This is a genomic window from Pseudomonas sp. GM_Psu_1 (genome assembly GCF_026544185.1).
Lineage (GTDB): Bacteria > Pseudomonadota > Gammaproteobacteria > Pseudomonadales > Pseudomonadaceae > Chryseomonas > Chryseomonas oryzihabitans.
Genome location: NZ_JALNUX010000018.1, coordinates 1 through 56997, shown reverse-complemented (window position 1 = coordinate 56997; position 56997 = coordinate 1). Strand labels below are relative to the sequence as shown.

The 56997-nt window shown below is 65.3% G+C and carries 55 protein-coding genes and 2 tRNA genes (1 of these 57 only partly in view); 40 read left to right on the top strand and 17 right to left on the bottom strand.

Features of this window, described 5'->3' with window-relative positions:
- Positions 1–865, bottom strand: partial view of a DNA repair protein RecN gene (gene recN / locus OXS31_RS21755; protein WP_007162666.1) — the 5' portion only. Its footprint begins 803 nt before the window's first position; only the first 865 of its 1668 coding nucleotides appear in the window; it begins with the start codon at positions 863–865; its stop codon lies beyond the left edge, outside the window.
- A gap of 166 nt (positions 866–1031) precedes the next feature.
- On the opposite strand from recN, the gene grpE reads away from it, so the two are divergent.
- The 9 genes from grpE to OXS31_RS21710 all read left to right on the top strand — a co-directional run bounded on the left by grpE (position 1032) and on the right by OXS31_RS21710 (position 11861).
- Positions 1032–1595 (top strand): nucleotide exchange factor GrpE, encoded by a 564-nt coding sequence (gene grpE / locus OXS31_RS21750; RefSeq protein ID WP_007162665.1) that lies wholly within the window; start codon positions 1032–1034, stop codon positions 1593–1595.
- 93 nt (positions 1596–1688) lie between these two features.
- A complete protein-coding gene (dnaK, locus tag OXS31_RS21745; protein WP_007162664.1) occupies positions 1689–3617 on the top strand; it encodes a molecular chaperone DnaK in 1929 nt (642 codons plus the stop codon).
- Between the two features lie 112 nt (positions 3618–3729).
- On the top strand, positions 3730–4863 hold the full coding sequence (dnaJ, locus tag OXS31_RS21740; protein ID WP_007162663.1) for a molecular chaperone DnaJ: 1134 nt from the start codon (positions 3730–3732) through the stop codon (positions 4861–4863).
- Positions 4864–4917: 54 nt separating this feature from the next.
- Entirely contained in the window at positions 4918–5724 is an 807-nt protein-coding gene (gene dapB / locus OXS31_RS21735) for a 4-hydroxy-tetrahydrodipicolinate reductase (protein ID WP_007162662.1), read from the top strand.
- A 176-nt stretch (positions 5725–5900) separates the two neighbouring features.
- Positions 5901–7037 carry a glutamine-hydrolyzing carbamoyl-phosphate synthase small subunit gene (gene carA, locus OXS31_RS21730; protein WP_144958219.1) on the top strand — a complete coding sequence of 379 codons (1137 nt, stop codon included), beginning with the start codon at positions 5901–5903 and terminating at the stop codon, positions 7035–7037.
- A 24-nt stretch (positions 7038–7061) separates the two neighbouring features.
- On the top strand, positions 7062–7715 hold the full coding sequence (leuE, locus tag OXS31_RS21725; protein ID WP_165904698.1) for a leucine efflux protein LeuE: 654 nt from the start codon (positions 7062–7064) through the stop codon (positions 7713–7715).
- A 21-nt stretch (positions 7716–7736) separates the two neighbouring features.
- The gene (carB, locus tag OXS31_RS21720) at positions 7737–10958 is read left to right on the top strand and encodes a carbamoyl-phosphate synthase large subunit (RefSeq protein ID WP_144958221.1); all 3222 of its coding nucleotides are present in this window, start codon (positions 7737–7739) and stop codon (positions 10956–10958) included.
- Complete coding sequence (greA, locus tag OXS31_RS21715) at positions 10955–11431, top strand: transcription elongation factor GreA (protein ID WP_007162658.1); 477 nt, start codon at positions 10955–10957, stop codon at positions 11429–11431. Before carB ends, greA begins: the two co-directional genes overlap by 4 nt.
- Positions 11409–11861 (top strand): hypothetical protein, encoded by a 453-nt coding sequence (locus tag OXS31_RS21710; protein ID WP_051399088.1) that lies wholly within the window; start codon positions 11409–11411, stop codon positions 11859–11861. The genes greA and OXS31_RS21710 overlap by 23 nt, the downstream gene beginning before the upstream one ends.
- Here OXS31_RS21710 and yhbY read toward each other — a convergent pair.
- Positions 11849–12160 carry a ribosome assembly RNA-binding protein YhbY gene (gene yhbY / locus OXS31_RS21705; RefSeq protein ID WP_017640628.1) on the bottom strand — a complete coding sequence of 104 codons (312 nt, stop codon included), beginning with the start codon at positions 12158–12160 and terminating at the stop codon, positions 11849–11851. The two genes, OXS31_RS21710 and yhbY, sit on opposite strands and share 13 nt — an antisense overlap.
- A gap of 531 nt (positions 12161–12691) precedes the next feature.
- Here yhbY and ftsH point away from each other — a divergent pair.
- The 14 genes from ftsH (at position 12692) to pnp (ending at position 27051) form a co-directional block, all read left to right on the top strand.
- Complete coding sequence (ftsH, locus tag OXS31_RS21700; RefSeq protein ID WP_027599119.1) at positions 12692–14608, top strand: ATP-dependent zinc metalloprotease FtsH; 1917 nt, start codon at positions 12692–12694, stop codon at positions 14606–14608.
- A 7-nt stretch (positions 14609–14615) separates the two neighbouring features.
- Positions 14616–15479 carry a dihydropteroate synthase gene (folP, locus tag OXS31_RS21695; protein WP_027601366.1) on the top strand — a complete coding sequence of 288 codons (864 nt, stop codon included), beginning with the start codon at positions 14616–14618 and terminating at the stop codon, positions 15477–15479.
- Positions 15479–16816, top strand: a complete 1338-nt coding sequence (gene glmM / locus OXS31_RS21690) for a phosphoglucosamine mutase (protein WP_007162653.1) — start codon at positions 15479–15481, stop codon at positions 16814–16816. Before folP ends, glmM begins: the two co-directional genes overlap by 1 nt.
- A 66-nt stretch (positions 16817–16882) precedes the next feature.
- The gene (gene tpiA, locus OXS31_RS21685; RefSeq protein WP_027599117.1) at positions 16883–17641 is read left to right on the top strand and encodes a triose-phosphate isomerase; all 759 of its coding nucleotides are present in this window, start codon (positions 16883–16885) and stop codon (positions 17639–17641) included.
- A complete protein-coding gene (gene secG / locus OXS31_RS21680; protein WP_027601368.1) occupies positions 17641–18021 on the top strand; it encodes a preprotein translocase subunit SecG in 381 nt (126 codons plus the stop codon). The genes tpiA and secG overlap by 1 nt, the downstream gene beginning before the upstream one ends.
- Positions 18022–18037: 16 nt before the next feature.
- Positions 18038–18123, top strand: a tRNA-Leu gene (locus tag OXS31_RS21675).
- Positions 18124–18208: 85 nt separating this feature from the next.
- Positions 18209–18285 (top strand) — tRNA-Met (locus OXS31_RS21670).
- A 127-nt stretch (positions 18286–18412) separates the two neighbouring features.
- Positions 18413–18871 carry a ribosome maturation factor RimP gene (gene rimP, locus OXS31_RS21665; RefSeq protein ID WP_007162650.1) on the top strand — a complete coding sequence of 153 codons (459 nt, stop codon included), beginning with the start codon at positions 18413–18415 and terminating at the stop codon, positions 18869–18871.
- A gap of 49 nt (positions 18872–18920) precedes the next feature.
- The gene (gene nusA, locus OXS31_RS21660; protein ID WP_007162649.1) at positions 18921–20393 is read left to right on the top strand and encodes a transcription termination factor NusA; all 1473 of its coding nucleotides are present in this window, start codon (positions 18921–18923) and stop codon (positions 20391–20393) included.
- 26 nt (positions 20394–20419) lie between these two features.
- On the top strand, positions 20420–22978 hold the full coding sequence (gene infB, locus OXS31_RS21655; protein ID WP_108582848.1) for a translation initiation factor IF-2: 2559 nt from the start codon (positions 20420–20422) through the stop codon (positions 22976–22978).
- Positions 22979–23110: 132 nt separating this feature from the next.
- Positions 23111–23494 carry a 30S ribosome-binding factor RbfA gene (gene rbfA, locus OXS31_RS21650; RefSeq protein WP_007162647.1) on the top strand — a complete coding sequence of 128 codons (384 nt, stop codon included), beginning with the start codon at positions 23111–23113 and terminating at the stop codon, positions 23492–23494.
- A gap of 2 nt (positions 23495–23496) precedes the next feature.
- Positions 23497–24411: a tRNA pseudouridine(55) synthase TruB gene (truB, locus tag OXS31_RS21645; RefSeq protein WP_044342779.1), complete on the top strand. Its 915-nt coding sequence runs from the start codon at positions 23497–23499 to the stop codon at positions 24409–24411.
- 93 nt (positions 24412–24504) lie between these two features.
- Positions 24505–24774 carry a 30S ribosomal protein S15 gene (gene rpsO, locus OXS31_RS21640; RefSeq protein ID WP_007162645.1) on the top strand — a complete coding sequence of 90 codons (270 nt, stop codon included), beginning with the start codon at positions 24505–24507 and terminating at the stop codon, positions 24772–24774.
- A gap of 174 nt (positions 24775–24948) precedes the next feature.
- Entirely contained in the window at positions 24949–27051 is a 2103-nt protein-coding gene (pnp, locus tag OXS31_RS21635) for a polyribonucleotide nucleotidyltransferase (protein ID WP_007162644.1), read from the top strand.
- A gap of 330 nt (positions 27052–27381) precedes the next feature.
- Here pnp and OXS31_RS21630 read toward each other — a convergent pair whose 3' ends face one another.
- A complete protein-coding gene (locus tag OXS31_RS21630; protein ID WP_027599113.1) occupies positions 27382–28266 on the bottom strand; it encodes a LysR substrate-binding domain-containing protein in 885 nt (294 codons plus the stop codon).
- Between the two features lie 113 nt (positions 28267–28379).
- Between OXS31_RS21630 and OXS31_RS21625 the strand changes: the two genes are divergently transcribed.
- From OXS31_RS21625 to OXS31_RS21585, 9 genes are all read left to right on the top strand, one after another.
- The gene (locus OXS31_RS21625) at positions 28380–29870 is read left to right on the top strand and encodes an aldehyde dehydrogenase family protein (protein WP_150340552.1); all 1491 of its coding nucleotides are present in this window, start codon (positions 28380–28382) and stop codon (positions 29868–29870) included.
- A gap of 24 nt (positions 29871–29894) precedes the next feature.
- Complete coding sequence (locus OXS31_RS21620; RefSeq protein ID WP_150340553.1) at positions 29895–31172, top strand: FAD-binding oxidoreductase; 1278 nt, start codon at positions 29895–29897, stop codon at positions 31170–31172.
- A 494-nt stretch (positions 31173–31666) separates the two neighbouring features.
- Positions 31667–32788, top strand: a complete 1122-nt coding sequence (locus OXS31_RS21615) for a branched-chain amino acid ABC transporter substrate-binding protein (protein ID WP_027599110.1) — start codon at positions 31667–31669, stop codon at positions 32786–32788.
- Positions 32789–32884: 96 nt separating this feature from the next.
- Complete coding sequence (locus OXS31_RS21610; protein ID WP_027599109.1) at positions 32885–33799, top strand: branched-chain amino acid ABC transporter permease; 915 nt, start codon at positions 32885–32887, stop codon at positions 33797–33799.
- A gap of 3 nt (positions 33800–33802) precedes the next feature.
- Positions 33803–35083: a high-affinity branched-chain amino acid ABC transporter permease LivM gene (gene livM / locus OXS31_RS21605; protein WP_042138387.1), complete on the top strand. Its 1281-nt coding sequence runs from the start codon at positions 33803–33805 to the stop codon at positions 35081–35083.
- The gene (locus tag OXS31_RS21600) at positions 35080–35955 is read left to right on the top strand and encodes an ATP-binding cassette domain-containing protein (protein ID WP_042138385.1); all 876 of its coding nucleotides are present in this window, start codon (positions 35080–35082) and stop codon (positions 35953–35955) included. The genes livM and OXS31_RS21600 overlap by 4 nt, the downstream gene beginning before the upstream one ends.
- The gene (locus OXS31_RS21595; RefSeq protein ID WP_267401932.1) at positions 35952–36668 is read left to right on the top strand and encodes an ABC transporter ATP-binding protein; all 717 of its coding nucleotides are present in this window, start codon (positions 35952–35954) and stop codon (positions 36666–36668) included. Before OXS31_RS21600 ends, OXS31_RS21595 begins: the two co-directional genes overlap by 4 nt.
- Before the next feature lie 2 nt (positions 36669–36670).
- Positions 36671–38392 (top strand): aconitase X, encoded by a 1722-nt coding sequence (locus tag OXS31_RS21590; RefSeq protein WP_042138383.1) that lies wholly within the window; start codon positions 36671–36673, stop codon positions 38390–38392.
- A gap of 250 nt (positions 38393–38642) precedes the next feature.
- Positions 38643–39401, top strand: a complete 759-nt coding sequence (locus OXS31_RS21585; protein ID WP_027599105.1) for an SDR family oxidoreductase — start codon at positions 38643–38645, stop codon at positions 39399–39401.
- Positions 39402–39410: 9 nt separating this feature from the next.
- On the opposite strand, the gene OXS31_RS21580 is transcribed toward OXS31_RS21585, so the two are convergent.
- The 3 genes from OXS31_RS21580 to OXS31_RS21570 form a co-directional block, all read right to left on the bottom strand.
- Entirely contained in the window at positions 39411–40121 is a 711-nt protein-coding gene (locus tag OXS31_RS21580) for an anti-sigma factor (protein WP_042138380.1), read from the bottom strand.
- Positions 40118–40645: a sigma-70 family RNA polymerase sigma factor gene (locus OXS31_RS21575; RefSeq protein WP_027601375.1), complete on the bottom strand. Its 528-nt coding sequence runs from the start codon at positions 40643–40645 to the stop codon at positions 40118–40120. Before OXS31_RS21575 ends, OXS31_RS21580 begins: the two co-directional genes overlap by 4 nt.
- Positions 40646–40728: 83 nt before the next feature.
- Entirely contained in the window at positions 40729–41256 is a 528-nt protein-coding gene (locus OXS31_RS21570) for a DUF3455 domain-containing protein (RefSeq protein ID WP_027601376.1), read from the bottom strand.
- Between the two features lie 258 nt (positions 41257–41514).
- Between OXS31_RS21570 and OXS31_RS21565 the strand changes: the two genes are divergently transcribed.
- Positions 41515–43143, top strand: a complete 1629-nt coding sequence (locus tag OXS31_RS21565; RefSeq protein ID WP_169742434.1) for a glycosyltransferase family 39 protein — start codon at positions 41515–41517, stop codon at positions 43141–43143.
- Between the two features lie 10 nt (positions 43144–43153).
- Complete coding sequence (locus OXS31_RS21560; protein ID WP_267401931.1) at positions 43154–44410, top strand: metallophosphoesterase; 1257 nt, start codon at positions 43154–43156, stop codon at positions 44408–44410.
- A 4-nt stretch (positions 44411–44414) separates the two neighbouring features.
- On the opposite strand, the gene OXS31_RS21555 is transcribed toward OXS31_RS21560, so the two are convergent.
- The 5 genes from OXS31_RS21555 to OXS31_RS21535 form a co-directional block, all read right to left on the bottom strand.
- Entirely contained in the window at positions 44415–44987 is a 573-nt protein-coding gene (locus tag OXS31_RS21555) for a HupE/UreJ family protein (RefSeq protein WP_267401930.1), read from the bottom strand.
- A gap of 28 nt (positions 44988–45015) precedes the next feature.
- Positions 45016–45630 carry an urease accessory protein UreG gene (ureG, locus tag OXS31_RS21550; protein WP_007162627.1) on the bottom strand — a complete coding sequence of 205 codons (615 nt, stop codon included), beginning with the start codon at positions 45628–45630 and terminating at the stop codon, positions 45016–45018.
- Positions 45631–45641: 11 nt separating this feature from the next.
- Positions 45642–46313 carry an urease accessory UreF family protein gene (locus OXS31_RS21545; protein WP_169855085.1) on the bottom strand — a complete coding sequence of 224 codons (672 nt, stop codon included), beginning with the start codon at positions 46311–46313 and terminating at the stop codon, positions 45642–45644.
- The gene (ureE, locus tag OXS31_RS21540) at positions 46310–46810 is read right to left on the bottom strand and encodes an urease accessory protein UreE (protein WP_267401929.1); all 501 of its coding nucleotides are present in this window, start codon (positions 46808–46810) and stop codon (positions 46310–46312) included. Before ureE ends, OXS31_RS21545 begins: the two co-directional genes overlap by 4 nt.
- 97 nt (positions 46811–46907) lie before the next feature.
- Positions 46908–47600 carry a TetR family transcriptional regulator gene (locus tag OXS31_RS21535; protein ID WP_042138367.1) on the bottom strand — a complete coding sequence of 231 codons (693 nt, stop codon included), beginning with the start codon at positions 47598–47600 and terminating at the stop codon, positions 46908–46910.
- A gap of 116 nt (positions 47601–47716) precedes the next feature.
- Between OXS31_RS21535 and pcaQ the strand changes: the two genes are divergently transcribed.
- The 3 genes from pcaQ to pcaG all read left to right on the top strand — a co-directional run bounded on the left by pcaQ (position 47717) and on the right by pcaG (position 50088).
- On the top strand, positions 47717–48640 hold the full coding sequence (pcaQ, locus tag OXS31_RS21530; RefSeq protein ID WP_169855084.1) for a pca operon transcription factor PcaQ: 924 nt from the start codon (positions 47717–47719) through the stop codon (positions 48638–48640).
- A gap of 100 nt (positions 48641–48740) precedes the next feature.
- Entirely contained in the window at positions 48741–49466 is a 726-nt protein-coding gene (gene pcaH / locus OXS31_RS21525; protein ID WP_007162622.1) for a protocatechuate 3,4-dioxygenase subunit beta, read from the top strand.
- 10 nt (positions 49467–49476) lie between these two features.
- Positions 49477–50088: a protocatechuate 3,4-dioxygenase subunit alpha gene (gene pcaG / locus OXS31_RS21520; RefSeq protein WP_027599093.1), complete on the top strand. Its 612-nt coding sequence runs from the start codon at positions 49477–49479 to the stop codon at positions 50086–50088.
- 60 nt (positions 50089–50148) lie between these two features.
- Here the strand turns inward: pcaG and coq7 are convergent, their stop codons facing one another.
- The 4 genes from coq7 to hemJ form a co-directional block, all read right to left on the bottom strand.
- Positions 50149–50796, bottom strand: coding sequence for a 2-polyprenyl-3-methyl-6-methoxy-1,4-benzoquinone monooxygenase (gene coq7, locus OXS31_RS21515; protein ID WP_007162620.1), 648 nt, complete (start codon positions 50794–50796; stop codon positions 50149–50151).
- Between the two features lie 40 nt (positions 50797–50836).
- Entirely contained in the window at positions 50837–51178 is a 342-nt protein-coding gene (locus OXS31_RS21510) for a histidine triad nucleotide-binding protein (RefSeq protein WP_017642985.1), read from the bottom strand.
- 81 nt (positions 51179–51259) lie between these two features.
- Positions 51260–52048 (bottom strand): SDR family oxidoreductase, encoded by a 789-nt coding sequence (locus tag OXS31_RS21505; protein WP_027601383.1) that lies wholly within the window; start codon positions 52046–52048, stop codon positions 51260–51262.
- Positions 52049–52096: 48 nt separating this feature from the next.
- A complete protein-coding gene (gene hemJ, locus OXS31_RS21500) occupies positions 52097–52522 on the bottom strand; it encodes a protoporphyrinogen oxidase HemJ (protein WP_267401928.1) in 426 nt (141 codons plus the stop codon).
- A gap of 187 nt (positions 52523–52709) precedes the next feature.
- On the opposite strand from hemJ, the gene erpA reads away from it, so the two are divergent.
- Entirely contained in the window at positions 52710–53060 is a 351-nt protein-coding gene (gene erpA, locus OXS31_RS21495) for an iron-sulfur cluster insertion protein ErpA (RefSeq protein ID WP_007162616.1), read from the top strand.
- Between the two features lie 18 nt (positions 53061–53078).
- Here erpA and OXS31_RS21490 read toward each other — a convergent pair whose 3' ends face one another.
- Together OXS31_RS21490 and OXS31_RS21485 are read right to left on the bottom strand one after the other, a co-directional pair.
- Positions 53079–54164, bottom strand: a complete 1086-nt coding sequence (locus tag OXS31_RS21490) for an anhydro-N-acetylmuramic acid kinase (RefSeq protein ID WP_267401927.1) — start codon at positions 54162–54164, stop codon at positions 53079–53081.
- A gap of 1 nt (position 54165) precedes the next feature.
- Entirely contained in the window at positions 54166–55509 is a 1344-nt protein-coding gene (locus OXS31_RS21485) for a peptidoglycan DD-metalloendopeptidase family protein (RefSeq protein ID WP_338125745.1), read from the bottom strand.
- Between OXS31_RS21485 and OXS31_RS21480 the strand changes: the two genes are divergently transcribed.
- Both OXS31_RS21480 and tyrS read left to right on the top strand, forming a co-directional pair.
- Positions 55405–55623, top strand: coding sequence for a hypothetical protein (locus OXS31_RS21480; protein ID WP_223855403.1), 219 nt, complete (start codon positions 55405–55407; stop codon positions 55621–55623). The two genes, OXS31_RS21485 and OXS31_RS21480, sit on opposite strands and share 105 nt — an antisense overlap.
- 146 nt (positions 55624–55769) lie before the next feature.
- A complete protein-coding gene (gene tyrS / locus OXS31_RS21475; protein ID WP_267401926.1) occupies positions 55770–56969 on the top strand; it encodes a tyrosine--tRNA ligase in 1200 nt (399 codons plus the stop codon).
- Positions 56970–56997: the final 28 nt, after the last annotated feature.

Genomic DNA, 56997 nt, shown 5'->3' with positions numbered 1-56997 from the left:
CGACGAAGCGATTGAGTTCGTTCATCGCCTCCTCGATCTGGATCTGGGCGGAGGCGAGCAGGTTGCTGGCCTCCTGGATCTGCGCCGGCGGGCGGTCGAAGGCGGTCAGGCGCGCCACGCTGGCATTGAGCGCCGACAGGGCATTGCCCTGCTCGTTTTCGGTACAGAGGTCCATGGCCTGGCGGCAGGCCAGCAGGATGTGCTCGGCACTCGCCAGATCGCTCTGCTCCTGTTCCAGGGCCTGCAACTCGCCCTCGGCCAGGGCGAGGTTGTCGAGTTCTTCGAGCTGGTAGCTGAGCAGCTGATGGCGGGCGCGTTGCTCGTCGCCGTTGCGGGTCAGGCGTTCTAGCGTCTGGCGCACCTGGCGCCAGCGCTGGGCCGCGAGCTGCACCTGGCGGACCAGCTCGCCCGCGCCGGCGTATTCGTCCAGCAGGCGGCGATGGGTGTCGAGGCCGAGCAATGACTGGTGCTCGTGCTGGCTGTGGATATCGATCAGCAGGCCGCCGAGGGTCTTGAGATCGGCCAGCGGGCAGGGCGAGCCATTGATATAGCCGCGCGAGCGCCCTTCGCGGGTGATGACGCGGCGCAGCAGGCAGGGGCCGTCCTGCTCCAGGTCGCGCTCGGCGAGCCACTGGCGCGCTTCGGGGATATCGGTGGTGTCGAAGCTGGCCAGGACATCGGCCTTGTCGGCGCCGGGTCTGACCGCATCGCTGTCGGCGCGATCGCCCAGGGTGAGGCCGAGGGCGTCCAGCATGATGGACTTGCCGGCGCCGGTTTCACCCGTGATCACGGTCATGCCGCGCTCGAGGTCGAGGTCGAGGTGTTCGACGATGGCGTAATTGCGGACGGACAGATGCACCAGCATGCGACGATCTCCGAAGGCGGTTTTCTGGTTGTTTATACAGTGCCTCTCGGGCACTGGCAATCCATACAGCTCTTGAAGCGCCGGCCGGCGGCCCCATATAGGCGCCATCGATCAAGGCGATGTCCATTAGAGGGCGCGCCCACCGGCAATATCACAGGAGGACTCCATGGCCGACGAACAGAACTCCCAGACCCCCGAGCACGAAGCCGCCCAGGGCGACGTCCAGCACGAGGATCTCGCCGCCCGCGTCGCCACGCTCGAAGAGCAGCTCGCCGCGGCCCAGGACCAGTCGCTGCGCAGCGTCGCCGAACTGCAGAACGTGCGTCGTCGCGCCGAGCAGGATGTGGAGAAGGCGCACAAGTTCGCCCTGGAAAAATTCGCTGGCGACCTGCTGCCGGTGCTCGACAGCCTGGAGCGTGGCCTGGAACTGTCCAACGCCACCGACGAGACCTTGAAGCCCATGCGCGAAGGCATGGAGCTGACCCTGAAGATGCTGCAGGACACCCTCAAGCGCTATCAGGTCGAGGCTGTCGATCCCCACGGCGCGCCCTTCAATCCGGAACACCACCAGGCCATGGCCATGGAGGAGAGCGCCACCGCCGAGCCGGGCAGCGTCCTCAAGGTGTTTCAAAAGGGCTATCTGCTCAATGGTCGCCTGCTGCGGCCGGCGATGGTGGTAGTCAGCAAGGCACCTGCAGCGCAGCAGCCGAGCATCGACGAAAAGGCTTGAAATTCTTTCGCTCGGCCCCATCTGGTAGGCAAGCGAACATCAAAGGCCCCCTGAGCGGGCCGCGCGGAATCTGAGATTTCTGGAGAAGACTACATGGGCAAGATCATCGGTATCGACCTGGGGACCACCAACTCCTGCGTCGCGATCCTCGAAAACGGCAACGTCAAAGTACTGGAAAACGCCGAAGGCACCCGTACCACGCCGTCCATCATCGCCTACACCAACGACGGCGAGACCCTGGTTGGCCAGCCGGCCAAGCGCCAGGCGGTGACCAATCCGCAGAACACCCTGTACGCGGTCAAGCGTCTGATCGGCCGGCGTTATGAAGAAAACGTCGTGCAGAAAGACATCCAGATGGTCCCCTACAAGATCGTCAAGGCGGACAACGGTGACGCCTGGGTCGAGGCCAAGGGCCAGAAGATGGCGCCGCCGCAGGTGTCTGCCGAAGTCCTGAAGAAGATGAAGAAGACCGCCGAGGACTACCTGGGCGAAGCCGTGACCGAAGCGGTCATCACCGTCCCGGCCTACTTCAACGACAGCCAGCGCCAGGCCACCAAGGATGCCGGTCGCATCGCGGGTCTGGACGTCAAGCGCATCATCAACGAGCCCACCGCGGCTGCCCTGGCCTATGGCCTGGACAAGGCCAAGGGCGACCACACCGTGATCGTCTATGACCTGGGCGGCGGTACCTTCGACGTCTCGGTCATCGAGATCGCCGAGGTCGACGGTGAGCATCAGTTCGAGGTGCTGGCCACCAATGGCGACACCTTCCTGGGCGGCGAAGACTTCGACATCCGCCTGATCGACTACCTCGTCGAGGAATTCAAGAAAGAAAGCGGCATGAACCTCAAGGGTGACCCGCTGGCCATGCAGCGCCTGAAGGAAGCTGCGGAAAAAGCCAAGATCGAGCTGTCCTCGGCTACCCAGACCGACGTCAACCTGCCCTATATCACCGCCGATGCCAGCGGTCCCAAGCACCTGAACGTCAAGGTCTCCCGCGCCAAGCTGGAGTCCCTGGTGGAAGAGCTGGTCGAGCGCACCATCGAGCCCTGCCGCACGGCGCTGAAGGACTCCGGTCTGGACGTTTCCGACATCCACGAGGTCATCCTGGTGGGCGGTCAGACCCGCATGCCGCTGGTGCAGAAGCGCGTGGCCGACTTCTTCGGCAAGGAAGCGCGCAAGGACGTCAACCCGGACGAAGCCGTCGCCATCGGCGCCGCCATCCAGGGCGCCGTGCTGGCCGGTGACGTCAAGGACGTGCTGCTGCTGGACGTCACCCCGCTGACCCTGGGCATCGAGACCATGGGTGGCGTGATGACCGCGCTGATCGAGAAGAACACCACCATCCCGACCAAGAAGTCGCAGGTATTCTCCACCGCCGACGACAACCAGGGCGCCGTGACCATCCACGTGCTGCAGGGCGAGCGCAAGCAGGCCGCGCAGAACAAGTCGCTGGGCAAGTTCGACCTGGCCGAGATCCCGCCGGCGCCGCGTGGCGTACCGCAGATCGAGGTGACCTTCGACATCGACGCCAACGGCATCCTCAACGTGTCCGCCAAGGACAAGGCCACCGGCAAGCAGCAGTCCATCGTCATCAAGGCGTCCTCCGGTCTGTCCGAGGAAGAGATTCAGCAGATGGTGCGTGACGCCGAGGCCAATGCCGACGAGGATCGCAAGTTCGAAGAGCTGGCCGCGGCCCGCAACCAGGGCGATGCCCTGGTGCACGGTACCCGCAAGATGCTGACCGAGGCGGGCGACAAGGCCACCGCGGAAGAGAAGAGCACCATCGAGAAGGCCATTGGCGAACTGGAAACCGCCGTACGCGGTGACGACAAGGACGCCATCGAAGCCAAGATGAATGCCCTGTCCCAGGCCTCCGCGCCGCTGGCCCAGAAGCTCTATTCCGAGCAGGGCGCTGGCGCCGGTGCCGAAGGCGCCTCGGCCAAGGCGGACGGTGATGCCAAGAAGCCCGGCGACGACGTGGTCGATGCCGAGTTCGAGGAAGTGAAGGACAACAAGTAAGCCCCGTGCTTACCGCACCTGGCGGGCTTCGGCCCGTCGGATCCGCCACGCGGGAGCCTGCTCCCGCGTTGGCGTGTCTGGAGGGTGAGAAAATTTAAGGTGCAGAAAGTCTATGGCCAAACGTGATTACTATGAGGTGCTCGGGGTCGAGCGCGGCGCCAGCGAAGCCGAGCTCAAGAAGGCCTACCGACGCCTGGCGATGAAATACCACCCGGATCGCAATCCGGGGGACGCGGCTGCCGAAGAGCAGTTCAAGGAGGCCGCCGAGGCCTATGAAGTGCTGTCCGATGCGGGCAAGCGCTCGGCCTACGACCAGTACGGCCATGCTGGCGTCGATCCGAGCATGGGCGGCGGCGGTTTCGGTGGCGCGGCGGGAGGCGCGAGCTTCTCCGACATCTTCGGCGATGTCTTCAGCGACTTCTTTGGCGGACGCGGTGGCGCCGGTGGACGCGGCGGCCCGCAGCGCGGTGCCGACCTGCGCTACACCCTGGACCTGGATCTGGAAGAGGCGGTGCGTGGGACCACGGTCACCATTCGCGTGCCCACCCTGGTCGAGTGCAAGGTCTGCGATGGCAATGGCGCCAAGCCGGGTACCTCGGCGTCCACCTGCCCCACCTGCGGTGGCATCGGCCAGGTGCGCATGCAGCAGGGCTTCTTCTCGGTCCAGCAGACCTGCCCGCGCTGCCACGGCAGCGGCAAGATCATTCCCGAGCCCTGCAACGCCTGTCATGGTCAGGGGCGCGTGGAAGAGCAGAAGACCCTGTCGGTCAAGGTGCCCGCAGGCGTCGACACCGGCGACCGCATCCGCCTGACCGGCGAAGGCGAGGCGGGGACCCTGGGTGGCCCCAGTGGCGACCTCTATGTCGTGGTCAATGTGCGCGAGCACTCGATCTTCCAGCGCGACGGCAAGCACCTCTATTGCGAGGTGCCGATCAACTTCACCGACGCCGCCCTGGGTGGCGAGCTGGAAGTGCCGACCCTGGATGGCCGCGTCAAGCTGAAGATTCCCGAGGGCACCCAGACCGGCAAGATGTTCCGCCTGCGCGGCAAGGGCGTGACGCCCGTGCGTGGCGGTGGCGCCGGCGATCTGATGTGCAAGGTGGTGGTGGAGACTCCGGTCAACCTGAGTCGGCGCCAGCGCGAGCTGCTCGAGGAATTCCGCAACACCCTGCAGAGCGACAGCTCCCATTCGCCCCGGGCCAGTGGCTGGTTCGACGGCATGAAGCGCTTCTTCGACGACCTCTAAACCGGCAGGGGCGCCGTCGCGAGGCGGCGCCCGGCCAGCAGCCTGGAGCTGATGATGCGACGTATAGCTGTAATGGGCGCCGCGGGGCGCATGGGCAAGACCCTGATCGAAGCGGTCCAGCAGACCCAGGGCGCTGCCGGTCTCACCGCCGCGGTGGATCGCCCGGAAAGCAGTCTGGTAGGTGCCGACGCCGGCGAACTCGCCGGTATCGGCCGCAACGGAGTGATGCTGTCGGGCGATCTGGCGCGGGTGCTGGATGATTTCGATGTGCTCATCGACTTCACCCATCCCAACGTGACCCTGCAGAATCTGGCGCTCTGCCGCAAGGCCAGGAAGGCCATGGTGATCGGCACCACCGGCTTCACCGCCGAGCAGAAGCTGACCCTGCTGGAAGCGAGCAAGGAAATTCCCATCGTCTTCGCCGCCAACTTCAGCGTCGGCGTCAATCTCTGCCTCAAGCTGCTCGACACCGCCGCCCGCGTGCTGGGTGACGAGGTCGACATCGAGATCATCGAGGCGCACCACAGGCACAAGGTCGATGCGCCTTCGGGGACCGCCTTGCGCATGGGCGAGGTCGTTGCCCAGGCGCTGGGTCGCGATCTGGAAGAGGTGGCCGTCTATGGCCGCGAGGGCCAGACCGGTGCCCGCGACCGCCAGACCATCGGCTTCGCCACCGTGCGCGCTGGCGACGTGGTGGGCGATCACACGGTGCTGTTCGCCAGCGAAGGCGAGCGGGTCGAGATCACCCACAAGGCCTCCAGCCGCATGACCTTCGCCAAGGGCGCGGTGCGCGCGGCCCTCTGGCTCAAGGACAAACAGCCGGCGCTATATGACATGCAGGACGTGCTGGAGTTGCGCTGATCCCCTTGCGGGGGTGCCAGCCGTGATCAATTCGTGTACAATGCAGCTTTAGTGTATCCACTAAAAGCTAGCGCAGAATGAAATCACAACATTAAAACGGGATGACTCTTCGAGATGTCATCCCGTTTTTTTGCACCCTGCGTTTGCCCGCCAAGGCTTGATTTTCGGAGGTCTTCTTGACTAAGCCAGCCATACTCGCACTTGCCGATGGCAGCATCTTTCGCGGTGAATCCATCGGTGCCGACGGCCACACGGTCGGCGAAGTGGTGTTCAACACCGCCATGACCGGCTACCAGGAAATCCTGACCGATCCTTCCTATGCGAAGCAGATCGTCACCCTGACCTATCCGCACATCGGCAACACCGGCACCACGCCGCAGGATGGCGAGGCCGCCCAGGTGTGGGCCGCCGGGCTGATCATCCGCGATCTGCCGCTGCTGGCCAGCAACTGGCGCAACAAGCAGTCGCTGCCGGACTATCTCAAGGAGAACGGCACCATCGCCATCGCCGGTATCGACACGCGTCGACTGACCCGCATCCTCCGTGAGAAGGGCGCTCAGGATGGCTGCATTCTTACCGGCGAAGACGCCACCGAGGAGCGCGCCCTGGAACTGGCCCGCGCCTTCCCCGGCCTCAAGGGCATGGACCTGGCCAAGGAAGTCAGCGTCAAGGAGCGCTACGAGTGGCGCTCCGGCGTCTGGTCGCTGGAAACCGACAGCCACGCCGAGATCCCGGCCGAGCAGCTGCCCTATCACGTGGTGGCCTTCGACTATGGCGTCAAGCTAAACATTCTGCGCATGCTGGTGGCCCGCGGCTGCCGCATTACCGTGCTGCCGGCCCAGACCCCGGCCAGCGAAGCCCTGGCGCTGCAACCCGATGGCATCTTCCTGGCCAATGGCCCGGGCGATCCCGAGCCGTGCGACTACGCCATCAAGGCGATCCAGGACGTCCTGGAAACCGAGATTCCGGTGTTCGGCATCTGCCTGGGCCACCAGTTGCTGGCCCTGGCTTCCGGCGCCAAGACGGTGAAGATGCCCAACGGTCACCACGGCGCCAACCATCCGGTGCAGGATCTCGACAGCGGCGTGGTGATGATCACCAGTCAGAACCACGGTTTCGCCGTGGACGAGGCCAGCCTGCCGGCCAATTTGCGGGCCACCCACAAGTCGCTGTTCGATGGCACCCTGCAGGGCATCGAGCGTACCGACAAGGTCGCCTTCAGCTTCCAGGGTCACCCCGAGGCGAGCCCTGGCCCGCACGACGTGGCGCCGCTGTTCGACAAGTTCATCCAGGCCATGGCGGCACGCCGCTAAGACGGGAGGAGGGTAGCGCTCATGCTGGCGAATCTGGGTGTCATCGACTTCTGGACCTATGTGGTCGGGACCCTGTTCGTCATCCTGTTGCCCGGCCCCAATTCCTTCTTCGTGCTGGCCACCAGTGCCCAGCGCGGCATTCGCAGCGGCTACCAGGCGGCCTCGGCCGTGTTCCTCGGTGACGCCGTGCTGATGCTGCTCTCGGCGCTGGGCGTCGCCTCGCTGCTCAAGGCCGAGCCGCTGTTCTTCCAGATCCTCAAGTATCTGGGCGCGGCGTACCTGTTCTACCTCGGCTGGGGCATGTTGCGCGGCGGACTCAAGTCCTGGCGCAGCCCGGCCCAGGGCCAGGCCGAGGCGACCCTGCGCGAAGACGTCCACCAGCCGTTCCGCAAGGCGCTGCTGCTGAGCCTGTCGAACCCGAAGGCGATCCTGTTCTTCGTTTCCTTCTTCATCCAGTTCGTGGACCCCGGTTACGCCCATCCGGCGCTGTCCTTCCTGGTGCTGGGCGCGGTACTGGAAGCGATCAGCTTCTGCTACCTGTCGTTCCTGATTTTCTGCGGCGTTCGCCTGGCGGCCTGGTTCCGTCAGCGGCGTCGCCTCAGCGCGGGCGCCACCGGTGGCGTCGGCGCCCTGTTCGTGGGGTTCGGTGTGAAGCTGGCCACCGCGACCCTGACCTGATTACCTGCATTCGAGAAGCCCATGCCTAAGCGTACAGACATCAAGAGCATCCTCATCCTCGGGGCCGGCCCCATCGTCATCGGCCAGGCCTGCGAGTTCGACTATTCCGGCGCCCAGGCCTGCAAGGCCCTGCGCGAGGAAGGCTTCCGCGTCATCCTGGTGAACTCCAACCCGGCCACCATCATGACCGACCCTGCCATGGCCGACGCCACCTACATCGAGCCGATCAAGTGGGCCACCGTGGCCAAGATCATCGAGAAGGAGCGCCCCGACGCCCTGCTGCCGACCATGGGTGGCCAGACCGCGCTGAACTGCGCCCTGGACCTGGAGCGGCATGGCGTGCTGGCGAAATTCGGCGTCGAGATGATCGGTGCCAACGCCGACACCATCGACAAGGCCGAGGATCGCTCGCGCTTCGACAAGGCCATGAAGGACATTGGCCTCGCCTGCCCGGTCTCGGGCATCGCCCACAGCATGGAAGAAGCCTACGGCGTGCTGGAGAAGGTCGGCTTCCCCTGCATCATCCGGCCGAGCTTCACCATGGGTGGCACCGGTGGCGGCATCGCCTACAACCGCGAGGAATTCGAAGAAATCTGCACTCGTGGTCTGGATCTGTCGCCGACCAACGAACTGCTGATCGACGAATCCCTGATCGGCTGGAAGGAATACGAGATGGAGGTGGTCCGCGACAAGAAGGACAACTGCATCATCGTCTGCTCCATCGAGAACTTCGATCCCATGGGCGTGCACACCGGTGACTCCATCACCGTGGCCCCGGCCCAGACGCTGACCGACAAGGAATACCAGATCATGCGCAACGCCTCCCTGGCGGTGCTGCGCGAGATCGGGGTCGAGACCGGCGGCTCCAACGTCCAGTTCGGCATCTGCCCCAACACCGGGCGCATGGTAGTGATCGAAATGAACCCGCGGGTGTCGCGTTCCTCGGCACTGGCCTCCAAGGCCACCGGCTTCCCCATCGCCAAGATCGCCGCCAAGCTGGCGGTCGGCTACACCCTGGACGAGCTGCAGAACGACATCACCGGCGGTCGTACCCCGGCGTCCTTCGAGCCGGCCATCGACTACGTGGTCACCAAGATCCCACGCTTCGCCTTCGAGAAATTCCCCAAGGCCGATGCCCGTCTGACCACCCAGATGAAATCCGTGGGCGAGGTCATGTCCATCGGCCGTACCTTCCAGGAATCCCTGCAGAAAGCCCTGCGTGGCCTGGAAGTCGGCGTGGTCGGCTTCGATCCCAAGCTGGATCCGGCCGATCCCGAAGCCGACGGCACCCTCAAGCGCGAGCTGACCGTGCCGGGCGCCGATCGCATCTGGTACATCGGCGACGCCTTCCGCCAGGGCTACAGCCTGGACAAGGTCTTCGAGCTGACCCGCATCGATCCCTGGTTCCTGGTACAGATCGAAGACCTGATCAAGGACGAAGAGCGCATCAAGACCCTGGGTCTGGCCGACCTCGACTACGAGCTGATGCGCAAGCTCAAGCGCAAGGGCTTCTCCGATGCGCGCCTGGCCAAGCTGCTCGGCGTCACCGAGAAGAACCTGCGCGCCCATCGCCACAAGCTCAAGGTGCTGCCGGTGTACAAGCGGGTGGACACCTGCGCCGCCGAATTCGCCACCGATACCGCCTACCTCTACTCCACCTACGAGGAAGAGTGCGAGGCCAAGCCCAGCGGTCGCGACAAGATCATGATCCTCGGCGGCGGTCCCAACCGCATCGGCCAGGGCATCGAGTTCGACTACTGCTGCGTGCACGCGGCCCTGGCCATGCGTGAAGACGGCTATGAGACCATCATGGTCAACTGCAACCCGGAAACCGTCTCCACCGACTACGACACCTCCGACCGCCTGTTCTTCGAGCCGGTGACCCTGGAAGACGTACTGGAGATCGTCCGCGTCGAGCAGCCCAAGGGCGTCATCGTCCAGTACGGCGGCCAGACCCCGCTCAAGCTCTGCCGTGCCCTGGAAGAGGCCGGTGTGCCCATCATCGGCACCAGCCCCGACGCCATCGACCGCGCCGAAGACCGCGAACGCTTCCAGCAGATGGTGCAGCGCCTGAACCTGCGTCAGCCGGCCAACGCCACCGCGCGCAGCGAAGACGAGGCCCTGGCCCTGTCCAAGAACATCGGCTATCCGATGGTGGTCCGTCCCTCCTACGTGCTGGGCGGCCGGGCGATGGAGATCGTCTACCAGGAAGAAGAACTCAAGCGCTACATGCGCGAAGCGGTGAAGGTGTCCAACGACAGCCCCGTGCTGCTCGACCACTTCCTCAACTGCGCCATCGAGGTGGACGTGGATGCGGTGTGCGACGGCCAGACCGTGGTGATCGGCGCCATCATGCAGCACATCGAACAGGCCGGCGTGCACTCCGGTGACTCCGCCTGCTCGCTGCCGCCCTATTCGCTGCCCAAGCACATCCAGGACGAGATCCGCGAGCAGGTCAAGAAGATGGCCCTGGAGCTCGGCGTGATCGGTCTGATGAACGTGCAGATGGCCGTGCAGGGCGAAGACATCTACGTCATCGAGGTCAACCCGCGCGCCTCCCGTACCGTGCCCTTCGTCTCCAAGTGTATCGGCGAGTCCCTGGCCAAGGTGGCCGCCCGGGTCATGGCCGGCAAGACCCTGGCCGAAGTCGGCTTCACCCAGGAGATCATTCCGCCGTTCTTCAGCGTCAAGGAAGCGGTCTTCCCCTTCAACAAGTTCCCCGGCGTCGACCCCATCCTCGGCCCGGAGATGAAGTCCACCGGTGAGGTGATGGGCGTTGGCGACAGCTTCGGCGAAGCCTTCGCCAAGGCCCAGCTGGGTGCCAACGAGATCCTGCCGAACTCCGGCTGCGCCTTCATCAGCGTGCGTGACGACGACAAGCCCGAAGCCGTGCAGGTCGCTCGCGATCTGGTCGGCCTCGGCTTCGAGGTCGTCGCCACCGCCGGTACCGCGCGGGTGATCGAGGCGGCCGGTCTGCCGGTGCGTCGCGTGAACAAGGTGACCGAAGGCCGTCCCCATGTGGTCGACATGATCAAGAACGACGAGGTCACCCTGATCATCAACACCACCGAAGGCCGGCAGTCCATCGCCGATTCCTACTCGATCCGCCGCAACGCGCTGCAGCACAAGCTGTGCTGCACCACCACCATTGCCGGCGGCCAGGCCATTTGCGAAGCTTTGAAATTCGGCGCCGAGAAGACCGTGCGCCGGCTGCAAGATCTGCATGCAGGAGTTAAGGCATGACCAAGTACCCCATGACCGTCCAGGGCGCCCGTGCCCTGGAGGACGAGCTCAAGCACCTCAAGACCGAGCTGCGTCCGCAGATCACCCAGGCCATCGCCGAAGCGCGTGAGCTGGGTGACCTCAAGGAGAACGCCGAGTACCACGCCGCCCGCGAACAGCAGGGCATGGTCGAGGCGCGGATCCGCGATATCGAAGGGCGCCTGCAGAATGCCCAGGTGATCGACGTGACCGCCCTGCCGCACACCGGCAAGGTGATCTTCGGTACCACCGTGGAGATCGCCAACACCGAGACCGACGAGACCGTGACCTACCAGATCGTCGGTGACGACGAAGCGGACATCAAGCAGGGCAAGCTGTCGGTGGGTTCGCCCATCGCCCGCGCCCTGATCGGCAAGGAAGAAGGGGACGTGGTGCTGGTGAAGACCCCGGGTGGCGATGTCGAATACGAAATTGTCGCCGTCCGTCACGTCTGATCGTCGCGCCGGAGGCTGGCTCGCCAGGCTGCTCGCTGCAGCCTGGCAGCTGGCCCAGGTGTTCTGGGTCGGCCCGCTGGTCGCCCTGCACCTGTGCATCCCCGTGGCGCTCGCCCAGGCGGGCTGGGCACCGCTGCTGATCCAGTCCGGGCGTGAAGAGTTGCTGCGCATGATGCTCAGCGCCGCAGGCGGTGGGGTCTTTACCCAGATCGTGGTGCTGGTGTGGTGGGCCGGCGTGGGCGCCCTGTGGCGCGATCTGCGCGGCCAGCTGCTGCTGGCCAGTGCGCTGGCCGTCGTGCTGCAGAACGAACTGGCGCGCTTCTGGACCGGGCCGACCGCCCTGGCCGGCTACCTGGTCCTGCTGCTCTGCGGTCTGATCCTGGTGCTGCAGCCCGTTCCCGGGCGTGCGCCGGGCAATCAGACGGTATAGCGCACCACGTTGGAGAGATTGCGATTCTGCTCGCGCGCCTTGCGGTAGATCAGCGCCATCTTGCCGATGACCTGCACCAGCTCCGCCTTGCTCGACGCGCACAGTTCGTCGATCAGGGCCCGGCGGTCTTCCCGCTCCGTGACGGCCAGCTTGATCTTGATCAGCTCGTGATCGTTGAGCGCACGGTCGAGCTCGCCCAGCACGCCTTCGCTCAGGCCGTTCTCGCTGATGGTGACCACCGGCTTGAGTTGATGACCGATCGCCTTGAACCGCTTTTTAAGCTCGTTGTTGAGCGCCATAATTCACCCCGGATAAAAGCCGGACAGTTTATCCCAGCTGCCACGTGCCGCCCAGCGATACGCGAAAACTTACCCGCGCGCCCTGCAACGCCTGCCTGGTCGGCTCAAGGAACACCGCGACGGGCCTCCGGTCAAGTCGGTGCGCCAGGAAGACCTCGTCTCGAGCATCGAAGGGCCTTGTTATTTTTCATGGGGCCCCCATATGAGCGAGCTGAGTGCGATGGATCGATCCAGGGGCCTGCGGGACGAAGATGGCGTGAGTCCTTCGAGCAGGGCTCTGGCGCCGCCGTCCGCGTCGCGGGACCAGATCGCGCCAGCAATATCTATTGGGTCGCGGTTTTAGGGGCAATTGAGAGAATTGATGGCCGCAACGTCTGCCTTGCCCTAGAGTCAAAGGCAGAAGACTCATATAGCGTTACAGACGATGTCTGCCGTGGGCCAGGCTTTGTGTAGTAACTTACCGGTCACTGCCGGTTTCGCTTCGAACGGTTTACCCACGAAACCGGCGCAGAGGGTAGTCAATTGAACGACATGGCAAAGAATCTGATCCTGTGGCTGATCATCGCCGCGGTGCTCGTCACCGTGATGAACAACTTCTCCAGCCCCAACGAACCCCAGACGCTCAACTACTCCGACTTCATCCAGCAGGTGAAGGACGGGCAGATCGAGAGCGTGACCGTGGATGGCTATGTCATCACCGGCAAGCATCGTGATGGCGATCCCTTCAAGACCATCCGTCCGGCGATCCAGGACAATGGCCTGATCGGCGACCTGGTCAACAATAGCGTCACCATCACCGGCAAGCAGCCCGAGCAGCAGAGCATCTGGACTCAGTTGCTGGTGGCCAGCTTCCCGATCCTGGTGATCATCGCCGTCTTCATGTTCTTCATGCGCCAGATGCAGGGAGGCGCCGGCGGTCGCGGCGGTCCCATGAGCTTTGGCAAGAGCAAGGCGCGACTGCTGTCGGAAGACCAGGTCAAGACCACCTTCGCCGATGTCGCCGGTTGCGACGAAGCCAAGGAAGAAGTCACCGAGCTGGTCGAATTCCTCCGTGATCCAGGCAAGTTCCAACGCCTGGGTGGTCGTATTCCCCGTGGCGTGCTGATGGTCGGCTCGCCGGGTACCGGCAAGACGCTGCTGGCCAAGGCCGTGGCCGGTGAGGCCAAGGTGCCGTTCTTCACCATTTCCGGTTCGGACTTCGTCGAGATGTTCGTCGGTGTTGGCGCCAGCCGTGTCCGTGACATGTTCGACCAGGCCAAGAAGCACGCGCCCTGCATCATCTTCATCGACGAGATCGATGCGGTCGGTCGCCATCGTGGCAACGGCATGGGCGGTGGTCACGACGAGCGCGAGCAGACCCTGAACCAGCTGCTGGTCGAGATGGATGGCTTCGAGATGAACGATGGCATCATCGTCATCGCTGCCACCAACCGTCCTGATGTGCTCGACCCGGCCCTGCTGCGTCCTGGTCGCTTCGATCGCCAGGTGGTGGTCGGTCTGCCGGACATCCGTGGTCGCGAACAGATCCTCAAGGTGCACATGCGCAAGGTGCCGGTCGGCGAGCGCGTCGACGCCGGCGTCATCGCCCGCGGTACCCCGGGTTTCTCCGGTGCCGATCTGGCCAACCTGGTCAACGAGGCTTCGCTGTTCGCCGCCCGCGCTAACAAGCGCATCGTCGATATGCGCGAGTTCGAGCTGGCCAAGGACAAGATCATGATGGGCGCCGAGCGCAAGACCATGGTCATGTCCGAGAAGGAAAAGCGCAACACCGCCTACCACGAAGCGGGTCACGCCATCGTCGGTCGCCTGGTGCCCGAACACGATCCGGTCTACAAGGTCTCCATCATTCCTCGTGGTCGCGCACTGGGCGTAACCATGTTCCTCCCCGAGGAGGACCGCTACAGCCTGTCCAAGCGTGCGCTGGAAAGTCAGATCTGCTCGCTGTTCGGCGGCCGTATCGCCGAGGAAATGACCCTGGGCTTCGAGGGGGTGACCACCGGTGCCTCCAACGACATCATGCGCGCGACCTCCCTGGCGCGGAACATGGTCACCAAGTGGGGCCTGTCCGAGAAACTCGGCCCGCTGCTGTATGGCGAGGAAGAGAACGAAGGCTATCTGGGTCGTTCGGGTGGTGGCGGCGCCGGCAACATGTCGGGCGAGACCGCCAAGCAGATCGACCTGGAAATTCGCCGGATCATCGACGACTGCTATGGCACGGCTAAGCGCCTGTTGGACGAGAACCGCGACAAGCTCGAACTCATGGCCGATGCCCTGATGAAGTACGAGACCATCGACTCCGATCAGATCGACGACATCATGGCCGGCAAGGTCCCGCGTGAGCCGCGTGACTGGCATGACCGTGGCGGTCCTACCGGTGACGCTCCGGCGCCGCAGAGTGGTAGCGATCGTCCGGAAACCCCCATCGGTGGTCCGGCCGGAGAACACTGAAACACCCATGTTCAATCCGCTTCCTTCGACCCGATTGCCTTGCGGCAATCGGGTTCTTGTTTTTGACGCGCCCAAAGTCATGGGCATCCTCAACGTCACTCCCGACTCCTTTTCCGATGGTGGTCGCTATACGGCGGTCGAGAGCGCCCTGCGCCATGCCGAGGGAATGGTGTCGGCGGGTGCGGCCATCATCGATGTCGGGGGCGAGTCCACGCGCCCGGGGGCGCCCGCGGTATCCGAAGCGGAAGAGCTCGATCGGGTCGTGCCGGTGATCGAGGCGATCGCCCGCGAGCTCGATGTCGTGATTTCCATGGATACCTCCACGCCCGCGGTCATGCGCGAAGGCGCCAGGGCGGGTGCCGGTCTGATCAATGACGTGCGCTCGCTGCGTCGGCCCGGTGCCCTCGAGACGGCGGCCGCGACCGACCTGGCGATCTGCCTGATGCACATGCGCGGCGAGCCCGGCACCATGCAGCAGGCGCCCGTCTATGCCGATGTCGCAGGCGAGGTAGGCGCCTTTCTCGCCGAGCAGGTGGCCCGCTGCGAAGCGGTCGGCATCTCCCGTCAGCGGCTGGTGCTGGATCCAGGCTATGGCTTCGCCAAGACCCTCGAGCACAACCTCGAACTGTTCAGGCGACAGGCCGAGTTGCTCGCCTTTGGGCTACCCTTGCTGGTGGGTGTCTCGCGCAAGAGCATGATCGGCGCGGTCACCGGGCGGCCTGTGGAAGGTCGTCTGGCGGGCGGTCTGGCCCTTGCGGCCCTGGCACTGGTCAAGGGCGCGCAGATCCTCAGGGTCCATGATGTGGCGGAAACGGTGGACGTGGTGAAGATGATCACCGCAGTCGAAGGCTTCAGGCAGGAACAGAACTGATGGCAAGAAAGTATTTTGGAACCGATGGCATTCGCGGCAAGGTCGGGACGTATCCCATCACCCCGGATTTCATGCTCAAGCTGGGCTGGGCGGCCGGTATCGCCTTTCGCAGCCGCGGTGGTTGCCGGGTGCTGGTCGGCAAGGACACCCGCAACTCGGGCTACATGTTCGAATCGGCACTGGAAGCCGGGCTGTCCGCCGCCGGCGCCGACGTCATGCTGCTCGGTCCCATGCCCACGCCAGGGATCGCCTACCTGACGCGGACCTTCCAGGCCAGCGCCGGCATCGTTATCAGTGCGTCGCACAATCCCTACTACGACAATGGCATCAAGTTCTTTTCCGGCGCCGGCACCAAGCTGCCCGATGAACTCGAGACCATGATCGAGGAACTGCTCGATACGCCCATGACCGTGGTCGACTCGGCGCGTATCGGCAAGGTCTCGCGCATTAATGATGCCGCCGGGCGCTACATCGAGTTCTGCAAGAGCAGTGTGCCTACCGGGACCAGCTTCGCCGGCATGAAGATCGTGCTGGATTGCGCCAATGGCGCTACCTACAAGATCGCGCCCAGCGTCTTCCGCGAACTGGGGGCGGACGTCAGCGTGCTGGGCGTGCAGCCGGACGGACTCAACATCAACAAGGATTGCGGCTCCACTCACCTGGAGGGGCTGCAGCAGGCAGTGCTCGACCAGCATGCCGACATTGGCATCGCCTTCGATGGCGACGGCGACCGGGTGCTGATGGTGGATCACACCGGGGCGGCGGTAGATGGCGACGAGCTCCTCTATCTGATCGCTCGCGACCTCAAGCGCCGCGGCCGCCTCGAGGGTGGGGTGGTAGGTACCCTGATGAGCAATCTCGGACTCGAGCTGGGCCTGGCCGAGCTGGATATTCCCTTCGTGCGCGCCAAGGTCGGGGATCGCTATGTGATGGCCGAACTGCTGGAGCGCAACTGGGTGCTGGGGGGCGAGAATTCCGGGCACGTGGTCTGCTGCCAGTACACCACCACCGGAGACGCCACCATCGCCGCGCTGCAGGTGCTGATCGCCCTGCGCAATGCCGGCCAGACCCTGGCCCAGGCGCGCATGGCGCTGCGCAAGTGCCCGCAGGTGCTGATCAACGTGAGATTCGGTGGCGGCCAGGATCCCCTGGAGCATCCACGGGTCAAGCAGGCCAGTGCCGAGGTGACCGAGAAGATGGCCGGCAAGGGACGGGTGCTGCTGCGCAAATCCGGGACCGAGCCGCTGTTGCGGGTCATGGTCGAGGGCGAGAACGAACGAGAGGTGCGGGCCCATGCGGAAGCCCTCGCTCAGTTGATAACCGAGGTATGTGCTTGATTTGCTTGCATGCCTGTTTTCGATTGAGTAACATCTGCGCCCACTTCGCTCCCTGAGGTAAAACGCATGCGTCGTTCCCTGGTTGCCGGTAACTGGAAAATGCATGGCTCGCTGCAAGGCGTGTCGGCGCTGGTCGCAGGCTTGAAAGGGTTGGATGGCGCAGCAGGTGTCGATGTCGTGGTGATTCCGACATTGGTGCATCTGCCGGGGGTGGCTGAGGCGTTGGCGGAAACGTCGCTGATGGTGGGGGCCCAGACCTGTGCTCCCGTCGCGGGCGAGAAGGCTCTGACTGGCGAGGTGTCCTCGACCCAGTTGGCAGAATTCGGTTGCCGCTACGTACTGGTGGGGCACTCCGAGCGACGTGCGCTGCTGGGCGAGGATGATGTGGTGGTGGCAAAGAAATTTGCGGCCATTCAGGAGGGCGGGATGATTCCCGTGCTCTGCGTCGGCGAAACCCGTGAAGAGCGGGAGGCCGAGCGCACTCTGGACGTGGTGGGTGGCCAGCTGAAGGCGGTCATCGATGCGGTTGGAGTGGCAGCGTTCGCCAATGCCGTCGTGGCCTACGAGCCGGTCTGGGCGATAGGTACGGGGCTCACGGCGACGCCGGAGCAGGCGCAAGAGGTTCATGCGGCGATTCGCGCCCTGGTGCGCGAGGCCGATGCTGGGGTCGCTGAAGGCCTTCAGTTGTTGTATGGCGGCAGTGTCAAGGCCGCCAACGCTGCCGAATTGTTCGGCATGCCGGATATCGATGGGGGGCTGGTAGGTGGAGCCTCCCTGAATGCTGAAGAGTTCAGTGCGATTTGCCGCGCTGCAGGACGTGGATAATGTTGGAAACTGCAGTTGTCGTGATCCACTTGCTGATGGCGCTTGGCCTGATCGTGCTGGTATTGATGCAGCAGGGCAAGGGTGCCGAAGCCGGTGCATCCTTTGGTGCGGGCGCCTCGGGTACCGTATTTGGTAGCCAAGGTTCTGCTACCTTTCTGAGTCGCTTTACTGCTATACTAGCCGCGGTTTTTTTCGCGACTAGCTTGGGTCTGGCGTACTTCGCCAAGAACCATGCGCTGAGTCTGCGCGAAGTGGGTCTGCCCACTCAGCCGGTCCAGCAGGCTCCTCAGCCGAAGCAGGATGGTAACGATGTTCCCCTGAGTCAGCCTAGCGCTGCCCAGGGTGGTACTTCCGGGGACGTGCCCCAGGAGTCCAAGTAGGTTTCAAAGGTTTCATGCCGAAGTGGTGGAATTGGTAGACACGCTATCTTGAGGGGGTAGTGGCCACAGGCTGTATGGGTTCGAGTCCCATCTTCGGCACCAAATAGCAAAGACGTCCTGCAGGACGCGGCGAGAGAGTAGGTTGACTCCTAGAGTTCAGTTGAATATAATCTCGCTCCAGCTTTGACGCGGGGTGGAGCAGTCTGGTAGCTCGTCGGGCTCATAACCCGAAGGTCGTTGGTTCAAATCCAGCCCCCGCAACCAGTTTTTTAAAGCCCCTTTATAGGGGCTTTTTGTTGGCTGGACAGTTCGGGTCGCGCTTTCTTGCGCAGACCTCTTAGGGATGGGCGTAATGCCCATTTTTTATTCTCAAAAAACGCGAGGCAACCAGGTGTCGAGCAAGCTAGAACAGTTGCAGGCCTTGCTGGCCCCCGTCGTCGAGGCGCTTGGCTATGTCTGCTGGGGTGTCGAGTACATCTCCCAAGGGCGGCATTCGCTACTGCGTGTCTATATCGATCATCCCAACGGCATTCTCGTCGAAGATTGCGAGGCCGTCAGTCGCCAGGTAAGTGGCGTACTCGATGTGGAAGATCCCATCACCAATGAATACACCCTCGAGGTGTCTTCCCCCGGTATGGATAGACCGCTGTTCACGCTGGAGCAATTCGCTGCCCACGCCGGTGAACAGGTCAAGGTCAAACTTCGGTCGCCCTTCGAAGGGCGACGTAATTTCCAGGGTTTGCTGCGCGGTGTGGAAGACCAGGACGTCGTGGTGCAGGTGGACGAGCATGAGTATCTGCTGCCCATCGAGATGATCGACAAGGCCAACGTCGTTCCCCGTTTCGAGTGATTTGAGCGCGAGACCGCGGATCCCAAGGATTGCGAATACGAGGCGTAAGATGAGCAAAGAAGTTCTGCTGGTAGTGGAATCTGTTTCGAACGAGAAGGGTGTTCCACCCGGCGTCATCTTCGAGGCACTGGAGTTGGCTCTCGCCACGGCTACCAAGAAGCGCTACGAAGAAGATGTGGATCTGCGGGTGTCGATCAACCGACACAACGGCAGCTACGAAACCTTCCGTCGCTGGACCGTGGTGGAAGACGAAGACTATCAGCTGCCCGATTCGCATCTGACGGTGGAAGACGCCCAGGAAGAGCATCCCGGCGTCAAGGCCGGTGAAGTGATCGAAGAAAAGATCGAGTCCATCGAATTCGGTCGGATCGCCGCCCAGACCGCCAAGCAGGTGATCGTGCAGAAGGTGCGCGAGGCCGAGCGGGCTCAGGTGGTGGACGCCTATCGCGAGAAGGTCGGCGAGATCATCTCCGGTACCGTCAAGAAGGTCACCCGTGACAGCGTGATCGTCGACCTGGGCAACAATGCCGAGGCGCTGCTGCCGCGCGAGCACATCATTCCCCGCGAGACCTTCCGCATGGGCGTGCGTCTGCGTGCCCTGCTCAAAGAAATCCGCACGGAGAACCGCGGTCCGCAGCTGATGCTGTCGCGTACCGATCCGCAGATGCTGATCGAGCTGTTCCGCATCGAGGTGCCGGAAATTTCCGAGCAGCTGATCGATGTCATGGCCGCCGCCCGGGATCCGGGTTCGCGGGCCAAGATCGCCGTCCGTTCCAAGGACAAGCGCATCGATCCCCAGGGTGCCTGCATCGGCATGCGCGGTTCGCGCGTCCAGGCGGTATCCGGTGAACTGGGTGGCGAGCGGGTCGACATCGTCCTCTGGGACGACAACCCGGCGCAGTTCGTCATCAACGCCATGGCCCCGGCCGAAGTCGCCTCGATCATCGTCGACGAAGACAGCCGTACCATGGACATCGCCGTCGCCGAGGATAACCTGGCCCAGGCCATTGGCCGTGGCGGTCAGAACGTGCGCCTGGCCAGTCAGCTGACCGGCTGGACGCTCAACGTGATGACCGAGGCGGACATCAACGCCAAGCAGCAGGCCGAGACCGGCGACATCATCCAGCGCTTCATCGACGAGCTGGATGTCGACGAGGAGCTGGCGCAGGTGCTGGTGGAAGAAGGCTTCACCTCCCTCGAGGAAGTGGCCTACGTGCCCATGGAAGAGATGCTCAACATCGATGGCTTCGACGAAGACATCGTCAACGAGCTGCGTACCCGGGCCAAGGATCGCCTGCTGACCCGGGCCATCGCGACCGAAGAACAGAAGAGCCCCAGCGAAGATCTGCTGACCCTCGACGGCATGGACCCCCAGCTCGCCAGCGCGCTGGCCCAGCGTGGCGTGGTGAATCGCGAAGAGCTCGCCGAGCAGTCGATCGACGACCTGCTCGACATCAACGGCATGACCGAAGAGCGTGCCGGCAAGCTGATCATGGCTGCCCGTGCCCATTGGTTCGAGTAAGCGGCGCAGTCTGAGGAGAGAAGTGCATGACGCAAGTCACGGTGAAAGAACTGGCCCAAACGGTCAATACGCCGGTGGAACGTCTGCTACAGCAGATGCGCGAGGCAGGTCTGACGCACAGCAGTGCTGAGCAGCTGGTGAGCGATGCGGAGAAGCAGGCCCTGCTGACGCATCTCAAGGGGACGGCGCAGCTCGACGAGCCGAGCAAGATCACCCTGCAGCGCAAGACCCAGACCACGCTGAAAGTGGCCGGCAGCAAGACAGTCAGCGTCGAAGTGCGCAAGAAGAAGACCTTCGTCAAGCGCAGTACCGCTGAACTCGAGGCCGAACAGCGCCGCGAGCAGGAAGCCCAGCGCGCGGCCGACGAGGCTGCGGCCCAGGCACGTGCCGAGGAAGAAGCTCAGCGCGCCGCCGAGGCGGCTGCCCAGCAGCAGGCCGAAGCCGCTGCCCAGGCCGCGCAGCAGCAAGCGGTCGCCGCCGAGGCTGCAACACCGGCCGCGCCGGAAGCCCCGGCCGTGGTGGCCGAGCAGCAGCCCGCTGCCGAACCTGCCGCCGAGGCCAAGAAGGCGGATCCGGCCGGCGAGCGCAAGCGCGAAGAGCCGCGTCGTCCCGTGCATCCTGCGCCGAGCAGCAAGCGCGACGAAGACGAGCGTCGCGAGCGCAAGAACGCCCAACATCGCCCGTCGATCAAGGACAAGGTCGCAGCTCCCCGTACCGTGCGCAGTGGCGACGACGAGGAAGAAGGCTTTGGCCGGCGCGGTGGTCGCGGTGGCAAGTCGCGACTCAAGAAGCGAAACCAACACGGGTTCCAGAGCCCGACAGGACCTGTAGTGCGCGAAGTCAATCTAGGCGAGACCATCACCGTCTCTGAGCTTGCTCAGCAGATGTCGGTGAAGGCCGCCGAAGTCATCAAGTTCATGTTCAAGATGGGGTCTCCCGCCACCATCAACCAGGTGCTCGACCGCGAGACGGCGCAGCTGGTGGCCGAAGAGCTGGGTCACAAGGTCAAGCTGGTCAACGAGAACGCGCTGGAAGATCAGCTGGCCGAGTCCCTCAAGTTCGAGGGCGGCAAGGCCCTGCACCGCGCGCCGGTGGTGACCGTCATGGGTCACGTCGACCACGGCAAGACCTCGCTGCTGGACTACATCCGTCGCGCCAAGGTCGCGTCGGGCGAGGCCGGCGGCATCACCCAGCACATCGGTGCCTACCACGTGGAAACCGAGCGTGGCATGGTGACCTTCCTGGATACCCCTGGCCACGCCGCGTTCACCGCGATGCGTGCCCGCGGTGCCAAGGCCACCGACATCGTCATCCTGGTCGTCGCGGCCGATGACGGCGTCATGCCGCAGACCGAGGAAGCCATCCAGCACGCCAAGGCGGCGGGTGTACCCATCGTCGTGGCGGTCAACAAGATCGACAAGCCCGATGCCGACCCGGATCGCGTCAAGCACGATCTGGCCGGTCGTCAGGTGATCCCGGAAGAGTGGGGCGGCGACACCCAGTTCGTACACGTCTCGGCCAAGGCCGGTACCGGCGTCGACGAACTGCTCGAAGCCATCCTGCTGCAGGCCGAGGTCCTGGAACTGACCGCCACGCCGGAAGCACCCGGTCGCGGCGTGGTCATCGAATCGCGCCTGGACAAGGGTCGTGGTCCGGTGGCTACCGTGCTGGTGCAGAACGGTACCCTGCGTCAGGGCGACATGGCACTGGTCGGCGTCAACTTCGGCCGCATCCGCGCCATGCTCGACGAGAACGGCAAGCCGATCAAGGAAGCCGGTCCGTCCATCCCGGTCGAGATCCTTGGCCTGGACGGCACCCCGGATGCCGGTGACGAGCTCACCGTGCTGACCGACGAGAAGAAGGCCCGCGAAGTGGCGCTGTTCCGTCAGGGCAAGTTCCGCGAGATCAAGCTGGCCCGCGCTCACGCCGGCAAGCTCGAGAACATCTTCGAGAACATGGGCCAGGACGAGAAGAAGACCCTCAACATCGTGCTCAAGTCCGATGTGCGGGGCTCCCTCGAGGCGCTGCAGGGCTCGCTGTCCGGTCTGGGCAACGACGAAGTCCAGGTGCGGGTGGTCGGCGGTGGCGTCGGTGGCATCACCGAGAGCGATGCCAACCTGGCGCTGGCTTCCAATGCCGTGCTGTTCGGCTTCAACGTCCGGGCCGATGCCGGGGCGCGGAAGATCGTCGAGCAGGAAGGCCTCGACATGCGCTACTACAACGTCATCTACGACATCATCGAAGACGTGAAGAAGGCGCTGACCGGCATGCTGGGCAGTGACGTCCGGGAGAACATCCTGGGTATCGCCGAGGTGCGTGACGTCTTCCGTTCGCCCAAGTTCGGCGCCGTCGCCGGCTGCATGGTCACCGAGGGCATGGTGCACCGCAACCGTCCGATCCGCGTCCTGCGCGAAGACGTGGTCATCTTCGAAGGCGAGCTGGAATCCCTGCGTCGCTTCAAGGATGACGTGGCCGAAGTCCGTGCCGGCATGGAATGCGGTATCGGCGTGAAGAGCTACAACGACGTGCGCGTCGGCGACAAGATCGAGGTGTTCGAGAAGGTTCAGGTCGCCCGTTCGCTGTAACGACGACCCTGCACCAGGACGGCAGGTCGCGGACCTGGCAGAACCCTGCCAGGTCCGGACTTGCCGTTCGCGTTTCCAAGGTTCATGGCTGGCAGGCCTGGTGTCTGCGGCCTTTCGTACGAGAGTTTCGACATGGCCAAAGAATTCAGCCGTACCCAGCGCATCGGTGATCAGATGCAGCGTGAACTGGCACTGCTGATCCAGCGCGAGATCAAGGATCCGCGACTGGGCATGGTGACCATCACCGGTGTGGACGTCGCGCGCGACCTGTCCCATGCCAAGGTGCACATCACCGTCCTGGGCAAGGACGACGATGCCGACGCCATCAAGCAGAACATCGGCATCCTCAAGGACGCCGCCGGCTTTCTGCGCCAGCAGCTGGGCCGGGCGATGAAGCTGCGCACCGTTCCGCAACTGAGCTTCCAGTACGACGAGAGCATCCGTCGCGGTGCCCAGCTGTCGGCCCTGATCGAGCGAGCGGTCGCCGAAGACCGTCGCCACGAAGGGGAGGAATAGGGGTGGCCCAGGTCAAGCGTATTCGCCGCCAGGTGCACGGCGTGCTGGTGCTGGACAAGCCGCGCGGCTTCTCCTCCAACGCCGCCCTGCAAAAGGTCCGCTGGCTGCTCAATGCCGAGAAGGCCGGACACACCGGTAGCCTGGATCCCCTGGCCACCGGCGTGCTGCCACTGTGCTTCGGCGAGGCCACCAAGTTTTCCCAGTACCTGCTGGATGCCGACAAGGGCTACAGCACCGTGGCGCAACTGGGCGTCACCACCACCACCGGCGATGCCGAGGGTGAGGTGCTGGAGCGACGGGCGGTCACGGTCGATGAAGCGGCCATCCAGGCGGCACTGCCGGCCTTCCGCGGCCAGATAGAGCAGATCCCGCCCATGTATTCGGCGCTCAAGCGCGACGGTCAGCCGCTGTACAAGCTGGCGCGTGCCGGGGAAGTAGTGGAGCGCGAGGCGCGTTCTGTTACTATTGCCCGTCTGGAACTGCTGGCGTTGCAGGAAGATCGCGCGACGCTGGAAGTGGCCTGCAGCAAGGGCACCTATGTGCGTACCCTGGTCGAAGACCTCGGCGCCCGTCTTGGCTGTGGTGCCCATGTGGCCGAGTTGCGCCGCACCCAGGCCGGCCCCTTTGGCCTGGCGCAGGCCATCAGCCTGGAAGAGCTGGAGGCGGCGCACGCCGAAGGAGGTTCCGAAGCGCTGGATCGCTTCCTGCTGCCGGTCGACAGTGGCCTGGAGCACTGGCCGCTGGTGCAGTTGACGCAGCACAGCGCCTACTACTGGTTGCACGGTCAGCCCGTTCGGGCGGCCAATGCACCGAAATTCGGCTTGATGCGGGTGCAGGACGACCAGGGTCGTTTCATCGGCATCGGCGAGATTGACGACGAGGGGCAGGTTGCTCCCCGTAGACTGATTCGGTCCTAGACCGATACCGAGGGTGGCTGTCAGCAGGCACGGTCACACCTCTTTCCTTAAGCACGGGATCCATCCCGGCCTGTTCCTCAGAGGAGCCCTATCATGGCACTGAGCGTTGAAGACAAAGCCCAGATCGTAAACGAGTTCAAGCAGAGCGAAGGCGACACCGGTTCCCCGGAAGTGCAGGTTGCCCTGCTGTCCGCCAACATCGACAAGCTGCAAGGTCACTTCAAGGCCAACGGCAAAGATCACCACAGCCGTCGTGGTCTGATCCGCATGGTCAACCAGCGTCGTAAGCTGCTGGACTACCTGAAGTCCAAGGACACCTCTCGTTACAGCGCACTGATCGCTCGCCTGGGCCTGCGTCGTTAATACGATGCAGACCTGCTGCAAGCAGTCTGAAGCTGGAGGTCGGCTCGCGCCGGCCTCCGGCTTTTTTGCTTGAGAGGCCGACAGAATCGGCCTGCGTCACCCGGAGATCAGCGAGGGTCCGAATCCCTCTGGTCGCCCCCGTTTCCCCCAAGGCAATAAAGAGAAGGAAAGACTGTGAATCCAGTAATCAAGCAATTCAAGTTCGGTGAGCAGACCTTCACCCTGGAAACCGGCCGCATCGCGCGCCAGGCGACCGGTGCCGTGCTGGTCTCCACCGAAGACGTCAGCGTGCTGGTCACCGTGGTCGGTGCCAAGCAGCCCGCCGTCGGCAAGGACTTCTTCCCGCTGTCCGTGCACTACCAGGAGAAGACCTACGCCGCTGGCCGCATCCCCGGTGGCTACTTCAAGCGTGAAGGCCGTCCTTCCGAGAAGGAAACCCTGACCTCGCGCCTGATCGATCGCCCGATCCGCCCGCTGTTCCCCGAAGGCTTCCTCAACGAAGTCCAGGTGGTCTGCACCGTGGTCAGCACCAACAAGAAGTCCGATCCGGACATCGCCGCCATGATCGGCACCTCCGCCGCCCTGGCCATCTCCGGCATTCCCTTCGCCGGTCCCATCGCCGCTGCGCGCGTGGGCTACCACAGTGAACTGGGCTACCTGCTGAACCCCAGCTACGAGCAGCTGCAGAGCTCCAGCCTGGACATGGTCGTGGCCGGTACCCGTGACGCCGTGCTGATGGTGGAATCCGAAGCCGACGAGCTGACCGAAGACCAGATGCTGGGTGGCGTGCTGTTCGCCCACGAAGAATTCCAGGTGGCCATCGAGGCCATCAGCCAGTTCGCCGCCGAAGCCGGCAAGCCGACCTGGAACTGGCAGGCACCCGCCGAGAACACCGCTCTGGTCGAGGCCGTCAAGGCCGAGGTCGGCGAGGCCGTGTCCCGTGCCTACACCATCACCATCAAGCAGGACCGCTATGCGGCCCTGGGCGCCCTGCGTGACCAGGCCATCGCCAAGCTGGCCGGCGAGAACGGCCAGTACAGCGAAGCCGAGGTCAAGGAGACCTTCGGTCTGCTGGAATACCGCACCGTGCGCCAGAACATCGTCGACGGCAAGCCGCGTATCGACGGCCGCGACACCCGCACCGTTCGCCCGCTGCAGATCGAAGTCGGCACCCTGAAGAAGACCCACGGTTCGGCGCTGTTCACCCGTGGCGAAACCCAGGCCCTGGTCACCGCGACCCTGGGTACCGCCCGCGATGCCCAACTGCTGGACACCCTGGAAGGCGAGCGTCGTGACAGCTTCATGCTGCACTACAACTTCCCGCCCTTCTCGGTCGGCGAGTGCGGCCGCATGGGCAGCCCGGGCCGTCGCGAGATCGGTCACGGCCGCCTGGCCCGTCGTGGCATCCAGGCCATGCTGCCGACCCAGGAAGCCTTCCCCTACAGCATCCGCGTGGTCTCCGAGATCACCGAGTCCAACGGCTCCAGCTCCATGGCCTCGGTCTGCGGTGCCTCTCTGGCGCTGATGGACGCCGGTGTGCCGGTCAAGGCCCCGGTTGCCGGTATCGCCATGGGTCTGGTCAAGGAAGGCGAGAAGTTCGCCGTCCTGACCGACATCCTGGGTGACGAAGATCACCTGGGCGACATGGACTTCAAGGTGGCCGGTACCGCCAAGGGCGTTACCGCCCTGCAGATGGACATCAAGATCAACGGCATCACCGAAGAGATCATGGAGATCGCCCTGGAGCAGGCGCTGGAAGCGCGTCTGAACATCCTGGGTCAGATGAACCAGGTGATCTCCGAGTCCCGCGCCGAGCTGTCGGAAAACGCCCCGACCATGCTGGCGATGAAGATCGACCAGGACAAGATCCGCGACGTGATCGGCAAGGGTGGCGCCACCATCCGTGGTATCTGCGAAGAGACCAAGGCTTCGATCGACATCGAAGACGACGGCACCATCAAGATCTACGGCGAGACCCGCGAAGCGGCTGAAGCGGCCAAGCAGCGCGTTCTGGGCATCACTGCCGAGGCCGAGATCGGCAAGATCTACGTCGGCAAGGTCGAGCGGATCGTCGACTTCGGTGCCTTCGTCAACATCCTGCCAGGCAAGGACGGTCTGGTGCACATCTCGCAGATCAGCGATCAGCGCATCGAGAAGGTCACCGACGTCCTCAAGGAGGGTCAGGAAGTGAAGGTGCTGGTGCTGGACGTGGACAACCGCGGTCGCATCAAGCTGTCGATCAAGGACGTGGCGGCGGCGGAAGCCTCCGGCGTCTGAGACGACCCTGCATGAGAAAAACCCGGCTTCGGCCGGGTTTTTTCGTTTCGGGTACGGGTGCCGGGGACCTTTGTATCGCGGCCATGCCGGTGCGCCGTAGCGACCGCTTCTCCAGGGGAGCAACTGTCTTATCGCTATAGGAATACACCCGCAGCGTGAAAACGGCGCAGCCTTTTCCACTGAAGAGTTCATCGCGGGTCCTACCCTCACCCCGGCCCTCTCCCAGAGGGAGAGGGGGTTATCCGAGCCGGCATTAGCCCCGGCAAGATCGCGACAAACCGGCGTGCCTCCCGCTGTAGGAGCGACCCATGGCCGCGATTGGCCCAGGCATTACGCCTTCTCGCGAATCCATTCGATGAAGCTGCGCACCTTGGGCACCTCGGCCATCTGTTCCGGATAGGCCAGCCAGTAGGCGTGGGGGCTGGCCAGGCGGTGGGGCCAGGCGAGCACCAGGCGGCCGGAGGCCAGTTCTTCGGCCACCAGGAATTCCGGCAGCAGCGCCACACCGCAGCCTTCCTGGGCGGCGCGGGCACAGAGGGTAAAGGTGTCGAAGCGCGGCCCGTGATGGCTGTGCACCTCCTCGCGCCCGAGGCTGGCGTACCAGTCGTGCCAGGACTCCGGGCGGGTGGTGTTCTGCAGCAGCACGAAGTCCACCAGTTGCTCCGGTCCGGCGATGCCCTCGGTGGGCAGCAGATCCGGCGCGCAGACCGCGACCATGTGCTCGTGCAGCAGCAGTTCGCACTCGGCCCCCGGCCAGCTGCCATGACCATAGAACAGTGCCACGTCATGGCGGGGATCGCGGAAGTCCACCGGCTCCAGGGCGCTGGAGACGTCCAGGTGGATGTTGGGAAAGCGCAGGCGCCAGCCCTTCAGCCGTGGCACCAGCCAGCGTTCGCCGAAGGTCGGCGGGGTGGCCACGCGCAGCACCTCGGTCTCGCCACCATAGGATCTCAGGTAGCGCGCCGACATCTCCAGCTGGTTGAGGATCTTGTCCACCTCGGCCAGGTAGAGCGCGCCCGCCGGCGTGAGTTGCAGGCGACGGCGGACCCGGCGAAACAGGCTGTGCTGCAGCAGGTCCTCGAGCTGGGCGACCTGCTTGCTGACGGCGCTCTGGGTCAGGGCCAGTTCGTCGGCCGCGCGGGTAAAGCTCAGGTGACGCGCGACCGCCTCGAAGCACTGCATGGCGGTGATGGACGGCAGGTGGCGACGTTGCATGAGCGGACTCGCGGCATGAAAAAAGGGAATGATATGCCGAGCAAAGGTCGGTTGTCCGGCGCCGCTGGGCTGACCATACTCAGGGACGATTCCCACTCTGCGGAGACCTCAGCATGAGCAAGGCCCTGTTGGAACGCCTCGGCGTTCCTGCCCAGCACTACACCCAAGGCGAGCACCGGGTGCATTCCCCCATCGATGGCAGCCAACTGGGCAGCGTCGCCCTGGAAAGCGCCGCCGAGGTGGAGCAGAAGATCTCCCGTGCCGAGCGCGCCTTCCAGGCCTGGCGTGCGGTGCCGGCGCCGCGCCGTGGCGAGCTGGTGCGCCTGCTCGGTGAAGAGCTGCGCGCGCACAAGGCCGATCTGGGCGAGCTGGTGTCCTGGGAAGCCGGCAAGATCACCCAGGAAGGCCTGGGCGAAGTCCAGGAGATGATCGACATCTGCGACTTCGCCGTTGGCCTGTCGCGTCAGCTCTATGGTCTGACCATTGCCTCCGAGCGCCCTGGTCATCACATGCGTGAATCCTGGCAGCCGCTGGGGGTGGTGGGCATCATCAGTGCCTTCAACTTCCCGGTGGCGGTCTGGTCGTGGAATGCCGCCCTGGCCCTGGTCTGTGGCAATCCGGTGATCTGGAAGCCCTCGGAAAAGACCCCGCTGACCGCCCTGGCCTGCCAGGCGCTGTTCGAGAAGGCCCTGGCGCGCTTTGGCGATGCTCCGGCCGATCTGAGTCAGGTCATCGTTGGCGATCGCGCCGCCGGTGAAGCCCTGGTGGACGATCCGCGGGTGGCACTGGTGAGCGCCACGGGTAGCACCCGCATGGGTCGCGAGGTAGGACCCCGGGTTGCGGCGCGCTTCGGCCGCAGCATCCTCGAGCTGGGCGGCAACAATGCCATGATCCTCGCACCGAGCGCCGATCTGGACATGGCGGTGCGTGCCATCCTGTTCAGCGCCGTCGGCACCGCCGGCCAGCGCTGCACTACCCTGCGCCGGCTGATCGCCCATCGTTCGGTCAAGGACGAGATCGTCGCCCGACTCAAGACCGCCTATGCCAAAGTCCGCATCGGTCATCCGCTGGAGGGCAACCTGATCGGTCCGCTGATCGACGCGGCCAGTTTCCAGGCCATGCAGGGCGCGCTGGAGCAGGCGCGTGGCGAGGGTGGGGTGGTCTATGGCGGCGAGCGCCAGCTGGCCGACCAGTATCCCGGGGCCTACTACGTGGCGCCGGCCATCGTCGAGATGCCCGAGCAGAGCGAGGCGGTGCGCCACGAGACCTTCGCGCCCATCCTCTATGTGCTGACCTATGACGATTTCGACGAGGCGGTGGCGCTGAACAACGCCGTGCCCCAGGGCCTGTCGTCCTGCATCTTCACCACCGACGTGCGCGAGGCCGAGGCTTTCATGTCGGCGACCGGTAGCGACTGCGGCATCGCCAACGTCAACATCGGGCCGAGCGGTGCCGAGATCGGTGGCGCCTTCGGTGGCGAGAAGGAAACCGGCGGTGGTCGCGAATCCGGCTCCGATGCCTGGAAGGCCTACATGCGCCGCCAGACCAACACCGTCAACTATTCCCGCCAGTTGCCGCTGGCCCAGGGCATCGTCTTCGACTGAGTGGATCCGCCAGGAGCGCAGAGAATGCAGTTGCGTGAAGAGTGCCTGTGGGAGCGGCTGTATCCGGCGGTGCCGGACGCACCGCTGCAGGGCGAGCGTGACACCGAGGTCTGCGTCATCGGCGGTGGTTACACCGGCCTGTCCACCGGCCTGCACCTGGCGCAGGCCGGGCGGCGGGTGGTGGTGCTGGAGGCCCATGGCGTCGGCCATGGCGGCTCCGGGCGCAATGTCGGGCTGGTCAATGCCGGCATGTGGATCCCGCCGGACGAGGCGGTGGCCACCCTGGGACCGGAGGTCGGCGAGCGTCTGCTGGGGGTGATGGGCGATGCGCCGGGTCAGGTGTTCGCCCTCATCGAGCGCTATGGTATCGACTGCCAGCCGCGCCGCGCCGGCACCCTGCACATGGCGCACAGCGCCAAGGGCCTGGCCGATCTCGGTCAGCGTGCCGAGCAATGGCAGCGCCGCGGCGCCCGGGTCGAGCTGCTGGAAGGCGAAGCCTGCTACAGCGCCTGCGGGACGCGCGACATCAGTGGTGCGCTGCTCGATCATCGCGCCGGTACCCTGGTGCCCATGGGGTATGCCCTGGGCCTGGCCAGGGCGCTGCGCCAGGAAGGCGGCGAGTTGTTCGAGCAGAGTTCGGTGCAGCGCCTGCAGCGGATCGGCGAACGCTGGCAGGTGGAAACCCCCCAGGGGCGGGTCACCGCCGACCAGGTGGTGATCGCCTCCAACGCCTACACCGAAGGCGAATGGACCACCCTGCGCAAGCAATTCTTCCCGGGCTACTACTACCAGGTGGCCTCGCGGCCCCTCGGCCCGGAGGCGGATTTCATCCTGCCCCAGGGCCGTGGCTCCTGGGACACCCGGACGGTGCTCAGCAGCATCCGCCGCGATGCCGATGGCCGTCTGCTGCTGGGCAGTCTCGGCAACATGGCGGGGCGGCCGGCCGGCTTCATCCGCGCCTGGGCCGATCGCATCCAGCGGCACTATTTCCCCGCGCTCGGACGGGTCGAGTGGGAATGCAGCTGGACGGGCCGCATCGGCTTCACGCCCGATCATCTGATGCGACTGTTCGAACCGGCGCCGGGCCTGCTGGCGGTGACCGGCTACAACGGACGCGGGGTTACCACGGGCACGGTGGTGGGGCAGGCCTTTGCCCGCTATCTGTGCAGTGGCGATCGCCACGACCTGCCGCTGCCCCTGGCGTCGCTGGATGCCAATCCGGTCGGCCAGTGGCGCAGCCTGATGTACGAAGCCGGCTTCACCCTCTATCACGCCGGGCAATGCCTGCGCGTGGTGCTCTAGCGACCCCGCCATACCCGCTGTCACCGGCCCTCGGGCCGGGCGATAACGCGCCGAAGCGGCCGATTTGCGCATCCCGACCCGTGCAAGTCGGCCGCTTTTTTCTGGCTGTCCACCACTGCAAGCAGGTCGAGAGAACGGCCGATCCGCCTGGGGCCTGCGACCGCAGGATCATGGTTACTTTAGTGGCACAGTGTGGGGCCGGTGTTACGTTTTGGTGCGAAACAGGTGCAACCGGGTTGCTATCTGGTAACAAACCGCTGGGTTTCAACCCTCCCGCTGCTACCGCTTCGCCGAATTATCCAGACTAATGAGCCGCTTACGACAAAAGTCTAAAGGGCGGTCCGCTCCACTGGCTGCGGCCCTCGCCGCAGGCTGTCGGCGGTTTTGGCTCATCGCAGTAGCGGCAAATGGCCTTTGCGCCCGGTACACAACTGGCTGATGGCACAGGCTTTGCTCCGGCGAAAAGGCCAACCACCCTCTGGAGCAAACCTCCCATGTCGAAGATTTACAGAAAAGGCATTCTGGCTCTCGCTATCGGTTCTGCGTTCACTCTCTCCTCCCTGGCGCATGCCGACGTCGTGATCGGTGTCGCCGGTCCCTTCACCGGGGCCAGCGCCGCCTATGGCGAGCAGTTCTGGAAGGGGGCTACCCAGGCCGCGGCGGACATCAACGCCGCCGGTGGCATCAATGGCGAGAAGATCAAGCTGGTGCAGGGCGACGACGCCTGCGAGCCCAAGCAGGCCGTGGCCGTGGCCAACCGCCTGGTGGACTCCGAGAAGGTCAAGGCCGTGATCGGCCACTTCTGCTCCTCCAACACCATGCCCGCCTCGGAGATCTACGACGAAGCCGGCATCATCTCCATCACCCCGGCGTCCACCAATCCCAAGATCACCGAGCGTGGCCTGACCGGCGTGTTCCGCATGTGCGGACGTGACGACCAGCAGGGCATCGTGGCCGGCGACTACATCGTCGATACCCTCAAGGCCAAGAAGGTCGCCATCATCCACGACAAGGACACCTACGGTCAGGGCCTGGCCGACGCCACCAAGGCGCAGCTCAACAAGCGCGGCGTGAAAGAGGTGCTCTACGAGGGCCTGACCCGCGGCGAGAAGGACTTCAACTCCCTGGTCACCAAGATCCGCGCCTCCGGCGCCGACGTGGTCTACTTCGGTGGCCTGCACCCCGAGGCCGGTCCGCTGGTGCGGCAGATGCGCGAGCAGGGCGTGACCGCCAAGTTCGTCTCCGGCGACGGCATCGTCTCCGCCGACCTGGTCACCACCGCCGGTGGCGCCCAGTACACCAAGGGCGTGCTGATGACCTTCGGCGCCGATCCGCTGCAGAACCCCGCCGGCAAGACCGTGGTGGAAACCCTGCGCAAGTCCGGCTACGAGCCCGAGGGCTACACCCTCTACTCCTACGCCTCGCTGCAGGCCGTGGCCGCCGCCTTCAACGGCATCAAGGGCACCGACGGCGCCAAGGCCGCCGAGTGGCTGAAGTCCCACAGCGTCAACACCGTCCTGGGCGAGAAGAGCTGGGACAGCAAGGGCGACCTCAAGGTCTCCGACTACGTGATGTACGAATGGGACGACAAGGGCAAGTACCACCAGCTGCCCTGATCCTCGCGTGAATCCGCCCGCCGCCGCCTCGTCTCCGCCCCAGGACGAGGTGGCGGCCGGCGGCCCTCGTCATCCATCCAGCGCGAGACTGCAAACGTGGACGGTATCTTCCTGCAACAACTGGTCAACGGCCTGACCCTGGGCTCGGTCTACGGACTCATCGCCATCGGCTACACCATGGTCTATGGCATCATCGGCATGATCAACTTCGCCCACGGCGACGTGTACATGGTGTCGGCCTATCTCGCCGCCATCGGCATCGCCCTGCTGAGCGTGTTCGGCCTGCATTCCTTCCCGGTGCTGATCCTCGGCACCCTGATCTTCACCGTGGTGGTCACCTCCGTGTACGGCTGGGCCATCGAGCGGATCGCCTACAAGCCGCTGCGCAACTCCACGCGCCTGGCGCCGCTGATCTCGGCCATCGGCATGTCGCTGATCCTGCAGAACTACGTGCAGCTCGCCCAGGGCGCGCGCCAGCAGGGGGTACCGACGCTGCTCGACGGAGCCCTGCGCCTGCACATCGGCGACGGCTTCGTGATCATCACCTACACCAAGATCTTCATTATCCTGGCCTCCATCATCGGCATGGGCCTGCTCACCTACGTGATCCAGAAGACCACCCTCGGCCGCATGTGCCGGGCCACCCAGCAGGATCGCAAGATGGCGCAGATCCTCGGCATCAACACCGACCGGGTGATCTCCTACGTCTTCATCATCGGTGCGGCCATGGCAGCGCTGGCCGGGGTGCTGATCACCCTCAACTACGGCACCTTCGACTTCTATGCCGGCTTCATCATCGGCATCAAGGCCTTTACCGCGGCGGTGCTCGGCGGCATCGGCTCGCTGCCCGGCGCCATGCTCGGCGGCATCATCCTCGGCATCTCCGAAGCCCAGTTCGCCAGCCTGGTGAACTCGGACTACAAGGACGTCTTCAGCTTCTCGCTGCTGGTGGCGATCCTGATCTTTAGGCCCCAGGGGCTGCTCGGCAAACCCCAGGTCACGAAGGTGTAATCCATGAGTCAGACGTCTTCCTCCTTCGACCTCAAGGTCGTGCTGCGCGACACCCTCATGGTGGGTCTGGTCTCGCTGATCCTGTTCGGCCCCATCGTCGGCATCGTGCTCGACGGCTACGGCTACAACCTCGAGCCCGGTCGCGTCGGCATCATGGTCGCGGTGGTCATGGCCGGCCGCTTCCTGCTCAGCCTGTTCGGCCAGACCGACAAGGGCCGTGACTGGATCGAGTCCTTCAAGCGCAACGACGGCGGTGTCCATGTGCTGCCGCCGGGGCACAAGTCCAACCTGAGATTCATCCTGCCCATCGTCATTCTGGTGGCCATCGCCTTTCCCTTCCTGGCCACCAAGTACTGGCTGACGGTCATCATCCTCTGCCTGATCTACGTGCTGCTGGGCCTGGGCCTGAACATCGTGGTGGGCCTAGCCGGTCTGCTCGACCTTGGCTACGTCGGCTTCTATGCCATCGGTGCCTACGGTCTGGCGCTGGGTTACCAGTACCTCGGGCTGGGCTTCTGGACCATGCTGCCGCTCGCGGCGGTCATGGCGGCGGTGGCGGGAGCGATCCTCGGCTTCCCGGTGCTACGCATGCACGGGGACTACCTGGCCATCGTCACCCTCGGCTTCGGCGAGATCATCCGCCTGGTGCTCAACAACTGGCTGGAAGTAACCAAGGGCCCCAACGGCATCGCCGCACCTTCGCCGACCTTCTTCGGCATCGAATTCGGCCGCCGGGCGAAGGAGGGCGGGGTGCCCATCCACGAACTGCTGGGCATCAGCTACAACCCCAACGCGACGATGATCTTCATCTATACCGTGCTGTTCCTGGTGGTGCTGCTGGTGCTCTACATCAAGCACCGCCTGACCCGCATGCCGGTCGGCCGCGCCTGGGAAGCCCTGCGCGAAGACGAGATCGCCTGCCGCGCCATGGGTCTGAACCATGTGCTGGTCAAGCTTTCCGCCTTCATGATCGGTGCCTCCACCGCAGGCCTGGCCGGGGTGTTCTTCGCCACCTACCAGGGCTTCATCAACCCGGCCTCGTTCAACTTCTTCGAGTCGGTGCTGGTGCTGGCCATCGTGGTACTGGGCGGCCTGGGCTCCACCGTCGGGGTGGTGGTCTCGGCCTTCGTCATGACCCTGCTGTTCGAGCTGCTGCGCGAATTCGGCGACATCCGCATGCTGGTGTTCGGCGTGCTGATGGTGGTGATGATGATGTGGCGGCCGCGTGGCCTGATCCGTATCGCCCGCAGTGGCTTCGCGATTCGCAAGGGAGTGGCGCCGTGAGCGACAACATTCTGACCGTCAGCGGTCTGGGCATGAGATTCGGGGGTATCAAGGCCCTCTCGGACGTGTCCTTCGATATCAAGCGGCACTCCATCACCGCGCTGATCGGCCCCAACGGCGCCGGCAAGACCACGGTGTTCAACTGCCTGACCGGCTTCTACAAGGCCACCGATGGCGAAATCCGCCTGGATACCGCCGATGGCCGTTCGACCCGCGTCGGCAAGATCATGGGCGAGCGCTTCCGGGCCACCGACTTCGTCAATCCGGTGCAGTTCGGCAGCCGGCTCTGGTACAAGATGTTCGGCGGTACTCACCTGGTGAACCGCGCAGGGCTCGCCCGCACCTTCCAGAACATCCGCCTGTTCAAGGAGATGTCGGTAGTGGAGAACCTGCTGGTGGCGCAGCACATGCAGTGCAACCGCAACCTGATCACCGGCATCCTCAATACCCCCGGCTATCGCCGTGCCGAGGAAAAGGCGCTGGATACGGCCTTCTACTGGCTGGAAGTGGTGGACCTGGTGGACCACGCCAATCGTCTGGCCGGCGAACTCTCCTACGGCCAGCAGCGCCGCCTGGAAATCGCCCGCGCCATGTGCACCCGTCCGGAGATCGTCTGCCTGGACGAACCCGCCGCCGGTCTCAACCCGGCCGAGACCGAGGCGCTGGCCGGGATGATCCGCCTGCTGCGCGACCAGCACCGCATCACCGTGGTGCTGATCGAGCACGACATGGGCATGGTGATGAACATCTCCGACCACATCGTGGTGCTGGACCATGGCCAGGTCATCGCCCGCGGCCTGCCGGCCGATATCCGCAACGATCCCAAGGTCATCGCCGCCTACCTCGGCGCCGAAGAAGAGGAGGTGGCATGACCACGCCGATCCTGGAATTCCGTAACGTCGACGTCTTCTACGGGCCGATCCAGGCGCTGAAGAGCGTCTCCCTGTCCATCAACGAGGGCGAGACGGTGAGCCTGATCGGCTCCAACGGCGCCGGCAAGTCCACCCTGCTGATGTCCATCTTCAGCCAGCCCCAGGCGCGCAACGGGCAGATCCTCTACCGGGGCGAGGACATCACCCGCAAGAACGCCCACTACGTGGCCTCCAACGGCATCGCCCAGTCACCGGAGGGGCGCCATGTGTTCCCCGACATGACGGTCGAGGAGAATCTGCTGATGGGTACCATTCCCATCGGCACCCGCTGGGTGGACGAGGACATGCGGCGCATGTTCGAGCTCTTCCCGCGGCTCAAGGAGCGTCGCAACCAGCGCGCCATGACCATGTCCGGCGGCGAACAGCAGATGCTGGCCATCGCCCGGGCGCTGATGGCGCGACCCAAGCTGCTGCTGCTCGACGAACCCAGCCTGGGCCTGGCGCCCATTGTGGTGAAGCAGATCTTCCAGATCCTGCGCGAGCTGGCCCAGAGCGGCATGACCATCTTCCTGGTGGAGCAGAACGCCAACCATGCCCTGCGCCTGTCCGACCGCGCCTATGTGATGGTCACCGGCGAGATCCGCATGAGCGGCAGTGGCCAGGAATTGCTGGCCAATCCCCAGGTGCGCGAAGCCTACCTGGGCGGCCACTAGCGGTGGCAGCGGTCCGCGGTCGCTGTCTGGTCGCGGGCCATGCCCGGGGACGCCTGGCCTGGGCGCCCCTGGGCCTGAGTTTCTGGGGTGGCGTCGATCCGGCCAGCGGTCGGGTGATTGATCGCCACCATCCCCTGCACGGCCTGGAACTGGCCGGGCGCATCCTGGCCATTCCCAGTGGACGCGGTTCCTGCACCGGCAGCGCCGTGCTCTTGGAGCTGTTGCTGGCGGGACGCGGACCGGCAGCGCTGGTACTGGCCGAGCCGGACGAGATCCTCAGCCTGGGTGCCATCGTCGCGGAAGAACTCTTCGGTCGCTCCCTGCCGGTGGTCAGCCTGGGTGCCGAGGCCTTCGCCGCGCTCGCCGCGCAGGATGAGATCGCGGTGAACGATGGCTGGGTCGGCGCGCCGGGAGAGTTCTTTCCCGACCCCACTAGCGAGGCCCCTGCCGACCTGCAGCTGAGCGCGACCGACCAGGCCAAGCTGGCGGGCGCCGAGGGCCAGGCCGTCCAGGCGGCGATGAAGATCCTGGTGCGCATGGCGCACCTGCAGGGTGCCCGCGAACTGCTCGACATCACCCAGGCCCATATCGACGGCTGCATCTACACCGGTCCGGCCAGCCTGGCCTTCGCCCAGCGCCTGGTGGAGTGGGGCGGTCGGGTACAGGTACCTACGACTCTCAATGCGGTATCGGTGGATCAACGCCGCTGGCGCGCGCAGGGCGTGGCGCCGGCGTTGGGTGAGCCGGCCTCCGCCCTGGCCGAGGCCTATGTGGCCCTAGGCTGCCGTCCCACCTTTACCTGTGCCCCCTATCTGCTGGACAGCGCCCCGAGCCTGGGCGAGCAGGTGGTCTGGGCCGAATCCAATGCCGTGGTCTTCGCCAACAGCGTACTGGGCGCGCGCACCCAGAAGTACGCCGACTTCCTCGATATCTGCACCGCCCTGACCGGTCGGGCCCCTCTGGCCGGCTGCCACCTGGACAGCGGTCGCCGCGCGGCCAAGGTCTTCCGGGTCACCGTACCCGAGGGCCATGACGACGCCTTCTATCCACTGCTCGGCTACTGGATCGGCCTGCGTTCACCCACGCGGATTCCGGCGGTGCTGGGGCTGGAAAACAGCCAGCCCAGTCGCGACGATCTCAAGGCCTTTGGCGCCGCCTTCGCCACCACCTCGGCGGCGCCGCTGTTCCATCTGGTCGGGGTGACGCCCGAGGCGCCGACCCTGGCCGCGGTGGCCGCACCTGAGCTGGAGATCGAAGACATCAGCCTGGCCGATCTGCGCCAGGCCTGGGCCGAACTGGACAGCGCCGTCGCGCGCGAGGTGCAGCTGGTGGCCCTGGGCAATCCGCATTTCTCCGCCGAGGAGTGCCAGCGCCTGGCCGAACTCTGTCGCGGGCGGCAGCGGCATCCCGAGGTGGCGCTGGTGATCACCCTGGGCCGCGAGGTGCGCGCGGCGGCCGAACGCTCTGGCAGTCTGGCCGAGTTGGAAGCCTTCGGTGCCCAGCTGGTCGGGGACACCTGCTGGTGCATGCTCGGCGAACCCCTGGTACCGCCCCAGGCACGCACCCTGTTGACCAATTCCGGCAAGTTCGCCCACTACGGCCCGGGCCTCACCGGGCGCGAGCTGCGCTTCGCCGGCCTCACCGCCTGTGTCGAGGCAGCCTGCACCGGACTGGCGCCGGCCGAACCGCCTGCCTGGCTCGTGGCAGCGGACTTATCCACCTGAAGCCCGGTCCGAGTTCTGTACAGGAATTCCGTGGATCGTCCTGTGGATAAGCTTGGCATAGCCGGGCGTGAGGCCCGGGGCGCCTGGCCTGGCGAGAACTGTTCAAAAATTCGCCAGTGCGCGGAAAACCCTGCAATACCAAGGCGTTATAACTGATCCGCTGGATTTGTGGCGATCTGGGTATTCGCCTGACCAATGCCCCTGAGCTATCGTGGGCCTCGGCCAACCTCCCTCGCAGAAGGAATCTTTCATGTCTTCGATCTTCATCACCGGCGCCACCTCCGGCTTCGGCGCCGCCACCGCTCGCCGCTTCGCCAAGGACGGCTGGTCGATCGTCATCACCGGTCGCCGCGAGGATCGCCTGCACGCCCTGGCCGAGGAGTTGTCCGGTCAGGCCAAGGTGCTGCCGCTGGTGCTGGACGTCCAGGATCGCGCCGCCGTGGAAGCCGCGGTCGCCGGCCTGCCGGAAGAATTCAACCAGTTACGCGCCCTGGTCAATAACGCCGGTCTGGCGCTGGGCAACACGCCCGCCCAGAGCTGCGACCTGGACGACTGGGACACCATGGTCGATACCAACATCAAGGGCATGCTCTATTGCACCCGCCTGCTGTTGCCGCGGCTGATCGCCCATGGCGCCGGGGCCGGTATCGTCAACCTGGGCTCGGTGGCGGGCGACTATCCCTATCCGGGCAGCCATGTCTATGGCGCCACCAAGGCCTTCCTCAAGCAATTCAGCCTGAGCCTGAGATCCGACCTGCTGGGCACCGGGGTACGGGTGACCAACATCGAGCCGGGGCTGTCCGAAAGCGAATTCTCGGTGGTGCGCTTTGGGGGCGACAAGGCCAAGGCCGATGCCGTCTATGCCGGCACCGAACCCCTGACCCCGGACGACATCGCCGAATCCATCCATTGGACGCTGAATCAGCCCAAGCACGTCAACATCAACCGCATCCAGCTGATGGCGACCTGTCAGGCGTTCAGCAATTTCAACATCCACCGCAAGAGCTGAGACGTCGGCCTAGAGCACCTTGACCGCCCGGCCGATGAACTGGATCGGCCCGGTGGGTCGGCCGGTAGGCGAGCCGCCCTGGTCTTCCAGGGTGAGCTCGAACAGCTGATTGGCTTCCAGCGGCGGCAGCTGGTCCAGAGGCACCTGCAGGGTGCGCCCGGGCTGGACCAGACCCAGGGATACCGGACCCTGCCAGGCGTCGGCCTTGGTCCAGAATTGCAGCGTCTTGCCGCTCGGCACGGCGTCGCGCCCCAGGGGAATCAGCTGCAGGTCGTGGGCGCTGGCGGTCTGGATCACCCAGCCGGGCGTCCGATCGCTGGGCGCGGCCAGCACCACCAGGTAGCTTGGCGTGGGGACCGGACGCATCAGCAACAGCACGCCAAGCACCAGGCTGGCAGCCAGCCCTGCCGCACTTAGGCCCTGCCAGAGTGCCAGGCGGTGCCACAGCGACTCACGCCGGGTGGTGGCCTTGGCGTCGGCCTCACCCAGACTGCGCTCGATGCGCGGCCAGAGATTCGTGCCGGGTTCGACGGGCTGCACCCGCTCGGCCAGCGGCTGCAGCCGCGCCTCCCAGCGCGCCACCGCGGCGGCCAGCCGGGCATCCGTCGCCAGCGCACCTTGCACGCGACGGCGCTCCCTGGCATCCAGGGTACCGAGCACGTATTCGCCGGCCAGGCGTTCGCGCTCTTCGTCCGGGGGCAGGGGGGTATCGCCGTTCATGTCATGCACTCCCTGAGCGCCTTGAGGCCGCGCGTGATCCAGCTCTTCACCGTGCCCAGCGGTGCCTGCAGGCGCTGGGCGATCTCGCCATGGGAGCAGCCGTCCAGGTAGGCGGCCAGGATGGCCTCCCGCCGCGGCGCTTCCAGGTTCTGCAGGCAGCCCTCCAGCCGACGGCCGTCGGCCTCTCGCGCCGGATCGGCCGACTCGGCCAGGGGTTCCCACCCGTCCGCCAGGGGCACCAGGCGCTGGCGATCGCGCAGGGCGTTGAGCGCCAGGTTGCGCGCGATGCTGCACATCCAGCCGCGGGCCGTACCGCGCTCCGGGGCGAATCCGGCGGCGCCGCGCCAGATGCGCAGAAAGGCGTCGTGGAGGATGTCCTCGGCCAGTCCACGATCGCGCACCAGGCGCAGGACGATGCCCAGCAAGAGCGGCGCCTCGTTCTGGTAGAGCCGCTGCAGGGCGGCGCGCTCGCCCCGGGCACAGGCGGCGAGCAGTGCAGCGGGATCGTAAAGGGGATCGGTCACGAAATCGCGCCAGGCTGGGGACGCCAGGGTGGCGACCGGATCAGCCGAGCCTAGCCGATCCGCGCCTAGCTGTCCCCTGGACCTCAGCCCTTCTTCCAGAACAGATAATCGGCCTGGTAATTCACGGTCTGCCGTTCGCCCTTGTTGGCCGAGGTGCAGGCCTTGGCCGGCGCCACGCCACCCTTGAGCGCGGTGCGCTGGATGTAGGTGGTGCCCTGGAAGGCGCCCTTGCCCTCGGCGGGCGCGGCCTCCACCAGCTGATAGGGCAGGTTGCCGCTGCCGGCGGGAGCGATCGCCAGTTGCTTGCCGACCACCTTGGAGCCGTCGCTGGCTTCCCAGGTAGCGGGCGGACCGTAGTAGCGACCCACCTGCTTGCCCTGGCGGTCATGCAGGTCGGCCTTGGGACCGACAAAGAACCACTCGGTCTGGCCGGGCATGTCCTTCTTGTCGCGGCACTCGTAGACGATGGTGCCCTTGCCCACGGTTTCCAGCATCAGGCTGTTGCCGGCGGGGACGCGAACGGCTTCGGGCAACTCGCCTTGCGCCAGCAGCGGGGTACTCAGCAGGGCGGTCAGGGCCAGGATGCTGCAACGGCTATAGGTGTTGTTCATGCGCTTGCTCCGGATTGAGAAGGGGCACAGTCGACTGGACTGTAGGGGCTATACCCGGCAGCCAGCGCCCTGGATGCAGCTGTCATGAAAAATTTTCAATGCAGCGGCATAGTCGCCACGGCCTCGCGGCCGAACCGCTCTGTCCTGCGGCTTCTGTCAGCCTGCCGTCAGCCTGGTTTCAGCGATCCCTAAGGTTGTTCGGCGATAGTGGCGCCGGGTCGCGAGCCCGTCCTTCCCAGCCTGCCGGAGTCCTGCCGCGTGTCGTCCATCCCGAGTCCGGCGCGCCTGCGCCTCGAAAGCCTGGCGCTGTGTCTGCTGGCGGTGCCGCTGTTCACCCTGGGTCTGTGGGAGCAGCCCTTCATCGGCTTCGACGGCCGCTTCGCACTCTTCGCCCAGGAGATGTTTCGCCATGGGGCCAGTGCCTTCCCGACCAGCTACGGACAGCCTTACCCCGACTATCCCGCCACCTCCACCCTGCTGATCGACGTCTTCGCCCAGCTGTTCGGCGAGGTCAATCGCCTGGCCACGGTGATTCCCACCGCCCTGGCCTCGGCGGCCATCGTCGGGCTGCTCTATCGCCTGCTGGCCGAGCGGTCCCGCGCCTGGGGCCTGCTGGCGGTGCTGGTGCTGCTGCTCACCAATGGCTTCCTGGCCAAGGCGCGCTCCATCTGCCTCGATCAATTCGTCACCCTGGCGGCACTGGGCTGCTTCTATCTGCTGTGGAGCGCCGACCAGCGCGGCCTGTCCCGGCGGCGCAGCCTGGTGTTCCTGTGCATGGCCGCCGGCTTCGCCGTGCGCGGGCCGCTGGGCCTGATCGAGCCCTGTGGCGTGGTCTGCGTCTACTGGCTGGTGCAGGGCGACTGGCGGCGCAGCTTCGGCTACGGCCTGGTCGGCGCCCTGGTGCTGATGCTGTGCTGCGCCCTGCTGTTCGGCCTGGCCTGGCGTACCGGTGGTATGCCCTTCGTCGAGGACGTGATCCGCATGCAGGTCTCCGGGCGGCTGGACGACACCGACGGTGCCGGCTATCCCTGGTGGTACTTCCTGCAGCTGGGCCTCTACCGCTACGCCCCGGCCTTTCCCCTGGCGCTGCTGGCCCTGCCGACGCTGAGACACCACTGGCGGCAGCGCCAGGCGCAGGCGGACAGTCGCCTGCTGCTCCAGCTGGCCGGCTTCGCCGCGCTGATCGTGGTGGCCCTGTCGATTCCCACCTTCAAGAAACCCTATTACATCCTGCCGGCCATTCCGGCCTGCGCGGCTCTCGGCGCCTGGGTGCTGCTGCAGGGGCAGGGCGCCCTGGCCTGGGTACGGCGGCTGTTCCTGCCGTTGCTGGTGATCTTTCCGCTGGTGCTCGGGGTGCTGGTCAAGCTGCAGCAACCCCGGCTGCAGGCCGCCGGCTGGTGGCCCGAGCTGGACCTGCGCTTCCTGCTGGGTGCCTTCGCCATCCTGGCGCTGTTCGCCCTGGTGGCCGCCTGGCGCGAGCGCGGGGCCTTCCGCCTGGGCATGCCCCTGGCCGCGGCGGCCCTGGCGCAATGGCTGCTGGTGGTGCTGGCGCTGGATCCGATGCAGGCGCTGCGCTACGACACCCGCGCCTTCGTCACCCGCCTGGAAAGCCTGCGCCAGGGTGAACCGGGGCAACTGGTGTTCTTTGGCCTGGGCCAGGACACCAAGGCCTTCCGCTACCTGATGAATCTCGACTACGACGTGCCCCTGCCGACCTTTATCGATATCGGCCAGGCAGGGCAGCTCGCCCAGGTCACCCGACCCGCCTATGTGCTGCTCGATGCCGACAGCCAGGCGGCCCTGGCCGGCACGCCGCTGGCCAGCCGCCAGCCGGTGCTGGAAGGGCGCTTCAACGACAATCGCTGGCAGGCCTACTACCTGCCCTGAGGCCGCTGTGATGACCGATTCGCCCGATTTCAAACGTCGCCGGCTGTGCCTGGCGCTGGCCGGTCTGCCGCTGCTGGCCGCCTGCAAGCCGACCCAGCGCTACGGCCTGCCGGAACACCGCGCCCACTGGTTCGAGCGGCATGCCTTCGCTCCTCTGGCGCCGCTGCCGTCGCGCAGCAGCTTCGTGCTCGGCGTCCTCCCCGATACCCAGTACTACAGTGAGAACAACCACGAGATGCAACCCAACGGCCGGCGGGTGGAGCGCTATGGCCACCTGGGCTATCCGCCAGCGCTGGCCTTTCATGCCCAGACCCATTGGCTGGCGCACAACGCCGCGGCGCTGAACCTGCCCTTCGTGGTGCACCTGGGCGATCTGGTGGAAAACGCCGAGCAGCGCGGCGAGTGGGCCCTGGCCAGTCACGCCATGGCACGCCTTGAACAGGCCGGGGTGCCCTACAGCGTCATGACCGGCGACCATGATGTCGTCGAGCTCTACACCGAGGACCGCCTGCGTGACGGTCGCGAACTCTTCACCCAGTATTTCGGCCGTGAGCGGGCGGCGCGCCAGGCCACCTTCATCGAACGCGACGTCACCGGTCTCAACGAGGCCCATCGTTTCTCGGCGCTGGGGCAGGGCTTTCTGCTGCTGACCCTGGACTGGTGCCCCTCGGACCAGAGTCTGGACTGGGCCCAGGGCATGCTGGATCGCTATCCGCACCTGCCGACCATCCTGGCCTCGCACAACATCGTCGACCTGGTGAACGGCCAGCCGGTGCTTTCCACCCGGCGCAACGACACCGGGGTACGGTTGTGGAATCGGCTGATCCGCCGCAACGACCAGATCTTCCTCACCCTCAACGGCCACAACCACGGCAGCGGTCACCTGCGGATGACCAATGACCTGGGCCATCCGGTGGATCTCCTGCTGATCAACTACCAGACCGAATACGCCGGCGGCAACGGCCTGCTGCGCCTATTGGAACTGGACCTGGCGCGGGGCCGACTGGAGGCCTTCACCTATTCGCCCTGGGTCGCCTATCGCCGGCAGAGTGGCGACCTGCCGGTGCGGCTGGGCAGCGATCCGCGCGACACCTATACGGCCGAGGTGCTGGCACCCCTGGCGTCACAGCAGTTCGACAACAGATTCGTGCTCGAGGTGGATTTCGCCACACGCTTCGCCGGCTTTGGCGGCTATACCGCGCAACTGCCGGCGGTGGCGGAAGAGGGTGTGCTGGCGCGACTGCGCCAGCAGCTGGGGATCGCCTGACGGATCAGGCGGCGAGCAGCCAGCCCCCGGCCACGGCCGTGGCGACGCCGGCGACTCGCACCAGCGGCGTGGCCGCCTGGGGCAGGTAGCGCACCACGGCATAGCCCAGAGCATGCAGGGTGGCGGTGGCGGCGACGAAACCGGCGGCATAGGCCCAGGGATTGCCCATTTCCGGCAATTCCAGACCATGGGCCACGCCGTGGAACAGGGCGAAGGCGGCGGTCAGGCCGACGGCGGCGGCCACCGGCGGACGAGCGGCCAGGGCCACCAGCAGACCCAAGGCCAGCACCGAGGCAGCGATGCCGGTCTCCAGCAAGGGCAGCTCCAGCCCGGCGAAGCCCAGCAGGCCGCCGATCAGCATGGTGCCGACAAAGGTGCAGGGCAGCGCCAGGCGCGCCTTGCCCTGCTGCTGCGCGGCCCAGAGCCCCACGGCAAGCATGGCCAGCAGGTGGTCGAGACCGGTCAGGGGGTGCAGCACCCCGGCGGCCAGGCCGTTCTCGGCATGACCCGGATGGGCGAAGGCCAGGGCCGGGGCGAGCAGCAGGGCGGCGGTGGCGAGGATCTTGGCGTGTTTCATGGAGGCTCCTTGGGATGGTTTCCTGGACTCAGGCGGCGGTCAGCAGACCCTGCTTCTCGATGAAGGCGATGATCTCTTCCAACCCCAGACCGGTCTTCTGGTTGCTGAAGACGAAAGGCTTGTCGCCACGCATCTTGCGAGTGTCGCGATCCATCACCTCCAGGGAGGCACCGACCTGCTCGGCCAGGTCGATCTTGTTGATCACCAGCAGATCCGACTTGCAGATACCGGGGCCACCCTTGCGCGGCAGCTTGTCACCGGCCGAGACGTCGATGACATAGAGGGTCAGATCGGACAGCTCCGGGCTGAAGGTGGCGGACAGGTTGTCGCCACCGGATTCCACCAGGATCAGGTCCAGGCCGGGAAAGCGGCGGTTGAGCTGGTCCACCGCTTCCAGGTTGATGGAGGCGTCTTCGCGGATGGCGGTGTGCGGACAGCCCCCGGTCTCCACACCAAGGATACGCTCGGGCGCCAGGGCCTCGTTGCGCACCAGGAAATCGGCGTCTTCGCGGGTGTAGATGTCGTTGGTCACCACCGCCAGGTTGTAGCGCTCGCGCAGGGCGCGGCAGAGGGCCAGGGTGAGGGCGGTCTTGCCGGAACCGACCGGTCCGCCGATACCGACGCGCAGAGGTTGAGTTGTCATCAGGGGATCTCCTAGGAACGGAACAGGCGGCTGTACTGCCGCTCGTGGGCCATGCTGCTGAGGGCCAGGCCGAAGGGGGCGCCGCCCCAGTGCGCTTCGGGCAGGGCAGCGGCCTGCTCGGCCACGGCGGTCAGGGTCGGCAGCAGAAGGGAGGTGAGGCGCTGTGCCGCTTGCTGGCCCAGCGGCAGGGTTTTCATCAGCACCGCCAGCTGATTTTCCAGCCAGGTCCACAGCCAGGCGTCCAGCGCCGCTCGCGGTGCGATCGCCCAGGCGCGGGCGGCCAGCGCCCAGCCGAGGGCAAAGGTCGGGGCCAGTTCGCCGAGCAGGCGGCGGCTACTGTCATCCAGCTCCGGCAGACCGAGCAGCAGTTGCGCCAGGGAATAGCCGGTCTGGCGACTTTCCAGCTGGAATTCCGCGGTTTCGCGACTGGCACGATGGTGCTCGGCCAGTTCGCTCAGGTGCGTCCAGTCGCCCGCCGCGGCGGCTTCGCAATGGGCCAGCAGCAGCGGCGCTTCGAAGCGCGCCAGATTGAGTTCGAGATTGTCGCGCAGCCAGACCTCGGCCTCCGCCGCGCTGCGGATCAGGCCGCTGTCGATGGCCAGTTCCAGTCCCTGGGAATAGCTGTAGCCGCCAATCGGCAACTGGGGACTGGCCAGGCGCAGCAGCGCGAAGGGCGAATTCACGTGCGCACGCCGAAGTGGTGCAGTTTGGGGGCGTAGTTGAAGCCTTCCTCGGCATGGTGCGAGTGATGGTGACCGCCGCCGTAGGCGCCGTGCTCGGGCTGGAAGCCGGCCTCGATCTCGCTGACCCGGGCGCCGAGCTGCTCCAGCATGGCCTTGAGCACATAGTCGTCCAGCAGCCGTAGCCAACCGTCGCCGATCTGCAGGGCGACGTGGCGATTGCCCAGGTGATAGGCGGCGCGGGTCAGTTCGAAGGCGCTGGCGCAGGTCACGTGCAGCAGCTTTTCCGGGCGGGCGACGACCCGCACGATGCGGCCATCGCGGGCTTCGAGGCAGTCGCCATCGGCCAGCGGCGGTTGGCCGCGTTCGAGAAACAGGCCGACGTCTTCGCCAGCGCTGGTGGTGGCTCTCAGGCGACTCTTGCTGCGGGCGTCGTAGGTGAGGTGGAGTTCGGCGTCCCAGGTATCCCGGGGCGCGCAGCGGCTTTGGACGACCAGCATGGCAGGACTCTTGGCAGTTTTGCCCAGCTCTACAGCAAGGTGCCTGCCAAGGCGCGCAAGTCGCCTGGTTCTGGGGCGCCATGAGTTGACCTGGCGTTCAGTTTGCTCTTATTTGGTGCGCCATTGCATCGGCTAGCAGAGCAACGCCCTCTTTTGGTGCGTTTGCGCGCTCGCCGCGCCGCCAATGCTTGCTGCCGATCAGAATCAGCTTGAGTTGCTGCACCATCTTCGCCGCCGGCCACAGCGGCGGCGGTGTGGTCAGGGGGGGCGGATCGATCAGCTCCGGCAGGGTGGCGAACACCGTCTTCACCACCAGGTCGGCCAGCACATCGATCTGCGACGGATTCAGGTGCGGCAGCCGACCCAGGGCGAGCAGGTCACGGGCCAGGTCCTGGGTGATGCGCTGGCGCAACTCGGCGATGGCCTGGCGCACGGCCAGGGAGCCGCCGTATTGCTCGCGGGCGAGAAAGAGGAATTGATCGCGGTTGTCGCTCACGGCGCCGAGAAAGATCTCCACCGAGGCCTCGATCATGCCGCGCTGCTGCAATTCGTGATGACGCACCTGGCGCAGGGCGTCGCGAAAGGTGTCGCCCACCTCGGCCACCAGCGCCAGGCCAAAGCTCTCCATGTCGGCGAAGTGGCGATAGAAACCCGCCGGCACGATCCCGGCCTGGCGACTCACCTCGCGCAGGCTCAGGCTGCCGAAGCCGCGGCCGCTGTTCATCAGCAGGCGTGCCGATTCCAGCAGCGCCTGGCGCGTTTGCAGCTTCTGCTGGGCACGGATCGACATGGAGAGATCTCGGAAGACAAGGCGGCACTGTAGCAAAGTATGCCCCTGCTGACTCCAAGGGTTTTCCATGACCGCCGGGTGGTAGTCTCTGGCCCGTGCCTTGCCTTGAGAGCGTCATGAATCTCGACAACCGTATCAAGTTTCGCCACCTGCTGTGCTTTCTGGAGATCGCCCAGCAGCGCAGCTTTGCCAAGGCCGCCGATGCCATCGCCGTGTCCCAGCCGGCCATCTCCAAGACCGTCCGCGAACTCGAGGAGATCCTCGAGGTGCGTCTGTTCGAGCGCGGCAAGGGCGAGGTGACCCTGACCGAGGCGGGCCTGCTGTTCCTGCGCCACGCCGGTCCCTGCGTACAGGCCCTGCGCGAGGGCATGCAACTGGTGCGCGGTGGCGAGGCCGGCGGCCTGGTGCGGGTCGGGGTGCTGTCGACGGTGGAAAGCCAGGTGCTGCCCGAGGTCCTGATGCGCCTGCATGACCGTCATCGCCAGCTGATCGTCAACGTCGCCACCGGTCCCAGCGCCTATCTGCTCGGACAATTGCGCGTCGGCGACCTGGATCTGGTGGTCGGGCGCATGACCGACAGCCCGGACATCCATGGCCTCGACTTCGAACACCTCTATACCGAGGCCCTGACCCTGGTGGTGCGCCCGGGACATCCGCTGAGCCAGGCGCTGCCGGCTGACCTGGCGACCCTGGCGCGCTATCCCCTGGTGCTGCCCTTGCCCGGGACCACCATTCGCCGTCACGCCGAGAGTCTCTTCGTCCAGTGCGGCATTCCTCTCAGTCCCCAGCGGCTGGAAACCCTGTCGCCGACCCTCAGCCGCCAGTACGTCCGCCAGAGCGAGGCCCTGTGGATCGCCCCACTGGATGCGGTACGCCGCGACCTGGCCAGCGGCGAACTGGTGGAGGTGGAGCTTGGCGTGCGCGAAGCCGGGGGGTCGGTCGGCATCTGCCGCAATGGCAGCGTACCCCTGTCACTGGCCACCCAAAGATTCTGCGACGTCCTGCGCGAGGTAGCCGGCGAGTTGACACTTAACCATTAGGTTATGGGGAAGGGCGCAGCTTTCAATTTAGCCAGGCGGCGCCCTGGGCCACACTGGGATCAGCCAGCTCTTGGCCCCGATCCTTCCGTGGAGCATTCCAATGCATAACAAGCCCCACGACGTTCGCTACGTCGCCCGTGATCGCACCTGGCATCCCCAGGCCTATACGCCCGCCTACAAATCCTCGATTCCCCGCTCGCCGCGCCAGGCGCTGGTCAGCCTGCAGCACCAGACGGCTTCCGAGCGCAGTGGCCCGGACTTCTCGCGGCTGCCGCTGGGACCGCACGACAACGACCTGCTGCTCAACTTCGGCACCGGCCAGTTGCCCCAGGGCGAACGCATCATCCTGTTCGGCACCCTGCGTGACCAGTTCGGCAAGCCGGTGCCCAATTCCCTGGTGGAGATCTGGCAGGCCAACGCCGGCGGTCGCTATCGGCACAAGAACGACGTCTACCTGGCACCGCTCGATCCCAACTTCGGCGGCGTCGGCCGCACCCGTACCGACAGCCAGGGCAACTATGTCTTCCGTACCGTCCGCCCGGGTCCCTATCCCTGGCGCAACGGCAGCAACGACTGGCGCCCGGCGCACATCCACGTCTCGGTCATGGGGCCGGCCATCGCCACCCGGCTGATCACCCAGCTCTATTTCGAGGGCGATCCGCTGATCCCGTTGTGCCCCATCGTCAAGTCCATCGCCGATCCCGATGCCGTCCAGACCTTGATCGCCCGCCTGGACATGAGCATGGCCAATCCCATGGACTGCCTGGCCTATCGCTTCGACATCGTCACCCGCGGCGCGCGGCAGACGTTCTTCGAACACCACTGAGGACGCCGACATGACCCCCAACAGCCACGCCCTGCTGCCGGAAACCCCCTCCCAGACCGCCGGTCCCTATGTGCACATCGGCCTGGCCCTGGCCGCCGCCGGCAACCCCACCCGCGAGGTCGAGATCTGGAACCAGCTGGCCAAGCCCGGCGCGCCGGGCGAGCACATCCTGCTCACCGGCCAGGTGTTCGACGGCAACGGCAACCTGGTGCGCGATTCCTTCCTGGAGTTCTGGCAGGCCGATCACCAGGGCCACTACGATCCGGTCTATGACGTGGAAAAGGCCTTCAACGGCTTCGGTCGCACCGCCACCACCTTCGATGCCGGCGACTGGACGCTGCACACCGTCAAGCCCGGCCAGGTCGCCGATCAGCGCGGCCAGCCCATGGCGCCGCACATCAACGTCACCCTGTTCGCCCGCGGCATCAACATCCACCTGCAGACCCGCCTCTACTTCGACGATGAAGCCGAAGCCAACGCCCGCTGCCCGGTCTACAACCTGCCGGAGCCGGAGCGCCGGCCCACCCTGCTGGCGCGTCGCTGCGAGATCGATGGCCGCCTGGCCTATCGCTTCGACATCCATCTGCAGGGCCCGCAGGAAACGGTCTTCTTCGACATCTAGTCGTCCGAACAGCAAAAAGCCCTGCCAAGGCAGGGCTTTTTCGTGGGCGCCAACTGCAGGTCAGATGCGGTAGGTGGTCTTGGTCATCACCTTGGACACCAGGCTCATGCCGTATTTGACCGGCGCGGGGAAGCGCCAGCCACCGGCCGCCAGGGCATGTTCGGCGTGCTGTTCTTCATCGCTGCGCATCTGTTCCAGCACCGCGCGGGACTTGGCGTCGGCCGCCGGCAGCTTGTCCAGGTGCTCGTCCAGATGGCGGCAGACCTGATCCTCGGTAGCGGCGACGAAGCCCAGGCTCAGGCGATCGCTGATCAGGCCGGCACCGGCGCCGATCCCGAAGGACAGGCCATAGAAGAGGGGATTGAGCAGGCTTGGACGCTCACCCAGGGCGCGGATGCGCTGCTCGCACCAGGCCAGGTGATCGATCTCTTCGTCGGCCGCCTTTTCCATTTCTTCGCGCACTTCCGGCAATTTGGCGGTCAGCGCCTGACCCTGGTACAGCGCCTGGGCGCAGACCTCGCCGGTGTGGTTGATGCGCATGAGGCCGGCCGCGTGACGGCGTTCCTCGTCGCTCAGTTCGGCGTCCTTGAGCGGAATGGCCGGCGAGCTGCGGGTGGGAGCGCCACTGAAGGGCGTCAGGGTACGCAAGGCGGTATCCGCCTGGATCAGCAGTCGATCGAGGGGGGAGTAGAGGCGCTTGGATCTCAAGGTGATCTCCTTGGCGGGCGAAGGGAGGACAGAACGTGGCTCAGCCCGGAGGCCAGGTCATCTGCCGCTTGCCCAGCACATGCATATGGATGTGATAGACCGTCTGGCCACCCAGGGCGTTGCAATTCATCGCCACGCGGAAGCCTTCCTCGCAACCCTGCTCCTGCGCCAGGCGCTGGGCGGTGAAGAGGATATGGCCGGCGAGCTGCTTGTCATCGGCCTCGCTGAGGTCGTGTAGGGTCGCGATGTGCTTCTTGGGGATGACCAGGAAGTGCACGGGCGCCTGCGGGGCGATGTCATGGAAGGCCATGACCTGATCGTCCTCGTAGAGCACCTTGGCCGGAATGTCCCCGGCGACGATCTTGCAGAACAGACAATCCACGTCGATCTCCTGCTGGCTGAATAGACCCCGAGTGTACCAGCGGCTGCCGCCCGGGGTCAGGTGCCGCCGGCGGGATCACCCTTACGCGGGTTGAAAGAGTTTGCCGATCCGCACCGCGGCCGAACGCACCAGAGCGCGGGGGAAGAAGCGGGGCAGCAGACTGCCCAGGCGATTGCGCCAGCCCGGGACGATCACCGCCTGGCGTCTTTCCAGTCCGTGCACCGCGGCCAGGGCCACCTCTTCGGCGGACATCAGCAGCTTGCTCTGCTCCATGCGCCCGGTGTGCAGCCCGGCGTTCTTGAAAAAGGCGGTACGGGTCGGGCCGGGGCAGAGCACCGACACCGACACCCCCCGCTTCTTGAGTTCCTCGCGCAGGCCCTCGGAGAAGTGCAGCACATAGGCCTTGGTCGCCGCATAGCTGCTCATGTAGGGAATGGGCTGGAAGGCCGCGGTCGAGGCGACGTTGAGGATTTGGCCGCCCCCCTGGATCGCCATGTGCTGGCCCAGGGCATGGCACAGGCGGGTGAGCGCCAGGATGTTCAGCTCCAGCTGCTCCTGCACCCGCGGCCAGTCGGCGGCGAGAAAATCCCCGCCGCTGCCGATCCCGGCGCAATTGACCAGCAGGCCGATGGCTCTCTCGCTCTGCTCCAGTTCGTGCAGCAGACCGGTCAGGTGCAGCGGCTCCGCCAGGTCGCAGACCCGGTACAGCACCTCCACGTCGAAGCGCTGGGCCAGTTCGGCGGCGATGCTCTCCAGCTTGTCCTTGCGCCGCGCCAGCAGGATCAGCGGCTGACCCCGCCGCGCCAGGGCCTCGGCCAGGGCCAGGCCGATCCCGCACGAGGCACCGGTTACCAGGGCATAACGCTGCATACTGCTTTCTCCAGGAAAACGCCGGTCGCCGGCGGATCTACCGCGCACCTAGTAGGGTTTGACCACCACCAGGATGACGATGGCGATAAGCACCAGAACCGGTACCTCGTTGAACCAGCGATAGAACACATGGCTGCGCTTGTTTTCGCCGCGCTCGAATTTCTTGCGCATGGCCCCGCAGACATGGTGATAGCCGATCAGCACCACCACCAGCGCCAGCTTGGTGTGCATCCAGCCCTGGGTCAGCCAGCTCGGGTTGATCACCAGCAGGCCGATGCCGAACACCAGCGTCAGGATCATCGCCGGCAGCATGATGCCGCGGTACAGCTTGCGCTCCATCAGGCAGAAGCGCTCATGGCTCACGGCGTCGCTGCTCTGGGCGTGATAGACGAACAGGCGCGGCAGATAGAACAGGCCGGCGAACCAGCAGACCAGGGCAATCAGGTGGAAGGCTTTCAACCAAAGATAGAGCATCGGGGCGTTCTCCTTATCAATCGGCGTCATCAGGCGGCGCGATATTAGAGTGGCGCTGCCGGCAAGTCATTCACTCCGGTCATCTCGGCCAGGCTCCCGTGGTCGTGCAATAGTTGACCCTTTTGCTCGGGCAAGCGGATAATTTCCTGACTGAATTGTGTTCGGCGCAAGCCGGGAGACTACGGCAATGACCATTGAAACCTTCACCCCGACCCCCCTGCAGTTCACCCTGGGCGCGGCCAGCAAGGTGAAGAACCTGATCGAGGAAGAGGGCAATCCCCGCCTGAAGCTGCGCGTCTTCGTCACGGGTGGCGGCTGCTCGGGCTTCCAGTACGGCTTCACCTTCGATGAAGATTCCGCCGACGACGACACCGTCATCGAGCGCGATGGCGTGCACCTGGTGGTGGATCCCATGAGCTTCCAGTACCTGGCCGGCGCCGAGGTGGACTACCAGGAAGGCCTGGAAGGTTCGCGCTTCGTCATCAAGAACCCCAACGCCGCCACCACCTGCGGCTGCGGTCAGTCCTTCTCCATCTGACCTTGCACAGCCTCTGGCCTAGTGCGGATAGAGCGCACCCAGGACGCGGAGGCCGCGGGCGCCGGTGACTTCCGGGCAGTTGCCGGGCAGGCGCTCGCAGAAACGCTGGGCCAGCCAGGCAAAGGCCATGGCTTCCATCCAGTCCGGCGACACGTCATAGGCTGCGGTGCTCTGCACCTTGGCCGGCGCCAGTAGCCGCGCCAGACGCGCCATCAGATCCCGGTTGTGCGCCCCCCCGCCACAGACCAGCACCTCGTCCACCGCCTGGGCCGCCAGGATGCTGTCGGCGATGCTGCGGGCGCTCAATTCGGCCAGGGTGGCCTGAACATCGGCCGGAGCCAGCGTCTCATGCTGGGCGAGATGCGCTTGCAGCCAGGGCAGATTGAAATGCTCGCGCCCGGTGCTCTTCGGTCCGCTTTTCACGAAGAAGGGATCGCTCAGCAGCCCCTGCAGCAGCGCCGGCACGAGCTGTCCCTGCGCGGCCCAGGCGCCATCGGCGTCGAAGAGCCGCCCCTGGCTGTGGTGGATCCAGGCATCCAGCAGCACATTGCCCGGTCCGCAATCGAAGCCTCGTACCGGCAGACCCGGCGCCAGCAGGGTCACATTGCTGAAGCCGCCGATATTGAGCACCGCGCGCGGGCGGTCCAGGCCGAAGAGATCGGCATGGAAGGCCGGGACCAGGGGCGCGCCCTGGCCACCGGCGGCCAGGTCGCGCCTGCGGAAATCGGCGATGACATCGATGCCGGTCAGTTCGGCCAGCAGGGCGGCATCGCCGATCTGCAGGGTGTAGCCCTGCGCCGGCAGATGGCGGATGGTCTGGCCATGGCTACCCACGGCGCGGATATCCGCGGGCGTCAGTCCCTGCTGCGCCAGCAGTTCGGCGATACCCTGGGCAGCCAGCCCGACCCAGGCCTGTTCGGCCCGGGCGATGCGCTCGATCTCGTTGTCGCCGGGCGCGCACAGCGCCAGCAGCTCGCGGCGGAGCGCGTCCGGCATGGGCACGCCCAGGGCAGCGACGAAACGGGTCCGCTCATCCTGCTCGATCAGGGCGATATCCAGTCCATCCAGACTGGTGCCGGACATCACCCCCAGGTAGCGCTCCATCTCAGCGCTTGTTCATCGCGAGCAGCGACGCCCGCTCCTGGTCCATGCGGGCCATGAGCGGCTGGCTCTGGGCCAGGAAGCGCGAGATCTCGTTCTTGGCGATGGGATCGGCCATCGGCAGTTTCACCCCGAGTGGATCGACGTGGTTGCCATTGATGCGGAATTCGTAGTGCAGGTGCGGACCGGTAGCCAGCCCCGTCATGCCCACGTAGCCGATCACCTGGCCCTGCTTCACCGAGGCGCCGGCCTGCATGCCCTTGGCGATCCGGCTCATGTGGCCATAGACGGTGGTGTAGGTCTTGCCGTGCTGGATCATGACCACGTTGCCGTAGCCATTCTCGCGCCCGGCCTTGGCGATCTTGCCGTCGCCGGTGGCATGGATCGGCGTACCGGTAGGCGCGGCATAGTCGACGCCCTTGTGCGCGCGCATCTTGTTCAGCACCGGGTGGAAACGGCCCATGGTGAAGCGCGAGCTGATCCGCGAGAACTCCACCGGGGTACGGATGAAGGCCTTGCGCATGCTGCCGCCTTCCGCCGTGTAGTAGTTGGTGGTGCCGTTCTTGGCGGTGTAGCGCACGGCCGTGTAGGCCTTGCCCTTGTTGACGAAGCGGGCGGCCAGGATGTTGCCGTAGCCGACGTGCTTGCCGTTGACCACCTTGTCCTCGTAGACGACCTCGAATTCGTCGCCTTCCTGGATGTCCAGCGCGAAGTCGATGTCGTAGCCGAAGATGGTGGCCAGCGCCATGGTCATGTCATGGGACAGTCCGGCTTTCTGCGCCGAGGCGAACAGCGAACTGCTGATCCGACCCTGGGCATAGGCCTTGCGGATGTCCGGGGTAACGGTCTTGTGCTCGACCTCGTAGCCTTGGTCGGACTTGACCAGCGACAGGGTCTGCAGCGCGGTGAGCTTGGTGCGCACCGCCAGCAGGTCACCTGAGTGATCACGCTGGAACTCGATCTTCTGGCCCACCCGCAGGCGAGTCAGCTTCTTGGCTTCCTTGCTGCTGGCCAGCACCTCGTGCACCACGGCAGCGGCAAGGCCAGCCCGCTCGAACAGGGTCGAGAGGGTGTCGCCCTTGCGCACGGTTTCGGTCTTCCACTGCGGCTCGACGCTCTCGGTGGCGGCAACTTCCTCTTCGGCAGGCGCTTCCTCGGCGGTCTGAGCTTCCGTCTGCTCAGGGGCGACCTGGGCAAAGGGGGAGGGGGACTGGGTGTCCGCGGCTTGAGTATCTGCGAGCACTTGCTCCTTCAGGTCATCCTGACCCTGCACGACGCGCCGGGCGTCCTGTTCAACATCCAGATTGATGGAAGTGCGTTTCGCCTCGACCTGCTGAGAGGGAAACACGAGCAAGGCCAGACTCAAGAGTGCGGCCACCCCGCTGGCGGCCACGAGGTGGCTTTTGGGGTAGAACGGACTTTTGGGGATTGGCTTCGTCATTTAGCTAAAGTGATGATCTGACGTTAAAAGAAGTGAATAACTGCCTAAAATATAATCAAAATCTGGCTGTCACAACCCTTTCGGATGGTGATCCGACGTGCCGGCTGGCGGCTACTAGGGGCATCTTGATAAGGTTCACGCTTTCGAAATTCAGAGGCGAAGCCCCCATGAAAACGGTCCAGGAGCAGCTGGCGGTCATCAAGCGTGGAGCAGATGAGCTGCTTGTCGAGTCAGAGCTTGTAACAAAACTGGAGCGTGGCACCCCGCTGCGCATCAAGGCAGGCTTCGATCCGACCGCTCCGGATCTGCACCTTGGCCACACCGTGCTGATCAACAAGCTGCGCCAGTTCCAGGAGCTGGGCCACCAGGTCATCTTCCTGATCGGCGACTTCACCGGCATGATCGGCGACCCCAGTGGCAAGAGCGCCACCCGCCCGCCGCTGACCCGCGAGCAGGTGCTGGAGAATGCCGAGACCTACAAGGCCCAGGTGTTCAAGATCCTCGATCCGGCCCGTACCGAAGTGGCCTTCAACGCCACCTGGATGGATCAACTGTCGCCGGCCGACTTCATCCGCCTCTCGTCCCAGTACACCGTGGCACGCATGCTCGAGCGTGACGACTTCAGCAAGCGCTACGCCGGCAACCAGTCCATCGCCATCCACGAGTTCCTCTATCCCCTGGTCCAGGGCTATGACTCCGTCGCCCTGCGCGCCGATGTCGAGCTGGGCGGTACCGACCAGAAATTCAACCTGCTCATGGGCCGCGAACTGCAGCGCGCCTATGGCCAGGAAGCCCAGTGCATCCTCACCATGCCGCTGCTCGAAGGTCTGGACGGCGTGAAGAAGATGTCCAAGTCCCTGGGCAACTACGTCGGCATCCAGGAAGCGCCCGGCGTCATGTACAACAAGCTGGTGTCCATTCCCGACACCCTCATGTGGCGTTACTTCGAGCTGCTCAGCTTCCGCAGCCTGGAAGAGATCGCCCAGTTCCGCAGCGATGTTGCGCAGGGCGCCAATCCCCGCGACATCAAGATCAAGCTGGCCGAAGAGATCGTGGCCCGCTTCCACGGAGAAGAAGCCGCCCAGACCGCCCACCGTTCCGCGGGCAACCGCATGAAGGATGGCGAGCTGCCGGAAGACCTGCCGGAAGTCGAGCTGGAAACCGATGCGGCGCTGCCGGTCGCTGCCGTCCTCAACAAGGCTGGACTGGTGAAGAACGCGGCAGCAGCCCGCGACCTGCTGGCGGCGGGTAGCGTCAAGGTGGATGGCGAGGTGGTCGATCGCGGCTTCCTGTTCGAGATCGGCCGTACCTATATATGTCAGGCCGGCAAGAAGGCTTTCGCCCGCATCAGCGTCCGTCAGCAATAAATTTGAAATAACCTGTTGACCTGCCCCA

Bases quoted from the DNA above. Each gene is read 5' to 3' on its own strand.
- grpE (WP_007162665.1), top strand. From the start codon at position 1,032: ATGGCCGACGAACAGAACTCCCAGACCCCCGAGCACGAAGCCGCCCAG.
- dnaK (WP_007162664.1), top strand. From the start codon at position 1,689: ATGGGCAAGATCATCGGTATCGACCTGGGGACCACCAACTCCTGCGTC.
- dnaJ (WP_007162663.1), top strand. From the start codon at position 3,730: ATGGCCAAACGTGATTACTATGAGGTGCTCGGGGTCGAGCGCGGCGCC.
- dapB (WP_007162662.1), top strand. From the start codon at position 4,918: ATGCGACGTATAGCTGTAATGGGCGCCGCGGGGCGCATGGGCAAGACC.
- carB (WP_144958221.1), top strand. From the start codon at position 7,737: ATGCCTAAGCGTACAGACATCAAGAGCATCCTCATCCTCGGGGCCGGC.
- greA (WP_007162658.1), top strand. From the start codon at position 10,955: ATGACCAAGTACCCCATGACCGTCCAGGGCGCCCGTGCCCTGGAGGAC.
- yhbY (WP_017640628.1), bottom strand. From the start codon at position 12,160: ATGGCGCTCAACAACGAGCTTAAAAAGCGGTTCAAGGCGATCGGTCAT.
- ftsH (WP_027599119.1), top strand. From the start codon at position 12,692: ATGGCAAAGAATCTGATCCTGTGGCTGATCATCGCCGCGGTGCTCGTC.
- folP (WP_027601366.1), top strand. From the start codon at position 14,616: ATGTTCAATCCGCTTCCTTCGACCCGATTGCCTTGCGGCAATCGGGTT.
- glmM (WP_007162653.1), top strand. From the start codon at position 15,479: ATGGCAAGAAAGTATTTTGGAACCGATGGCATTCGCGGCAAGGTCGGG.
- tpiA (WP_027599117.1), top strand. From the start codon at position 16,883: ATGCGTCGTTCCCTGGTTGCCGGTAACTGGAAAATGCATGGCTCGCTG.
- secG (WP_027601368.1), top strand. From the start codon at position 17,641: ATGTTGGAAACTGCAGTTGTCGTGATCCACTTGCTGATGGCGCTTGGC.
- nusA (WP_007162649.1), top strand. From the start codon at position 18,921: ATGAGCAAAGAAGTTCTGCTGGTAGTGGAATCTGTTTCGAACGAGAAG.
- infB (WP_108582848.1), top strand. From the start codon at position 20,420: ATGACGCAAGTCACGGTGAAAGAACTGGCCCAAACGGTCAATACGCCG.
- rbfA (WP_007162647.1), top strand. From the start codon at position 23,111: ATGGCCAAAGAATTCAGCCGTACCCAGCGCATCGGTGATCAGATGCAG.
- rpsO (WP_007162645.1), top strand. From the start codon at position 24,505: ATGGCACTGAGCGTTGAAGACAAAGCCCAGATCGTAAACGAGTTCAAG.
- OXS31_RS21630 (WP_027599113.1), bottom strand. From the start codon at position 28,266: ATGCAACGTCGCCACCTGCCGTCCATCACCGCCATGCAGTGCTTCGAG.
- OXS31_RS21625 (WP_150340552.1), top strand. From the start codon at position 28,380: ATGAGCAAGGCCCTGTTGGAACGCCTCGGCGTTCCTGCCCAGCACTAC.
- OXS31_RS21620 (WP_150340553.1), top strand. From the start codon at position 29,895: ATGCAGTTGCGTGAAGAGTGCCTGTGGGAGCGGCTGTATCCGGCGGTG.
- OXS31_RS21615 (WP_027599110.1), top strand. From the start codon at position 31,667: ATGTCGAAGATTTACAGAAAAGGCATTCTGGCTCTCGCTATCGGTTCT.
- livM (WP_042138387.1), top strand. From the start codon at position 33,803: ATGAGTCAGACGTCTTCCTCCTTCGACCTCAAGGTCGTGCTGCGCGAC.
- OXS31_RS21595 (WP_267401932.1), top strand. From the start codon at position 35,952: ATGACCACGCCGATCCTGGAATTCCGTAACGTCGACGTCTTCTACGGG.
- OXS31_RS21585 (WP_027599105.1), top strand. From the start codon at position 38,643: ATGTCTTCGATCTTCATCACCGGCGCCACCTCCGGCTTCGGCGCCGCC.
- OXS31_RS21580 (WP_042138380.1), bottom strand. From the start codon at position 40,121: ATGAACGGCGATACCCCCCTGCCCCCGGACGAAGAGCGCGAACGCCTG.
- OXS31_RS21570 (WP_027601376.1), bottom strand. From the start codon at position 41,256: ATGAACAACACCTATAGCCGTTGCAGCATCCTGGCCCTGACCGCCCTG.
- OXS31_RS21560 (WP_267401931.1), top strand. From the start codon at position 43,154: ATGACCGATTCGCCCGATTTCAAACGTCGCCGGCTGTGCCTGGCGCTG.
- OXS31_RS21555 (WP_267401930.1), bottom strand. From the start codon at position 44,987: ATGAAACACGCCAAGATCCTCGCCACCGCCGCCCTGCTGCTCGCCCCG.
- ureG (WP_007162627.1), bottom strand. From the start codon at position 45,630: ATGACAACTCAACCTCTGCGCGTCGGTATCGGCGGACCGGTCGGTTCC.
- ureE (WP_267401929.1), bottom strand. From the start codon at position 46,810: ATGCTGGTCGTCCAAAGCCGCTGCGCGCCCCGGGATACCTGGGACGCC.
- OXS31_RS21535 (WP_042138367.1), bottom strand. From the start codon at position 47,600: ATGTCGATCCGTGCCCAGCAGAAGCTGCAAACGCGCCAGGCGCTGCTG.
- pcaQ (WP_169855084.1), top strand. From the start codon at position 47,717: ATGAATCTCGACAACCGTATCAAGTTTCGCCACCTGCTGTGCTTTCTG.
- pcaH (WP_007162622.1), top strand. From the start codon at position 48,741: ATGCATAACAAGCCCCACGACGTTCGCTACGTCGCCCGTGATCGCACC.
- pcaG (WP_027599093.1), top strand. From the start codon at position 49,477: ATGACCCCCAACAGCCACGCCCTGCTGCCGGAAACCCCCTCCCAGACC.
- OXS31_RS21505 (WP_027601383.1), bottom strand. From the start codon at position 52,048: ATGCAGCGTTATGCCCTGGTAACCGGTGCCTCGTGCGGGATCGGCCTG.
- hemJ (WP_267401928.1), bottom strand. From the start codon at position 52,522: ATGCTCTATCTTTGGTTGAAAGCCTTCCACCTGATTGCCCTGGTCTGC.
- erpA (WP_007162616.1), top strand. From the start codon at position 52,710: ATGACCATTGAAACCTTCACCCCGACCCCCCTGCAGTTCACCCTGGGC.
- OXS31_RS21490 (WP_267401927.1), bottom strand. From the start codon at position 54,164: ATGGAGCGCTACCTGGGGGTGATGTCCGGCACCAGTCTGGATGGACTG.
- tyrS (WP_267401926.1), top strand. From the start codon at position 55,770: ATGAAAACGGTCCAGGAGCAGCTGGCGGTCATCAAGCGTGGAGCAGAT.